Raw genomic sequence first — 43733 nt, forward strand, 5'->3', positions numbered from 1 at the left:
CGTGATCGGCCTGATCTTCGCGCGCCTTTACGTGCGCGCGTCCGCCGAGCGGGCTTTTGTCCGTACCGGCCTCGGCGGACAGAAGGTGATCATGAGCGGCGGCGCGGTGGTGCTGCCGGTCTTTCACGAGGTGATCCCGATCAACATGAATACGCTGAAGCTCGAAGTGAGCAGGGCGACACGTGACAGCCTCATCACGAAGGATCGGATGCGTGTCGACGTGGTCGTTGCGTTCTTCGTGCGGGTCAAGCCGACCGAGGAAGGCGTGTCGACCGCGGCGCAGACGCTCGGCCAGCGCACGCTCGCACCGGAAAATCTGCGCGCGCTCGTCGACGACAAGTTCGTCGATGCGCTGCGTTCGACCGCAGCGCAGATGACGATGCAGGACCTGCAGGACGCTCGCGAGAAGTTCGTGCAGGGCGTGCAGAACACCGTCGCGGAAGATCTGACGAAGAACGGTCTCGAACTGGAAAGCGTGTCGTTGACCAACTTCAACCAGACGTCCAAGGAGTACTTCGATCCGAACAACGCGTTCGATGCCGAGGGCCTCACGAAGCTTACGCAGGAAACCGAGCGCCGCCGCAAGGAGCGCAACGAAGTCGAGCAGGACACCGAAGTGGCCGTGCGCGAAAAAAATCGAGACGCGCTGTCCCGTAAGCTCGAAATCGACCAGCAAGAGGCGTTCATGAAGCTGGAGCAGGAGCAGCAGGTCAAGACGCGTACGGCCGAGCAGAACGCGCGCATCGCCGCATTCGAGGCCGAGCGTCACCAAGAGGCCGAGCAAAGCCGGATCGTCGCCGAGCGGCAGATACAGGAATCGGAAATCCAGCGGGAGCAGGCACTGCGCACGCGTAAGGTCGAGGCGGAGCGCGATGTGCGCGTGAAGGAAATCGAGCAGGCGCGGGTCACGCAGATGGCCGCTATCGAGCAGGCGAAAGTGACGGAGATCGCGCAGCAGGAGAAGGCCATCGTGATCGCCGAGAAATCCGAGGCGCAATCGCAGGCGCAGGCGCGAGCGAGCGCATCGCTCGCGGACGCCGTACGGGCGGAACAACTGGTCGAAACCACGCGACGCACCGCCGAGGCCGATCGAGCGAAGCAAGTCGCGCTGATCGAGGCCGCGCAGGAGGCCGAGACGCAGGCCGTTCACATCACGACGCAAGCGCGGGCCGAGCGCGACGCCGCGGAGATGCAGGCCGCCGCAATGGTCGAACTGGCTGAGGCAGCCCGCAAGAAAGGACTCGCGGAGGCGGAGGCGCAGCGCGCGCTCAACGACGCGATCAACGCGCTGTCCTCGGACCAGACCAGCCTCAAGTTCAAGCTGGCGTTGCTGCAGGCGCTGCCGGCCGTGATCCAGCAGACCGTCGAGCCGATGAAGTCGATCGACGGCATCAAGATCATTCAGGTCGACGGGCTGAATCGTGCCGGGAGCGCCGATGGCACGGCCACCGCTGTGACGAGCGGCAATCTGGCTGAACAGGCCATGTCGGCCGCGCTCTCCTATCGCGCGCACGCGCCCCTGATCGATTCGCTGCTCGGCGAGATCGGCCTGTCTGGCGGATCGCTGCAAGGATTGGTGCCGGATATCCGGCCAGATGCGCCGCCGGTAGCGAGCGTCGTCCAGATGGCAGTGCCGCCCGAATCCGGCAACGGCGTGGCGTAACCCACGATGCGGATGCTGCCGGGGTAGCCGGGTTGAGTGGCCTGGCCGTGCGGTTAGCGCACGGCGGCGGGCGGCCCCGTCACCCCCGCCCGAAACTCGGCCGCTTCGGATCGTACGTCCACCCCGGCACCAGATATCGCATCGCCACCGCATCGTCGCGCGCCGTACCGCCCACCGCGTTGTACAACGCATGCGCGGCCTCGACCTGCGCCCTATCCAGTTCGATCCCAAGCCCCGGCCGTTCCGGCACGGCCACCTTGCCGCCGACGATCGCGAGCGGTTCGCGCGTGAGTCGCGCATCGCCTTCCTGCCAGATCCAGTGCGTGTCGATCGCGGTGATCGTGCCGGGCGCGGCCGCCGCCGCATGCGTGAACATCGCGAGCGACACGTCGAAGTGGTTGTTCGAGTGAGAGCCCCACGTGAGTCCCCAGTCGCGGCACAGCTGCGCGAGCCGCACCGAGCCCTGCATCGTCCAGAAATGAGGATCGGCGAGCGGGATGTCGACCGCCTGCAGCCGCACCGCATGATCCATCTGCCGCCAGTCGGTCGCGATCATGTTGGTCGCGGTCGGGATCCCGGTCGCGCGGCGGAATTCGGCCATCACCTCGCGGCCCGAATAGCCGCCTTCCGGCCCGCACGGATCTTCCGCATACGCGAGCAGGTGGCCTTGCCCGCGGCACAGCGCGACGGCCTCGTCGAGCGACCACGCGCCGTTCGGGTCGAGCGTCGTGCGCGCGTCGGGAAAGCGCCCCTTGATCGCCGCGATCGCTTCCATCTCGTCCGCGCCGGCCATCACGCCGCCCTTGAGCTTGAAATCGGCGAAGCCGTAGCGCTCGACCGCGGCTTCGGCCTGCCGCGCGATCGCGGCCGGCGTCAGCGCCGCTTCGTTGCGCAGCCGGAACCACGCGTCGGACGCCTGCGCTTCGTCGCGGTATGGCAGATCGGTGCGGCGCCGGTCGCCGATATAGAACAGATACGCGAGCATCGGCACCGCGTCGCGCTGCTGGCCTTCGCCGAGCAGGGCCGCGACCGGCACGTCGAGGTGCTGGCCGAGCAGGTCGAGCAGCGCGGCTTCGATCGCGGTGATCACGTTGTCGAGCCGCAGGTTGATCTCGTGCGGCTGGCGCAGCACCGCCGCCTCGCCGGCCGACGTCACTTCGTGGCGGATCGTGCGGCCGGCACCGGCGCCCGCGCCGGACAACGCCGCGCGCACCGCGTTGAGCGTCGCCTGGTAGCGCCCGATCGGCTGGCCGACCACGCGATCCGTCATCCGTTCGAGCGCGTGGCGGATGCCTTCGCCGCCCGGCACTTCGCCGACGCCCGTATGCCCGCTGCTGTCGTCGAGGATCACGAGATTGCGCGTGAAGTACGGCGCGTGCGCGCCGCACAGGTTGAGCAGCATGCTGTCGCGGCCCGCGACGGGAATCACCTGCATGCGCGTGACGCGCGGCGTGCCGGCACGGCTGGGTTCGGACATCGGTTCGCTCCTGGTTCCGGTGGCGTGCGGGCCGCCCGTGGCGTCGGCGCGGCCCGCGCCGTTCATTGAAGCTCGACGCGGCGGATCTCGCCGACGACGAACAGGTAGCAGATCACGGCGACGAGCGCGTGCGCGACGACATAGACGAGCGCGCCGTTGAACGAGCCGCTGCGATCGACGATATAGCCGATCGCGATCGGCGTCGTGATGCTGGAAAGGTTGCCGCACGTGTTGAGCAGCGCGCCGCTCAGGCCGGAGATCTGGCGCGGCGCGGTGTCGGCGTTGACGGCCCAGCCGAGCGCGCCGAGCCCCTTGCCGAAGAACGACAGCGCCATGAACAGCACGACGAGCACGTGTGAATCGGTGTAGTTGCAGACGATCATCGACATCGACAGCAGCATGCCGATCACGATCGGCACCTTGCGCGCGACCGACAGCGACCGGCCCTGTCTGAGCAGCGCATCGGACACGACGCCGCCGAGAATCCCGCCGAGAAAGCCGCACACCGCCGGGATCGACGCGACGAGCCCCGCGTTGAGGATCGACATCCCGCGCGCCTGTACGAGATAGACGGGAAACCACGTGATGAAGAAGTAGGTGAGCGCGTTGATGCAGTACTGCGCGACGTACACGCCGACCAGCATCCGGTTTCGCAGCAGCGCCTTCACGTGGCGCATCGACGGGCCGCCCTGGCGCCCGCCCGCCGCCTGGTCGATGTTGACGAGCGCGCCGCCTTCGGCGAGGTAGTCGAGTTCGGCGCGGTTGATGGTCGGGTGGTCCTTCGGGTCGTACATCGTGCGGTTCCACACCAGCACGAACGCGAAGCCGAGCACACCCATCACCGCGAACACCGACTGCCAGCCGAACGCGTGCACGAGCCAGCCCATCAGCGGCGCGAACACGACGGTCGCCGCGTACTGCGCGGCGTTGAAGATCGCCGACGCGGTGCCGCGTTCGGGCGCCGGGAACCACGCGGACACGATCCGGCTGTTGGCCGGGAACGACGGCGCCTCGGCCGCGCCGACCAGGAAGCGCAGCCCGAACAGCAGCGCGAACGCGGCCGCGCCGCCGAAGAAGCCGATCCCGCCTTGCAGCAGCGTGAACAGCGACCAGAAGAAGATGCTGCATGCATAGACGATGCGCGATCCGTAGCGGTCGAGCAGCCAGCCGCCCGGCAGTTGCGCGATCACGTACGACCAGCCGAACGCGGAAAAGATGAAGCCCATCTGCACGTGGCTCAGGTGCAGCGCGCGGGCGAGGCTGGGCCCCGCGATCGCGATCGCCGCGCGATCTGCGTAGTTGATCGTCGTGACCGCGAACAGCACGGCCAGCACCAGCCAGCGCACGCGGGTGCGCCGGGCCGTTGCCGACGCGGACGCCGGCAGCGCGTGAAGCGGATTCATGACGTGTCTCCTCCGAAGGGCGGAAGGTGCCGTCGGGCGGCAGGCGCGTCGGTGCGCGCGTGATGTATTGGGATGCCGCCGGCGCGAGGCCGGGCACCGGACGCCGTGCAGACGGTGCGTCCGGGCCATTCTGTCACGTCGACATTTGCGCTTTCATGCCAATTGCTGACTTGATCGATTCAGCATTTGAATCGATCGGGACGAGGTGCGCGGTCACACGCGCGCGTCGTCCGCGCCGCTGCCGTGGTGTCGTGCCACATGCTGCGCGAGAAACTCGACGGCGGCGCGCACGCCGGGCAACTGGCCGCGCCGATGCGGCATCAGCAGCGTCGTCGTGACGGTGCCGGCGTGCCAGCCGGGCAGCACGCGCACGAGCGCACCGGACGCGAGCGCGGCGCCGGCGATCCAGTCGGGCAGGCACGCGAGGCCGAGGCCGGCCGTCGCCGCGTGGAGCAGCAGCGTCGATTCGTCGGCCTGCAGGCGCAGGCGCGGCGTCACGTCGACGGCGTCGCTGCCGCGCTGCAGCCGCCACGGCTGCGGGCCCGGGTGGAGCCCGTCGTGCTGCGCGAGTTCCGTCGGCGTGTCGGGCGTGCCGGCCCGCGCGAGATAGGCCGGCGCGGCCACGACGACCATCGGCGACGCCGCGAGCGGCCGTTGTACGAGCGCGGAATCGGGCAGCGGCGCGAAGTGGCTGCGCACCGCGATGTCGAAGCCTTCCTGCGCGATGTCGACGAGCCGGTCGCTCGCATGAACCTGCAGCAGCAGCTTCGGGTGCGCGATCGCGAGCGCCGGCAGGCACGGCGCGAGGATGTGCTGCGCGACCGGTACCGAGCTCGTGATCCGCACGACGCCGGCCGGCTCGGCGGCCTGCCGCAGCACCGCGTCGCGCGCGCTGTCGGCCTCGATCACGGCGGCGCGCGCATGCTCGAAGAATTCGGCGCCGACCGGCGTGAGCCGGAAGCTGCGCGACGTGCGGTGCACGAGCCGCGCGCCGAGCGTGCGCTCGAGCTCGGCCACGCGCTTGCTGACGGTCGATTTCGGCAGGTCGAGGCGGCGCGCGGCCGCCGACATGCTGCCGGCATCCACCGCCTGCACGAACAGGTAGAGATCGTTCAGATTCACTGTCAGCGTCCACATGGAGAAACGACGGGTTTCGATTTTAGCGGCTACTGCGCCATCGTTCGCCATGGGAGCATGACCGCTCGTTCAACTTCCGCGGAATTCACCGATGTCCCCGATCCTTCTCTACGGTATTCCCGCCGGCTGCTCGTTCGGCTCGATCGTCGCGCTCGAATGGACCGGCCGCCCGTACCGGTTGTCGCGCATCACGATGCCGGGCGCCGTGACGAGCGATGCGTTCCTCGCGCTGAACCCCGTCGCCGAGACGCCGGCGTTCGTCACCGCGACCGGCGACGTGCTGACCGAAAGCATCGCGATCCTCGGCCATATCGGCGCGCAGGCGCTCGACAGCGGCCTCGCGTTCCGCCAGGGCAGCACGGATTTCGACCGGCTGAACCGGATGCTGGCGTGGCTGAACACGACGTTCTTCAACGCGTTCGGCGCGCTCTGGTACGTGTACGAACACGACACCGAAGGCGCCGAGAAAGCGGTGCTGCAGGCGTACGGTCGCGGCAAGGTGCTGAAGGCGCATCGGCAGCTCGAAACGCTGCTCGAGCGCGGCGAAGGCCCGTGGCTCTTGGGCGCGCGGCGCACGCTGGCCGACGCGTACTTCACGGGAATCGCACGCTGGGCCGACTATCACGCGGTGTTCGAGCGCGACGCGTTCCCGCGCGTCGCCGCGCTGCGCGCGCGGCTCGCCGACGATGCCGGCGTGCAGTTCGCGCACGCGATCGAGGAGAACCTGCCGCTGCCGGCGTCGTCGGCATTCGAAGGGCATGTGTCGCTCGACGACGCGCTGGCGAGCGCGCGCGGCATCGCGGCGCCGGCGCGCGCGGTCTGATCGGCCATGCCGGTCGCCTGTCAGGAAGATCCACGCTCGATATTTATACCCGGATAATATTGACATTCAATTAATACCCGGATAAAAATAGCGTCGTTCCGATTCCAGCCTGCGGGCGACCACGATGACTTCTTCCACGCTTCTCCCTTCGTACACGGCCTTCGACGGCCACCGGCGGCTCGCGTCGGGCCCGCTCGCGACGGTTGCGCTCGCGGTCCGGCAGGCGGCCGGCGATGCGATGCCCGGTTCGATCCTGATCTTCGACGACGCGACGGGCCGCTCGATCGACCTCGACCTGCGCGGCACGGCGGACGACATTCGCGCGCGCTATGCGCGGCCGTCGGCCGACGCGTCCGGTAGCGCCGGCGAGCCGGCAGGCGAGGGCGCGGGCGCGGGAGAACCGCGCGGCCGCGGCCGGCCGAAGCTCGGCGTGGTGTCGCGCGAGGTCACGCTGCTGCCGCGTCACTGGGAATGGCTCGGCGCGCAGCCGGGCGGCGCGTCGGTGGCGCTGCGCAAGCTCGTCGAGGACGCGCGGCGCACGCATGCGGCGGCCGACCGGCACCGCGACGCGCAGGCCCGCGCGTACCACTTCATGTCGGCGATGGCGGGCGATCTGCCCGGTTTCGAGGAAGCCGCGCGGGCGCTGTATGCGAACGATCCGGCGCGGCTGGCCGAGCTGATCGCCGGTTGGCCCGACGACGTGCGCGACCATGCGCTCGCCCTGGCGCGCGGCGAGCTGCCGCCGGCCGCCGCGGACTGCTGACGGAGCGCCGACGCGATGACCGTATTCGACCTGAACCGCGGCGCGCTCGCGCCGGTCGCCGACGAAGTCGACCTCGTCGAGCTGCGCGTGACGGGCGCCATTCCGCGCGAACTCGACGGCACGTTGCTGCGCAACGGCCCGAACCCGCCGGGCGGCCGCTTCGCTGGCAACGACATGCTGTCGTGGTGGCCGGAGGCCGCGATGCTGCATGCGATCGCGTTCGCCGACGGCCGCGCGGCCGGCTACCGGAACCGCTGGGCGCGCACGCAGCGCTGGGCCGCCGTGCACGCGCCGGGGCAGGCGCCCCATCTGCCCGACACCAATCCGAACGTGAACGTGTTGCAGCATGCGGGCGAATTGCTCGCGCTGGCCGAGGGCGGCACGCCGCTCGCGATCACCGCCGCGCTCGACACGCTCGGCTTGCCGGCGCGCCACGCGGGCTTCGACGGCGGGATGACCGCGCATCCGAAGGTCGATCCGGTGACCGGCGAGCTGATCCTGTTCCGTGCGGACTGGCGCGCGCCGTGGCTGCGCTACGGCGTGATCGACGCGACGGGTGTGAAGCGTGTCGACGTCGAGATCGAGCTGAGCGCGCCGTCGATGATGCACGACTTGGCGATCACCGAAACCCGCAGCCTGCTGCTCGACCTGAACGTCGGCTACGACTTCTCGCTGCTGAAGCAGGGCCACCGGATGCCGCTGCGCTGGCACGACGAGCGGCCGGCGCGCCTCGGCGTGATCCCGCGCCACGGCGGAGACGTACGCTGGTTCGGCATCGAGCCGTGTTTCATCCAGCACGTCGTGAACGCGTACGACTGCGACGCGTCGTGCATCGTGCTCGACGCCGTGCGCTATCCGTCGTTCCTGCGGCTCGATGCGCGCACGGGCCGCTTCGCCGACAACCCGGTCGGCGAGCTGTGGCGCTACGTGATCGATACCGCGAACGGATTGATCGACGAAGGGCCGCTCGCCGACGGCGGCCTCGAGTTGCCGCGCATCAACGAAAGCCGCACCGGGCGCCGGTACCGCTATCTGTATGCGGTCGAGCAGCCGAACAACGCGGAAATGCGCGGCGTGATGCGCTTCGATCACGCGCGCGGCACGACGATGCATTACGCGGTGCCGGCCGGCGACCAGAACGGCGAGCCGGTGTTCGTGCCACGCCCGGGCGGCACCGACGAGGACGACGGCTGGCTGCTGGTGATGGTCTACCGCGCGGCGACGGATACGAGCGACGTCGTGATCCTCGATGCGCGCGCGATCGACGCCGAGCCGGTGGCGACCGTCCACCTGCCGCGCCGCGTGCCGGCCGGGTTCCACGGCGCGTGGGTGCCGCGCGAGCGTTGAACGTGAGCGGCGGCGCGCGTCACTGCGCGCGCAGCGCGTCGACGATCTTCAGCCGCGCGGCGCGCATCGCGGGCAGGAAGCCGCCGACGAGCCCCATCACGAGCGAGAACAGCAGCGTCTTCACGACGATCGCGGGCGTCAGCACGAAGCGGAACGACAGGTCCGAGAAGGTCTGGAAGTTGGTCGTCGAAAACGACGCGAACTGCATCAGCGACGCGCACGCGAGCCCCGCGACGCCGCCGACGAAGCCGAGCAGCAGCGCCTCGAGCAGGAACGCGGCGAGCACGCTGGTGCGCTTGAAGCCGAGCGCGCGCAGCGTACCGATCTCGGCCACGCGGTTCGCGACCGACGCATACATCGTGATCATCGCGCCGATCATCGCGGCGATCGAGAAGATCGTCGACAGCGTGATGCCGAGGATGTTGATGAACGTCGACAGCGCCTTCGACTGGTCGCCGTAGAAGGTCTGCTCGCGCTTCGCCTCGTCGGTCAGGCGCGGGTCGACGTCGATGTCGGCCTTGAAGCGCGCGAAGCCGTCGGCGCTCGGGATGCGCAGCACCATCGACGAATAGCTGGTGCGCCGGAACGACTGCATCAGCTGATCGACGTCGCCCCAGATCTCCGAGTCGAAGCCGCTGCCGCCCGCGTCGAAGATGCCGACGACGGTCCAGTCGCGCTGCGCGAAATGGAGGCGGTCGCCGAGCTGCGTGCCGCTGAAGCCTTTCGCGATCGCGCTGCCGACGACGATCTCCGACGAGCCCGGTGCGAACGGTCGGCCGGCCGCGAGCGTCACGTGCGGGCGCAGCGCGAGGCCGGCCGGCGACACGCCGCGGATCACGACGTTCGACGGCTTGCCGCTCGACGTCTTCACGAGCGAGATCAGCACGACGGCTTCCTTCGACACGAGCGGCCGGCCGTCGGGGCCGAGCGCGACGGCCGGGTGCATTTCGAGCGCGTTGGCCTGCTGATGATCGATCGAACTCTGGATCTCGGTCTCGGCGCCCTTGCGGATCACCACCGCGTTGTCGGGTTCGCCGGTCGACACGAGCGTTTTCGTGAGCCCCGCATCGAGCATCTGCACCGTCGCGAACACGAAGATCACGAGCGCCATGCCGCCCGCGGTCAACGCGGTGGTGAGGCGCCGGGTCCACAGGTTGCGCGCGATGTAGGTGAGGGGAATGGCCATGCGCGTCGCTATCCGATCGCCCGCAGGCCTTCGACGACGCGCACGCGCGCCGCCTGCCACGCCGGCACGAGCGCGGCCGCGAGGCCGACCGCGATCGAGCACGCGGCCTGCAGCGCGACCGTCTCGGTCGATACCCTGAACACCGGGAAGATGCCGCCGGCCGCCTGCTTGAACAGGCTCGCGGCGGGCGGCGTCGCGAGCATCCCGAGCCCGCCGCCGGCCACCGAGATCAGCACCGATTCGCCGAACACGATCAGCGCGAGGAACCCCGGGCCGAAACCGAGCGCCTTCAGCGTCGCGTATTCGGCCGTGCGCTCGCGCGCGCTCATCGCCATCGCGTTGGCCATCACGGCCATGATGATCAGGATCACCACGTACGACACCAGCCGGATCGCGGCGATGATCTGGTTCGACATCGCGACGAAGCCGAGCTGGAACGCCTGCTCGGTCTCGGTCAGCGTTTCGGCGAGCGAGTTCCTGAACACGGCATCGACGTGGCGCGCGATCGACGCGCCGTCGTCGGGGTTCGCGACACCGAGCACGAACACGCCGACCTGGTCGGCCTGCTTCGGCGTGCGCTTGCGCACCGTCTCGTTCAGGTAATCCCAGTGGAACACCAGCTGGCGCGTGATCGTCGAATCGTCGCGGCCGTCGAGAATGCCGCGCACGACGAAATCCCACGTGCCCGGATAGATCGTGCCCTTCAGCGGGATCACGTCGCCGACCTTGAAACCGAACTGCGTCGCGAGCTGGCGGCCGACGAGGCAGCCGCGGCGGTCGCGGTCGTAGTCGGCGCGCTGCTGCGCCGGCAGGATGAATTCCGGGTACAGGTCGAGGTAGTTCTCCGACACCGCGAAGCTCGCGAAGAAGTTCTTCGGGTCGCGATAGATGCCGCCGAACCAGTTCGAGCGGACCACGGCCGTCACGCCGTCGACGCCGCGGATCCGGTTCTCGTAGCTCACCGGCAGCGGAAACACGAGCGAGATCGCGTTGCGCGTGACGAGCCGGCCGCTGGAGGCCGCCGCCGCGCCCGCGTACCACGCGTCGACCACCGTATGCAGCAGCCCGAACGCGAGCACCGCGATGGTCAGCCCGAGCACGGTCAGCAGCGTGCGCAGCCGGTGCCGCAGCGCGTTGCGCGCGATCAGCTTCAGCACGTACATGGCGCGCGCTCCCGTTGCCGGTCAGCCGGCGTGCCCATCGATCAGCTCCCCTTTTTCCAGATGGACGACCGAGCGCGCGGCGCCGGCCGCGTGCGCGTCGTGCGTCACCATGATGATCGTCTTGCCGAGCTCGGCGTTCATCCGCTGCAGCATCGCGAGCACGTCGGTGGCGGATGCGCGGTCGAGGTCGCCGGTCGGCTCGTCGGCGACGATCAGCACCGGATCGGTGATCAGCGCGCGCGCGATCGCGACGCGCTGCTGCTGGCCGCCCGACAGCTCGGACGGGTAATGGCTCGTGCGATCGCCGAGATTCACCATGTCGAGCACGAGCTCGACGCGCTCGTGCCGCTCGCGGCGCGACAGCTGCGTGAGCATCAGCGGCAGCTCGACGTTCTCGAACGCGGTGAGCACCGGCATCAGGTTGTAGAACTGGAAGATGAAGCCGACGTTCGCCGCGCGCCATTCGGCCAGCTGCGCCTCGGCGAGCTGCGAGATGTCGAGGCCGCCGACGCGCAGCTCGCCGCTGTCGGGCCGGTCGATGCCGGCCACGAGGTTCAGCAGCGTGCTCTTGCCGGAGCCCGACGGCCCCATCAGCGCGACGAAGTCGCCTTCGCCGATGTCGAGCGTGATGTCGGTCAGCACGGGCACGACCTGGTTGCCGCGCCGGTACGACTTCGCGACGTGGCTGAGCTCGACGAGGGGCGGCGGGGCGTCGTTCACGCGCGCTACTTCTTCGCGACGGTCACTTTCGCGCCGTCCTTCAGCTTCGCGCCCGGCGCGAGCACGACCGTGTCGCCGGGCTTCACGCCGCGCACCGCGACGAGCTCGCCGATCCGCGTGCCCTTCGTCACGGCCACCGCATGCACGGCGTCGTCCTTCACGACGAACACGACCGGCCGGCCGTCGCGTTCGACCACCGCGCTCGCCTGCACGGCCGTCACCGGCTGCCGGTCCTGCGGCGATGCGGGTTTCGACAGGAACGCGATCTTCGCGCTCATGTCGGGCAGCACGCGCTCGTCGCGATCGACGAAGCGCACCTTCACGAGCACGGTGGCCTTCGAGCGATCGACGGTCGGCACGATGCGCGATACGCGGCCCGCGAAGCGCATGTCGGGCAGCGCGTCGAGCTGGATCTCGCACGGCTGCTCGGCACGGATCTTCGCGATGTTCGATTCGGCGACGTCGGCCTCGACCTCGAGCGTGTCCATGTCGGCGATCGTCACGACCGCACCCTTGCTGTCCGATGCGGACGAGAACGGCGTGATGTTGTCGCCGACGTTCGCGTGCTTCGCGAGCACGATGCCGTCGAACGGCGCGCGGATCACCGTCTGGTCGACCGCCACCTGCGCGGCCTGCGCGTTCGCTTCGGCCGACGCGATCGCGGCCTGGTCGCTGGCGAGCGTGGCGCGCGCCTTGTTCACGCGGGCCGTGTCGGTGTCGAGCTGTGCGGCCGGCACGGCGCCGCGCGGCGCGAGCGCGGCCGTGCGGCGCAGCGCGATTTCCGCGTCCTTCAGCTCGGCCTGGGCGACGCCGAGGTTCGCGCGGGAGACCTGCACCTGCGCGCGCGCCTGACCGAGCGACGCCCGCACGTCGCTGCTTTCGAGCCGCGCGATGATCTCGTCCTGCTTCACGCGCGTGCCTTCGAGCACGCCGAGCCATTCGACGCGCCCCTGGCCCTTCGACGCGACCGCGGCCTTGCGCTGCGGCACGACGTAGCCGGTCGCATTGAGCTGCGTGTCGTTCTGGTACGGGTAGGCGGAGGTGACGGACGTGGTGTCGACGCTCGGCCGGCCGGTGAGCGCGAGGCCGGCGACGATCGCGACGACGACGAGCGCGGCGGCGACCGCATAGCGTGCCCACCGGCGCCGGCGCGGCACCGGTGCGATCGGACGCCGGTCGATTTTCAGTTTGTCCAGATTGTGATCGGGCAATTTGAGCGCCTCGAGACGGCGGCGGTCGTGTGACGGCCGCGATCCGGTTTCCGGGGAAAGGGACGGATGGACGCCAGTATAAGCGTCGTCCCGACGGCGCGCGAGCCGGTTTGCGGCGCCGCGCGGCGACGGCCTGCGTCGCCTGCCGGCGCGGTCTGACGCGCCCGCCCCCGGGGAAACCCGAGGCCGTAGGCAACGTGTCAACTGGCCGCGAACGCGGTGCGTTATGGAACCAGTGCGTCAGGTTTTGTCGCGGCGGAACGGCGAAAGCCGGCCTCGCGGCCTGGGGCTCCGGTGCGAATGCCTCGCATCTTTGATTACCGGTACGTTTGATTTTTTCTCCGCTAAAGGAAGAACAATGAAGAAGACGCTCGCTTCGATCATCGCCGCGGCATTCGCGCTCGCATCGGTTTCGGCATTCGCACAGGCGTCCGCGCCGGCAGCCGACACGTCGGCCGCCGCGCCGGCACCGGCCAAGAAGGATCACAGCAAGCCGAAGCACCAGCTGAAGCACCACGGTTCGAAGAAGGGCCAGGCGAAGGCTGCTGCCGCATCGGCCGCCGGCACGAACGACGCAGGCACGCAGAACTAAGCGGTTCGCCGCCACGGCCGGCATTGCCGGTCATCGGTCGGCCCACCCCGCATGCTCCGGCATGCGGGGTTTTGTTTTTTTCAGGCGCCGGGTTCGCCCGGTTCGTCGCGCCGCGCGCGCGGCGGCGCGCGCATCGCGTCGACCACAGCGCGCATGCGCCGCCAGTGAGAGCCCTCCCAGAACACGCGCCGGCACACGTCGCACGCCGCGAAGCGCCGGTGCCGCTGCCGGACGCCGGCCGGTACGCGCGGCGCGGCGGCTGCCGCATCGAGCGGATGCAGCGGCGCGTTGCAGCGCAGGCACAGCCGGAACGGCCGCATGTGCGGCGCGAGATCGAGCCGCTCGAACAGTTCGCGCAACTGGTCGGCCGGCTGCAGCGCATGGAGGTAGCAGCCGCGCGCGACCGCACGCCGCTTGAGCAGCTCGCGGTCGCGGGTCAGCACGATCCGGTTCTCCCGCTCGGCCAGCGCCGCGAGTTCGTCGTCGCGGTAGTGGTTGTCGTAGCAGGTGTCGAAGCCGGCGAGGCGCAGCAGTTGCGCGAGGCCGCCCAGGTGCGCGTCGGCGACGAAGCGCCACGGTGCCGGCGGCCGGCCGGTGGCGCCGTTGACCGCCGGCCGTGCGCGCTCGGGAAAGACTTCGACGCGGTCGCCGTCGTCGAGCGGCCGGTCGGGCGCGGCCGGCGCGCCGTTCACGTACAGCCGGCCGATTTCGGTGTGCGGGACGCCGAGCGCCTCGATCGCATGCTTGAGCGTCGCGTCGCGGGCGCACGCGTGCGCGAACGCCCGGTCGCGCTGCGTGCGCGCGAGAAAGGCGTTCAGTTCGCCGTGAAAGCGGAAGGTCGCGGTCGCCATCCGTGCAGTATCGCACCGCGCCCGGGCGGCGGCAGGCGCTGCAGAGCGCCGGCATCTGTGTTTAACTCGCGGCTTCACGGAGCGAAGGAGCGGGAAATGGATCTCGGGTTTATCGGGCTGGGCGAAATGGGGCAGGCGATCGCGACGAACCTGCTGAAGGCGGGCCACACGGTGCGGGTCTGGAACCGGTCGCGCGAGCGGGCCGAACCGCTCGCGGCCTTCGGCGCGCAGGTCGTCGACACGCCGGCCGACGCGTTTCGCGGCGACGTCGTGTTCTCGATGCTCGGCGACGATGCCGCCGCGCGCGCGGTGTTCGACGATGCGCTGCTGGCCCAGGCGCCGCGCGGGCTGATCCACGTGAACATGGCGACGGTGTCGGTCGCGCTCGCCGAATCGCTCGCGCACGCGCATGCGTCGCGCGGCATCGACTACGTCGCCGCGCCGGTGATGGGGCGGCCGGACGTCGCGGCCGCCGCGCGCCTGACGATCATGGCGGGCGGCCCGGCCGAGGCGATCGACCGCGTGCAGCCGCTGTTCGACGCGATCGGCCAGAAGACCTGGCGGTTCGGCTCGCTGCCGCAGCACGCGAACGTCGCGAAGATCGCCGCGAACTTCACGCTCGCGTCGGCGATCGAGACGCTCGGCGAAGCGTCCGCGCTGCTCGGCGCGCACGGCGTCGCGATGCGCGATTTCCTCGACGTGATCACGAGCAGCGTGTTTCCGGGGCCCGTCTACGAAGGCTACGGCGCGATGATCGCCGAGCGCCGCTACGAGCCCGCGCGCTTCAAGGCGCGGCTCGGGCTGAAGGACGTCCGGCTCGCGCTGGAGGCCGGCGACGCGACGTCGGTGCCGCTGCCGGTGGCGAGCGTCGTGCGCGACAGCCTGCTCGACGCGCTCGCGCACGGCGGCGGCGACCAGGATTTCGCGGTGCTCGGCGAGGCCGCGCTGCGCCGCGCCGGCCGCTGACACGCGACAGAAGCGCCGTGCGCACGGCATAATCGGCAGTTCGTTTTCCCTTCATTCCTTACATATCGGGCAGAGGCAGTCATGAACTTGCATACGTGGTGGCTTTTCGTGGCGACGGTGTTCGTCGTGTCGGCGATTCCGGGCCCGAACATGCTGCTCGTGATGACGCACGGCGCACGGCATGGGCTGCGGCGCTCGTCCGCGACGATGGCCGGCTGCCTGAGCGCGCTGGTGCTGATGCTCGCGGTCTCCGCGGCAGGGCTCGGCGCGGTGCTCGAGGCATGGCCGGCGATGTTCAACGCGTTGCGTTTCGCGGGTGCGGCCTACCTGATCTATCTCGGCGTGAAGGCGTGGCGCGCACGCGTGGACGACGCGCCGGCCGCCGACGTGGATGCCGTGACGCACGGGGCAGCGGCGTCGCGCATGGTGCTGTTCCGCAATGGCTTCCTGGTCGCCGGCAGCAACCCGAAGGCGATCCTGTTCGCGGCCGCGCTGCTGCCGCAGTTCATCAACGCGGCCGAGCCGACGCTGCCGCAGTTCGGCATTCTCGTCGTCACGTTCGCGGCAATCGAGGTGAGCTGGTATCTCGTCTACGCGTCGTTCGGCACGCGCATCGGCGCCACGCTGAAGAGCCAGAGCGTCGCGAAGGTGTTCAACCGGCTGACGGGCGGGCTGTTCGTCGGCTTCGGCGCGATGATGGCGCTGGTTCGTCACTGATTCCCGGCCGGCGCCGGCGTACCGAACGCCCCGTCCCTCGCGAGAGGGCGGGGCGTTCGGTTTTCTGACGGCGCTTCACCGCTGCCCGTTCACCGCTGCCCGTTCACGCATGCGGCCGGTCCAGCGCCGCCGCGCCGGCTTCGCGTCCGGCCGCCAGCCCGAACGCGGCCGCCGCGCCGGCGAACGCGAACCCGACACCGCACACCGCGCTCCAGCCGCCCCATGCCCATGCGCTGCCTGCGAGCGCCGCACCCAGCGCGCCGCCGACGAAGAACAGCCCGACGAACAGCCCGTTCAGGCGTCCGCGCGCGGCCGGATTCAGCAGGTTGATCGCGCGGCGGCCGATCGTCTGGTCGACGATCACGCCTGCGTCGAGCAGCGCCGCGCCGCCGGCCAGCAGCGCGAGCGCGACGCCGCGATGCGCATGCGTATCGAAGCCGAACCAGCCGGCGCCGGCGACGCCGAGCACGACGAGCGCCGCGAGCATCGTGCCGTGCGCGAGCCGCTGCGCGGTCGGGCCGTGGCCGCGGTCGCCCGCGCGGCCGGCGAGCGGCGTGACGATCGCGCCGCTCGCGCCGGCGAATGCGAACAGCGCGATCCCGTGCAGGTCGAGCGCGAACGGCGGCTGTGCGAGCCGCAGCCCGACGGCGGTCCAGAACGCGCTGAACGCCGCCATCGCGAGCGCGGCCGACAGCGCATGCCGGCGCAGCACCGGCTCGTCGGCGAGCAGGCGTCCCATCGACGCGAGCAACGCGCGATAGCCGGCCGTGATCGACGGCGTGCGCGCCGGCAGGCGCAGCGCGAGCACGACGGCGATCGCCGCGTTCGCGAGCGCGGCAAGCAGATAGAACGCGCGCCAGCCGGCCGAGCCCGCGATCAGGCTCGCGAGCGGCCGCGACAGCAGGATCCCGAGCATCAGCCCGCTCATCACGTTGCCGACCGCGCGGCCGCGCTCGGCTTCGGGCGCCATCGACGCGGCCATCGGCACGAGCATCTGGATCACGCTCGACGCGGCGCCGGCCGTGAGCGTCGCGAGCAGGAACACGACGCCCGATTGCGTGAAGGCGGGCGGCGCGAGCGCCGCCGCGCAGACGGCGAGCGTCGCGACGATCAGGCGGCGGTTCTCGAGCAGGTCGACGAGCGGCACGAGCAACGCGAGTCCGGCCGCGTAGCCGAGCTGGGGCAGCATCGCGACGAGGCCGGCGAGGCCGGGCGGCAGGTGCAGATCCGCGCTGATCGGGCCGGTCAGCGGTTGCGCGGCGAACAGGTCCATCACGATCACGCCGACCGTCGCGGCGAAGAACAGCGTCATGCCGGTGCTCAGCACGGGCGGCGCGGCGACGGACGGGGAAACGGGGGCGGAGCAACGGTTGGCAGGGCAGTTCATTGCAAACCAAGGGGGAAGTCGAAGGAACTCCCATCCTAGGCGCCCGATGTTTATGCGACAATTGAAATATGTCTAACATGATTATGCGAGTTTGTTTTGAATACGCGTGATCTCCAGGCGTTCGTCGCGGTCGTCGACAGCGGATCGATGGTCGCCGCGGCCGCGAAGCTCCACCTGACGCAGCCGGGCCTGACGCGGCGTGTGCAGAACCTCGAAACGCTGCTCGGCGTGCCGCTGCTCGAACGTCAGAGCAAGCCGCTGAAGCCGACCGCGGCGGGGCGCGACGTCTATGCGCTCGCGCGCAACGTGCTCGGCGCGGTCGACGAACTGATGGCGGCCGGCGCGCCGGACAGCGAGCCGTCCGGCGAGTTGCGCATCGGCGTGCCGCCGTTCCTGTCCGAGCTCGCGCTGGAGCGGCCGATCGACCGGCTGCGCGACGCGTTTCCGCGCCTCACGCTGCGCGTGACGGCCGGCTGGTCCCCCGCGCTGGTGCAGGGTATCGAGCGCGGTGCGCTCGACGTCGCGACCGTGATGGTGCCGGCGAGCGCGGCGCTGCCCGACGCGTTGACGGCGACGCTGCTCGCCACGCAGCCGACGGTGCTCGTCGCCGCGCGCGATTTCCCGCTGCCGGACGGCCCGCTGTCGCTCGATACGCTGTCGGGTTTTCCGTGGGTGCTGAGCCAGGACGGCTGCGGGATGCGTTCGGCGCTGAGCCGCGCGCTCGGCGCGGCCGGGCTGCCGTTCGACGTCGCGGTCGAGGCCTTCGGCTCGGAGCTGCAGTTGTCGCTCGTCGCGCGCGGCGCCGGGATCGGGATCGCCGCGCCGAACGCGCTCGCGCGCAGCGCGCATCGCGATGCGCTGAGGGTGGTGGAGACGGCGGGGCTGGAAACGCGGATCAACGTGTGGATCGTGCACGGCACGTTGCCGGGCCGGCTGATGCGGCCGGTCGCGCTGCTGCGCGACGCGCTGGGCGAGGTGCTCGAACGCGAGAATGGAAAGGGGTCAGGCGCCGTGACGCCGAACTAGAGGCGGCGTTCGAGGGAAAATCCTTATTTTCTCTACGGAAATGTTGCATTGCGGAAACCGATTCGCTATAGTGACACCTGTCTCCTCCATGTCTCCTCTGATATGGATTCAGCCCGCCGCTTAGGCGGGCTTTTTTTTGCCTGCGATTGTGTCGCGGCGCGCCATCCGCCGGCTGCCGCCGCGCTCAGAACTTGTACGTCATCCCGACGTAGCTGATGATCGGGTCTGCCTTCAGGTCCGATTTCGACTCGGCGAGCACCGAGCCGTCGGCTGCCTTGATCGTCACCGTCGACGTCGTCTTCAGCGGGATGTAGGTGACCGACGCCACCAGCCCGAAGTGTTCCGTCATGTTGTACTGCAGGCCCGCGTTGAACACCGGCTGCCAGGACGACGACGCCTTCGCCTCCACCGAGGTCGTGCCCGGCTTGCCCGCGCCCGCGGCGAGGATCGCGCCGAGGTTGTCCTGCGTCTGCTTGATGAAGTTCGTGTTGAGCTGCAGGTCGCTGAACCAGTTGTACGACACGCCGAGGCCGAGGAACGGCCGGAACTTCGCGTTTGCCTGCCCGAAGTAGTACTGAAAGATCATCGCCGGGCTCCACTGCCGCACGCTTTTCACGATCGGGTTGACCGACGCCAGCCCGATGTTCTGCGTGCCGAGCGCGCCGGCCGGGCCGGGCGGCTTGATCGTGCCCCGGCCCGACACCTTGAACACCGGCGGCACGCCGGCCACCGACGTCACCGCGATGTGGTCGGTCAGGAAGTGGCTGACCGTCAGGCCGACCGTGTCGGCGCCGCTCGTATGCAGCCCGGTGCCCGGCGACGTGAACGACGGCGGCAGCCGCAGCGGCGTGTTGATCGGCGTCGGCGCGACGTTGGTCGTCATCGGCGTGCTGCTTTGCTGCGGCATGATGTGGAACCAGCCCAGCGTGACGACGTTGCTGCCGGCGCTCTGCGCGTGCGCCGCCAGCGGCGCCACGGCGGCGGCTGCCGCCGCGCAGAGAAGGGTTTTCTTCATCACGGCTTGTCCCTCCGCTTACTGGACGAATGCGCCGATCGTGAAATACGGCGTCGATCCCGCGTTGTCGAGGAAACCGAACACGCCACCCGTGAAGATGAACTTGCCGGTCGGCGACGTGCTGCCCGAACCCGTGTGGATCGTCGTGACCGTGCCCGGCACCTTCTGCGTGTAGTCGAGATCGAGCGCGGTCGCGAGCGACGCCTGCGACGGCTGGAACGGATCGAGCAGCGTGGCCTGCTTGTCGATCAGCGCGGTGGTCCGGTAATCGAACTGGCTGTCGACGCCGATGTACTCGCCGTTTTGCGAGCCGGCCGCGATGGCCGTCTGCGGCGCGAGGATCGAGATGCTCGATTCGTCGTCGGCGGTCAGACCCGGCACGCCGTTGCTGTCGGGCGTCGGGTTCGGGTTCGCGACACCCGTGCGCACGAGGATCGGCACGAGCTGGTTGCGCAGCTTGCCGACGATCATGAAGCCCTTGCCCTGCGGCGTGGCCGACAGCGTCGGCTTCAGCTGGCTCGCGTAGTTGTTCGACTGGAACGCGCCGCTGCCGTCGGCCGACTGCACGAAGTTCGTGCCCTGCTGCACGCACGCGCCGCCCGCGAACTGGCCGGTCGTGTCGCATTTGGTCCACGTGCCGTCCGCGTTGATCGTCACCTTCGCGTCGATCGACGCCGGCGCGAATTTCTGCGACGGCACTTCGCCGAAGCCGATGTGGCTGTACGTGCCCGCAACCTTCGTGATGTCGGTTTCGATCGACGAGAAGCCGATGAACGGGTAGTACGGGAATTTCGTGTCGGGCACCGCGGCCTGGCCGAGCACGCCGTCGAACTGGATCTCCTTGCCGGGAATCGTGCCGCCCGCGACGCCGAAGCCGACGAAGATGCGCGCCGGACGCGACGCGTCGAGGCTCGCGCCGTTCAGGCGGAACGCGCACTGGTTCAGCTTGTTGGTCGGCAGCAGCGTTTCCTGCGTGAGCGTGCCGCTGTCGACGGTGCCCGCGCGGGTCGGCGTGACGGTGCCGGTCTTTTGCGGCACCGCCGATTCGACATAGGTGACCTGCCAGGTCATCTTGGTCGTGTCGAGCTGGACCTTCGCGAGTTCGCCGCTGCCCGCGCCGCCCGTAAACACGGTGTTGTAGTCGAGCGTGGCGGGGCAAAGCCGGTCTTCGACGAGCGGGGGCGGATTGTCGCTGCCGCCGCCGCATGCGGAAAGAAGGGGGGCGGCAAGGGCCGCCGCCAGAATGAGGTTGCGCTTCATGTTGCTCCTCCAGATTTGTCTTGTGCGGCGGCCAGCTCCCTGTCGGCCGCTTCTGTTTGGTCGTGCTCGTCCTGCTTGCGCCGTGCCGAGCGCCTTCGTGCCATCCCTGCGTCACGCGGCGGCGGGCCGGCCGCCGCCGCGTCCCCGTTACTTGCTGATCTGCGCGCCCACGCCGAAGTACGGTGTCGACGACGTCGTCGAATTCGCCGACGTCGACGTGACGCCGCCGTTCACCGTGCCTTGGATCAGCGCCGCGTACAGCCCGCCCGTCGCGATCACCACGCCCGATGCGGACGGGTAGCTCGCGCCGCTCGGCGGGGTGGTCGTCGTGTTCAGCAGGCCCGGCGTCGTCTGCCCGTAGTCGAGCGTGAAGCCGTCTTCCTCGGCCTGCGTGGACGGGTTGATGAACGACGCGTTGCTGCCGCGGATCAGCGCGGCCGTGTACTTGAAGTTCGAGTCCGCGCCCGCGTAGCCGCCGTCGATCGCGCCCGACGTGATCGCCGTCGCCGCGCCGAGCACCGCGATGCCCGATTCGTCGTCGACCTTTGCATCGGTGTGCAACGGCGCCGTGCCGAGGTTCACATAGCCCGTGCGCACGATCACCGGCACCGTCGCGCCGTTGAGCTGGCCGATCACCATGTGCGCGGTGGCCGACTTGCCGGTCGCGCCGATCAGCGGCAGCTTCGTTTGCGGCAGGATCTGCGGGGCCTGCGTGCTGTCGAGGTAGCCGCCGGCCGCTGCATTCACCGTCCACGGATTGCCGGTCGTCTGGCAACTGCCGGAGGACGACGTGCACGCGCCGTTCGCATCGAACGTCTCGCTGGAGTTGATGCCCTTCGTCGCGTAGTTGCCCGACGGCACGAGGTGATAGATCAGCGCGTTGTACGTGCCCGGCAGCTTCGTCAGGTCGGTCGTCGTGTTCGCGAAGCCGAGGAACGGATAGAAGTCGAAGTGGCGATTGGGCACCTGGCCGACGTTCTGGAATACCGGGAGGCCGACCACGCTGATCGTCAGCCCGTCGTACTGAACCGTCGCGCCGGGAATGCCGCCGCCCGCCACGCCCATGCCGACCAGCAGCATCGGCGGGTTCGCCTGGTTGAAGTCGGCGGCCGTCGAATAGGTCGAGCCGTCCGGTGCGGTGCCCGTGCCCGGCGTGAGGACGAACGCGCAGCGCGTCTGCTCGGCGGTCGGCAGCGTGCCGGTCGGCGGGTGGACGACCTTGCCGGTGATCGTCGTGCCGGCGCGGCTCGGCGTGACGGTGCCCGTCTTCAGCGGAATCGGCGATTCGAGCCACTTGAGCGTGTACGTCATCGCGACCGCGTCGATGTTGACGCTGACGATCTCGCCGCTACCCGCGCCGCCGAGGTACGTGCTCTTCACGATGTCCGCGGTGGCCGGGCACAGTGCGCCGTTGATGGGCTGCGAAGGCGGCGGCCCTTGCGTGCCGCAGCTCGAGCCGGAACATTGGGGCGCATTGATCGGCGCGAGCGCGCCGCCGGAGTCCCCCCCACCACATGCAACCAGGAAAGGGGCAATGGCAAAGGCCGTTGCCACCCCCTTCGATAAGGCGTGCGACATGCCGCTGTCTCCAATCGTTTAATTGTGCGAGCTAATGTCGCCGCCTTGATTTTTGCTGTCAATTGATGAACCCGTCTAAAAAAGACGATTGAAACGGGATCGGCGAATTGCTCCCTTGCGGGATAAGGCGGTTGGTAAGAATTTAAACGAACGGCAGGCCGCCGAAAGCTGCCGCAGTGGGGGATGCGCGACGCCTGGCACGCTCTCGCAGTGCCTTGCCGCGTATAACGGCAGCGTTTTAAATCGACGGTATCCGGTTTATCCCTATTCGGGATTGACTGGATAAAGAGCGGGCTGGGTTAATTCACTGGTAATCGCGCAACGGAAAGCTTGTAAATATTTGTAAATGCGCGGCCCGGTGTTTTTATATATTGCCTGATACGGGTAAATAAAAAGCCGGCCAGCGGCCGGCTTTGCATGGCATGCGATGCTGAATCAGCGTTTGAGGCCGGCATCCTCGGCCGCGCCGATGTTGAGGTTCATGCACTGGATCGCGGCGCCCGACGCGCCCTTGCCGAGGTTGTCGAGGCGCGCGACCGTGACGAAGCGCTCCGCGTTGCCGAACACGAACAGGTCGACGCGGTTCGTGTCGTTGTTCGCCTGCACGTCGAAGAAGCCGCCGTCGAGGTTCGCGTCCGCGTCGAACGGTGCGACGCGCACGAACGCTTCGTCCGCGTAGTACTCGGCGAACACGCGCTGCACGTCCTGCGGCGTCGCGCGCTTTGCGAGCTGCTCGGGCGTGAAGTAGGTCGTCACCGCGAGACCCTTCAGGAACGGGCCGACGATCGGCGTGAAGATCGGTGCGTGAGCGAGGCCCGTGTGCGCGGCCATTTCCGGCAGGTGCTTGTGCGCGAGGCCGAGCGCGTACGGGCGCGGGCTCGCGAGCTTGCCGCCCGGCGCGGCGGATTCGTATTCGGCGATCATCGACTTGCCGCCGCCGCTGTAGCCGGTGATCGAGTAGCTATGCGCGGCGAACGTCGGCGCGACGATGCCGGCGTCGACGAGCGGGCGCATCGCGAGCACGAACGCCGATGCGTGACAGCCCGGCACCGCGATGCGCTTCGACGTGCGAATCTTCTCGCGCTGCGCGCGGGTCAGCTCGGGCAGGCCGTAGGCCCAGTCGGCATGCGTGCGGAACGCGGTGCTCGCGTCGATCAGCGTGGTGTTCGGGTTCTCGACGAGCGAGGCGGACTCGCGCGACGCGACGTCCGGCAGGCACAGGAACGTGACGTCCGACGCGTTGATCAGGCGGCGGCGCTCGTCGACGTCCTTGCGCTTCGCTTCCTCGATACGCAGGATCTCGATGTCGCTGCGTGCCGACAGGTATTCGAAGATCTTGAGGCCGGTCGTGCCTTCCTGGCCGTCGACAAAAACTTTGGTGCTCATTTCGCTCTCACTGGATGAAACGGGGGCCCGCGCCCTGAAACCGCCATTTTAAGACGTCATCCGGCGGCCCTGCATCGCGCGGGGCGAAAAAAAGACGGCCGGCGGGCCGTCTTGTGTCCCTCTGACGCAGCCGGCGTGCCGGTGCCGCGCGAATGGCGGCACGCGCGCGGCGCCGGCCGCCGGGTGCGTTCAGCGGCCGCCGGCGACCCAGCGCGCCGTCGCTTCGGCGATGCGTTTGCCGAACGCCTTCGCGGTGTCGAGGTCACCGGGCAGCGGGCCTTCGTCGGGCGTCGCGTCCGCCGGCGACTGTGCGAGCAGGCCCGTGAAGCCGCCGACGTAGTTGATGTCGTTGCGCGTGGCCGCCTTCGAGTTGGCCGGCATCATGCCCGTGCCGACCCACACCATCCCATGTTGCATCGCCAGCGTGACGAAATACTGAATCGTCGAGAACTTGTCGCCGTTCATCGTCGCGGAGTTCGTGAAGCCCGCGGCGATCTTGTCCTTCCATTTCTGCGTAAACCACGGTTTCGACGTGGCATCGGCGAACTGCTTGAACTGCGCGGACGGGCCGCCCATGTAGGTCGGCGCGCCGAAGACGATCGCGTCCGCCGCGTCGAGCGCGGCCCAGCCCGCGTCGTCGAGCTCGCCGACGGCGATGAGGCGTGCGGCGGCGCCGGCATCCTGCGCACCCGCGTGCACGGCCTCGGCCAGTTTCTGCGTGTGACCGTAGCCGCTGTGATAGACGATGACGATGTTCGACATGAGGCGTTCTCCGGAAAGGGACGGGAACGGCGGACCGCAGGCTCGCCGCGTCACGCGCCGCATTCGGGCGGCGCGACGGATGCGCGGCGGGACGCCGCGACCGGTGCAGCCGAGTCTAGCAGGCCGAAATGACGGGAAAAACGCGCGCACGCAGCGCACGGAAATTCGCGGGCGCGCGCAATCGCGGCCCGCAACGGCCGGCGGCGCGCGGGCGCTTACTGCCCGTAAGTGACCGTGAGTCGCGCGGTGCCGATCGCGAGCGTGCCGATCTCGTGCTCGAACATCGGCGCGGGGCGGCCCTGCGAGATGCGCAGGTCGGTGCCTTTCAGCGCGTAGACGGTGATCACGTAGCGATGCGGTTTGCCGGGCGGCGGGCACGGGCCGCCGTAACCGTCGATCCCGTAGTCGTTGCGCGCCTCGCTCGCGCCGATGCGGCGCAGGAAGCCGGATGCGCTCGCGTCGGCCGGCAGGCTCGTGACGGCGGCCGGGATACCCGCGACGGCCCAGTGCCACCAGCCATGCCCGGGCGCGTCGGGATCGAACATCGTGACCGCGTAGCCGCGCGTGCCGGGCGGCGGATTGCGCCACGCGAGTTGCGGCGAGCGGTTCGCGCCCTTGCAGTCGCCGCGGTCGAACACGTTCGCGGGCCGCACGCGGGCGTCGGGCGTCAGGTCGTCGCTCGTCACGGTGAACGGGCCTTCCGCATGCGCGGGCAGCGCCGCGAAAACGGCGGCGTACAGGAGCGTGGAGAAGACGAACGGAGAAGGGCGACCCGATGGCGCAGGCGGAGTGATCCGGCGATCCACACGCATATGGCGCTTCTCCCGTCACGTGGGCCGGGCCGAGGCGCCCGGCATTGTTGGCGTTGTGTGTTGCCCGCGCCGCGGAGGGCGGCGATGGATCAAGTCTAGCATTAGGGTTCGATGAGCGACGCACGCCGGCGCGCGCGATGGCGATCGGTCAGGGGCGCCCGACGACGGACGAAAAAAAACCGCCTGCGATGAAGCAGGCGGCTCGTTCAGCCAGCGTGCCGGCACGTGCGCCGGCGTGGCGTCATTCCTTCGGGGCCGTCGCGCCGCCGTGCGCCGCCGACCATTCGGCCGGTGCGTGCAGGAATTTCTCGACTTCGTCGAGCGTCTTCGTCTCGAAGTAGCCCGAGGCCTTCGCGACGCGCAGCACGTCCCACCACGTGGCGAGCGCGTGCAGGTCGACGTCGATGTCCTTCAGGACCGACACGCTTTCCTTGAAGATGTTGTAGTGGAACAGCACGAAGCAGTGGTTCACCGTCGCGCCCGCGGTGCGCAGCGCGTTGACGAAGTTGATCTTGCTGCGGCTGTCGGTGGTCAGGTCTTCCACCAGCAGCACGCGCGAGCCTTCCTCGAGATGGCCTTCGATCTGCGCGTTGCGGCCGAAACCCTTCGGCTTTTTGCGCACGTACTGCATCGGCACCATCATCCGGTCGGCGATCCAGGCCGCGAACGGGATGCCGGCCGTCTCGCCGCCCGCCACCGCGTCGATCTGCTCGAAGCCGATGTCGCGCGTGATCGTCGTTTCCGCCATCTCCATCAGCGCACGGCGCACGCGCGGATACGAGATCAGCTTGCGGCAGTCGATGTAGACGGGGCTTGCCCAGCCGGACGTGAAGATGAACGGTTTTTCGGCATTGAAGTGCACCGCCTGCACTTCGAGCAGGATTTTGGCGGTCGTATCCGAGATCGACTGACGATCGTAGCCTGTCATGGGCATTCCTTGGGTGATGAGCGAGGGGCGGGCGCGGGCCCGGTGGCGCAGCAAGGGGAACCTGCCCGAAGGGCCGGGGTGCGATCGGCGGGCCGATCGCATCGCTGCGCGCGTAGCCGGCTATTTTACCCGATCCAGGCCGGTTTTCGGCGGAATTCGCGGGTTCGCCGCACGGCTCGCCACCGGCGAAACAAACGGGGACGGACGGTTCCGGCGCTGATGCCGGAGATGCGGCGTCGCAGCAACGGACGTCATTTAGGGGGTGTACACTAGGCGACCCTAAGAAATCGTTCAGTACTTTGTACTTTCCTCTTGCCATCCGCCAAGGTTCGATGGCGTGCCGATCCGGCGCGTCGCGGGCCGTCTCGCAGTCGACCATCCCCTCGATTCAAGCAGACGCGGCCGAAGGTGCTGTGTACTGAGTCGTCAATATTTCGCATGTCTCTCGCAGGTCAATCATGGACGAACAACTGAAGCAGGCCGCTCTCGCTTACCACCTGAACCCGAAACCCGGCAAGATTTCGGTCACCCCGACCAAGCCGCTGTCGAACCAGCTCGATCTGTCGCTCGCGTATTCGCCGGGCGTCGCCGCCGCGTGCGAGGCGATCCACGCCGATCCGCTCGACGCGCAGAAGTACACGTCGCGCGGCAACCTCGTCGGCGTCATCACGAACGGCACGGCCGTGCTCGGCCTCGGCAACATCGGGCCGCTCGCCGCGAAGCCGGTGATGGAAGGCAAGGGCTGCCTCTTCAAGAAATTCGCGGGCATCGACGTGTTCGACATCGAACTGTCGGAGTCCGACCCCGACAAGCTCGTCGAGGCAATCGCGATGCTCGAGCCGACGCTCGGCGGCATCAACCTCGAGGACATCAAGGCGCCGGAGTGCTTCTACATCGAGCAGAAGCTGCGCGAGCGCATGAAGATCCCGGTCTTCCACGACGACCAGCACGGCACCGCGATCATCGCGTCGGCCGCGATCCTGAACGGCCTGAAGGTCGTGGGCAAGAAACTCGCGGACGTGAAGCTCGTCTGTTCGGGCGCCGGCGCGGCGGCCATCGCGTGCCTGGACCTGCTGGTGAACCTCGGCCTCACGAAGTCGAACATCCTCGTCACCGATTCGAAGGGCGTGATCTACGAAGGGCGCGGCAACCTCGATCCGTCGAAGCAGCGCTATGCGGCGAACACCGACGCGCGCACGCTCGCCGACGCGATTGTCGGCGCGGACGTGTTCCTCGGCTGCTCGAGCGCGGGCGTGCTGAAGCAGGACATGGTCAAGACGATGGGCGACAAGCCGCTGATCCTGGCGCTCGCGAACCCGGAACCGGAAATCCGCCCGGAAGACGCGAAGGCCGTGCGCCCGGACGCGATCGTCGCGACCGGCCGCTCGGACTACCCGAACCAGGTCAACAACGTGCTGTGCTTCCCGTTCATCTTCCGCGGCGCGCTCGACGTCGGCGCGACGACGATCACGGAAGAAATGAAGCTCGCGTGCGTGCGCGCGATCGCCGAGCTGGCCCAGGAAACCGACCAGAGCGAGGAAGTCGCGAAGGCGTATGAAGGCCATTCGCTCGAATTCGGGCCGGACTACCTGATTCCGAAGCCGTTCGATCCGCGCCTGATCATCAAGATCGCGCCGGCCGTCGCGCAAGCCGCGATGGATTCGGGCGTCGCCACGCGCCCGATCCAGGACATGGACGCGTACCGCGAGCAGCTCGGCACGACCGTCTACCGCACCGGCATGGTGATGCGTCCGGTGTTCGCGACCGCGAAGCAGAAGGAAGCCCGCATCGTGTTCGCCGAGGGCGAGGACGAGCGCGTGCTGCGCGCCGCGCAGTTCGTGCTGCTGGAGAAGATCGCGAAGCCGATCATCATCGGCCGTCCGTCGGTCGTCGACATGCGCCTCGCGAAGATCGGCTCGAAGCTGAAGGCCGGCACCGATTTCGAGATCGTCGATCCGGAAGACGATGCGCGCTACCACCGCTACTGGCAGGCGTATCAGGAGATCGGTGCGCGCGACGGCGTCACGCCGGAAGTCGCGAAGGCCGCGATGCGCAAGTTCAACACGCTGATCGGCGCGATGCTCGTGCACCTGGGCGACGCGGACGGGATGATCTGCGGGATGATCGACACGTTCCACAGCCACCTGAAGTTCATCGAGCAGGTGCTGGGCCGCGCGAAGGGCGCCGAGCACTTCGCCGCGATGAACCTGCTGATGCTGCCGGGCCGCAACCTGTTCGTGTGCGACACGTACGTGAACGAGCTGCCGAGCGCCGACCAGCTCGCCGACATGACGATCCAGGCCGCGGCCGAGATCGAGCGCTTCGGCATCGTGCCGAAGGCCGCGCTGCTGTCGAATTCGAACTTCGGCAGCGCGCCGTCGGCGTCGTCGCGCCGGATGGCCGAAGCCCGCAAGCTGATCGTCGAACGTGCGCCGAACCTCGAAGTCGACGGCGAAATGCACGGCGACGCCGCGCTGTCGGAATTGATCCGCAAGCAGGCGTTCCCGGGCACGACGCTGTCGGGCGAAGCGAACCTGCTGATCATGCCGAACGTCGAAGCGGCGAACATCGCGTACAACCTGCTGAAGATGGTCGGCGGCGAAGGCGTGACGGTCGGCCCGTTCCTGCTCGGCGCGGCCAAGCCGGTCCACATCCTGACGCCGGCCGCGACCGTGCGCCGGATCATCAACATGACGGCCGTTGCCGCCGCGAACGTGAACACGAAGTAAGTTCACGCCCGCGTGGGCCGCGCGGTGGGCGCGGCGCAATGAAAAACGCCACGGAACCTGCGTTCCGTGGCGTTTTTTTCGTATCGACCGCAATCGACGGCGAGCGCGAACGCCCGCCGCGCGCCGTTACGCGACCTGCTGATGCGACTGGCCGCCTGCCGGCGAGCGCCACTTCGCGAGCAGCGTGTCCCACTTCTGGCGTACCGCGCGCAGGTTGTTTTCCTTCACGTGGCCGTAGCCGCGAATGCCGTCCGGCAGCGCCGCGAGTTCCAGCGCGAGCGGGCGGTTGGCCGCGTTCAGCCTGGTCAGCACCTCGTCGATCAGCGCTTCGTACTCGCCGATCAGCGCGCGCTCGGTGCGCCGCTCCGTCGTGCGGCCGAACGGATCGAGCGCCGTGCCGCGCAGGAACTTCGCCTTGGCGAGCAGCCGGAATGCCGACATCATCCACGGGCCGTACGTCTTTTTCACGAGATGGCCGTGGGCGTCCGTCTTCGCGAACAGCGGCGGCGCGAGGTGGAATGTCAGCTTCCAGTCGCCTTCGAACTGTACGGTGAGGCGCGCGAGGAACGCGGGGTCGGACTGCAGCCGCGCGACCTCGTATTCGTCCTTGTACGCCATCAGCTTGAACAGGTTGCGCGCGACCGCTTCGGTCAGCGGTTCCTGCGCCGCGTCGCCGTCCGCGAGCGCACGTTCGGCGGCGCGCACCTTGTCGACGAAGGCCGCATAGCGCGACGCGTACGCGGCGTTCTGGTACGCGGTGAGAAACTCGACGCGCTTCGCGATCAGCGCGTCGACCGCCTTCTTCGTGTGCAGCGAGATCACCGTCGCGCCTTGCGCGGGGCGCGCGTCGCCGGCCGCGGCCTGCTTCACGCTGGCCAGGTCGTACGCGGCACGGCGGCCCCAGTCGAAGGCCGCGCGGTTCTTCTCGACCGACACCGCATTCAGCTCGATCGCGCGTTCGAGCGACGCGAGCGTCAGCGGCAGCCAGCCCTTTTGCCACGCGTAGCCGAGCACGAACGGGTTCGTGTAGATCGCGTCGCCCAGCAGCGCGACCGCGAAGCGGTTCGCGTCGATGAAGTCGACCGCAACACCCGCCGCCGCGCGGATGTCGTTCTCGGCCGACAGGCCCGGGAACGCCCAGTTCGGGTTCTTGATGAACTCGGCGGTCGGCGTCTGCGCGCTGTTGACGACCACGCGCGTCGCATCGTGCCGCATCCGCGACGTGCACTCGTCGCCGGCCGTGACGATCGCGTCGCAGCCGATCACGAGATCGGCTTCGCCCATCGCGATCCGCGTCGCATGGATGTCGGTCGGCGCGTGCGAGATCTGCACGTGGCTCATCACGGCGCCGCCTTTCTGCGCGAGGCCCGTGACGTCGAGCACGGTCACGCCCTTGTTCTCCAGGTGCGCGGCCATCCCGAGCAGCGCGCCGATCGTGACGACGCCCGTGCCGCCGACGCCCGTGACGAGCACGCCGTACGCGCGGTCGATCGTCGGCAGCGTCGGTTCGGGGATCGGCGGCAACGCGCTGCCGTCGACCGACACCGCCTTCGGCTTCTTCAACTGGCCGCCCTCGACCGTGACGAAGCTCGGGCAGAAGCCCTTCACGCACGAAAAGTCCTTGTTGCAGCTCGACTGGTTGATCTGGCGTTTCGTGCCGAATTCGGTTTCCAGCGGCTCGACCGACAGGCAGTTCGACTGCACCGAGCAGTCGCCGCAGCCTTCGCATACCGCTTCGTTGATCACGACGCGCTTGGCCGGGTCCGGATACGTGCCGCGTTTGCGGCGGCGCCGCTTCTCGGTCGCGCAGGTCTGGTCGTAGATCAGGATCGTCGTGCCTTCGATCTCGCGCAGCTCGCGCTGCACGTCGTCGAGCTGGTCGCGGTGATGGATCGTCACGCCGGGCGCGAGCAGCGCCTTCTGGCTGTCGTACTTCTCCGGCTCGTCGGTGACGATCACGATCTTCTTCGCGCCTTCGGACGCGAGCTGGTGCGTGATCTGCGGCACCGTCAGCACGCCGTCGACCGGCTGGCCGCCCGTCATCGCCACCGCGTCGTTGTAGAGGATCTTGTAGGTGATGTTCGCCTTCGACGAGATCGCCGCGCGCACCGCCAGCAGGCCCGAATGGAAATAGGTGCCGTCGCCGAGGTTCGCGAACACGTGCTTCTCGTCCGTGAACGGCGCCTGGCCGATCCACGGCACGCCTTCTCCGCCCATCTGGCTGAAGGTGCTCGTGTTGCGGTCCATCCACACGGTCATGTAGTGGCAGCCGATCCCGGCGATCGCGCGCGAGCCTTCCGGCACGTTGGTCGACGTGTTGTGCGGGCAGCCCGAGCAGAACCACGGCTTGCGCTCGGTCTGCACGTGCGGCTTCGCGAGCGCCATTTCCTTCGCGTTGATCACCGCGAGCCGCGCGGCGATGCGCGCGCGCACGTCGGACGGCAATTCGAACTTCTCGAGCCGCGTCGCGATCGCCTTCGCGATGATCGCCGGCGACAGCTCGTAGTGCGCGGGCAGCAGCCAGTTGCCCATCGGCACCGACCATTCGCCGCCGGCGCCGTCCTTCTCGTCGAACTTGCCGAACACGCGCGGGCGTTGCGCATCGGGCCAGTTGTACAGCTCTTCCTTGATCGCGTATTCGAGGATCTGGCGCTTTTCCTCGACCACCAGGATTTCGTCGAGGCCGCGCGCGAATGCCTGCGCGCCCTGCGCTTCGAGCGGCCACACGCAGCCGACCTTGTAGAGCCGGATACCGATCCGCGCGCAGGTTTCGTCGTCGAGGCCGAGGTCGATCAGCGCCTGGCGCACGTCGAGGTACGCCTTGCCGCCCGTCATGATCCCGAAGCGCGCATGCGGCGAATCGATCTCGATCCGGTCGAGCTTGTTCGCGCGCACGTACGCGAGCGCCGCGTACCACTTGTAGTCGAGCAGCCGCGCTTCCTGCACGAGCGGCGGATCGGGCCAGCGGATGTTCAGCCCGCCTTCGGGCAGGATGAAGTCGGTCGGCAGCACGATCTCGGTGCGATGCGGGTCGATGTCGACCGACGCCGACGATTCGACGACGTCCGTCACGCACTTGAGTGCGACCCACAGGCCCGAGTAGCGGCTCATCGCCCAGCCGTGCAGGCCGAAATCGAGATATTCCTGCACGTTGGACGGGAACAGCACCGGCAGCCCGCAGGCCTTGAAGATGTGTTCGGACTGGTGCGCGAGCGTCGACGATTTGGCCGCGTGGTCGTCGCCGGCGAGCACCAGCACGCCGCCGTGCTGCGACGAGCCGGCCGAGTTCGCGTGCTTGAAGACGTCGCCGGTGCGATCGACGCCCGGGCCTTTGCCGTACCACATGCCGAACACGCCGTCGTATTTCGCGCCCGGGTACAGGTTCACCTGCTGCGAGCCCCACACGGCGGTGGCGGCGAGGTCTTCGTTGAGGCCGGGCTGGAAGACGATCTGGTGGGCGGCCAGGTGCTGCTTGGCTTTCCAGAGCGACAGATCGAGGCCGCCGAGCGGCGAGCCGCGGTAGCCGGAGATGAAGCCGGCCGTATTGAGACCGGCGGCGCGGTCGCGTTCCTGCTGGAGCATCGGCAGGCGCACGAGGGCCTGGATGCCGCTCATGTACGCGCGGCCGCGTTCCAGCGTGTATTTGTCGTCAAGCGTGACGGACTTCAGCGCGGCTTCTAGCGACGCGCGTTGGTCTGCGTCTAGCGGGGCATTCATTGACTGTCTCCTCCACCCGGTCTGGGATCACCAAAACTTCGGTTGCATCGGCATCTTTTGGACGCGTCTGCAGTGGCCGGCATGTTCGCCGGTTTTAAGGGATGGTAGCACTGGGGCAAACCCGCCGCCCATCGGTTGCAACGCGGTGGATGCGCGGCGGCGCGCCGAGAAATCGGGCCCGATCGTGCGTTACATCATGTAAAAGCATGTAAAGCCGCGTTGATCTGCCGGCAAATGCCGTTAATCTTGTCGGCCTGCCGGAGGTGCCCGGCCGCGTCGGGTCGTTTCGACGCAATCGGGGAGGCGCCGGCAGTTTTACAGGAGGTGCAATGAACACACGTCATATCCAGAGTTTCCTGATCGTGTCCGCCGCGTTTTTCGCGATGACCGGCCCGGTGCATGCGCGCGGCGCGAGCGCGCTGGCGGCAGCCGGCGCGCAGATGCGTCAGATCGTGCCGGCCCAAGGCGCCGCGGCAGAGCCGTCGGCTGATCGTGCCGCCGAGTCGAAGGCGAACGTGCGTTGATGCGATCGCGCGGCCCGCGGGCCGCGCCGGCATGCGAAAAGGGCGGGAATCCTCGGATTCCCGCCCTTTTTCTTGGTGCGGCCGGATCGCGCGGGCGGCCCCGTTGCGACGGTCCGCCGCCGCGCGATCGAAGCGTCAGGCCTTGTCCTGCACGACGCCGCGGCGGATCTGGTCGAGCTCGATCGATTCGAACAGCGCCTTGAAGTTGCCTTCGCCGAAGCCCTGATTGCCCTTGCGCTGGATGATCTCGAAGAAGATCGGCCCGATCTGGTTCTCGGTGAAGATCTGCAGCAGCAGGTCGTCGCGCGCGCCGTCGATCAGGATCTTGCGCTTCTTCAGCTCGTCCAGCGGCTCGCCGTGGTTCGGCACGCGGCGGTCGACCAGCTCGTAATACGTGTCGATCGTGTCGAGCAGCTTCACTTCCTTGCTGCGCAGCCCGTCGACCGCCCGGTAGATGTCGCTCGCGCCGAGCGCGATGTGCTGGATGCCTTCGCCGTGATACGCGTCGAGGTATTCCTGGATCTGACCGGCCGTATCCGAGCCTTCCTCGTTGATCGGGATGCGGATCTTGCCGCACGGCGACGTCATCGCCTTCGACTTCACGCCCGTCACCTTGCCTTCGATGTCGAAGTAGCGCACTTCGCGGAAGTTGAACAGGCGCTCGTAGAACTCTGCCCATTCCTGCATGCGGCCGCGATGCACGTTGTGCGTCAGGTGGTCGATGTAGGTGAGGCCGTGGCCGACCGGGTTCGGGTTCGCGCCGGGAATCGGCTCGAAGTCGACGTCGTAGATGCTGATGTCGCCGATCGCGCCCGGCTGCGCGCCGTTCTTGCCGCGCCAGCGGTCGACGAAGTAGATCAGCGAATCGCCGATTCCCTTGATCGCCGGGATGTTCAGCTCCATCGGGCCCGTCTTGTTGTCGAAGCCCCATGCGCCGAGTTCGAGCGCGTGCTTGTACGCCTTGGCGGCGTCCTGCACGCGGAACGCGATCGCGCAGATCGACGGGCCGTGCAGGCGCGCGAAGCGTTGCGCGAACGAATCGGGTTCCGCGTTGATGATGAAGTTGATGTCGCCCTGGCGATACACCGTCACGTCCTTGTGGCGATGCCGCGCGATCGCGGTGAAACCCATCCGCTCGAACAGTTGTCCGAGCGCTTTCGGGTCCGGTGCCGTGTATTCGATGAATTCGAAGCCGTCGGTGCCGACGGGGTTGTCCCAGGTGGGAATCTGCATGTCGTGTCTCCTGTGCGGGGCAATCGGCCGGGCGGCGTGCGCGTGCCGGCGTGGTTCGGTGTCGACGGCCGCGCCCGCAATGAGCGTGCGCGGCGAGTCGGGACATGCCACAGAGTGTAGCGGGCGGCCGCGAGCGGAAACTTGCGAACTTAATCGCCCGCGCCTACGATGGCGCAATTTCCAGTCTTGAAATAACCAGCGGAGGGCAGAAGATGGCGCAAGTCGAACTGGATGCCATCGACCGGCGGATTCTCGCGATTCTTCAGGAGAACGGGCGCCTGTCGAACCAGGAGATCGCCGAGCGCGTGAACCTGTCGCCGAGCCCGTGCCTGCGAAGGATCCGGCGTCTCGAGGAAATCGGCGTGATCACCGGCTACGTCGCGCTGCTGAATCCGCAGAAGCTCGGGCTCGACCTGCTCGCCTACGTGAGCGTGCGGCTCGAAAAGCGTGGCGGCCTGGCGCCGGTCCGGGTCGACGAGACGTCGGCGCGCGCGGGCGCGACCCACGCGGAGCTGTTTCGCGCGGCCGTGCAGACCTGGCCGGAAGTGGTCGCGTGCCATGCGATGACGGGCGACATGGATTACCTGCTGCGCGTGCAGGTCGAGGACATGGCGCATTTCTCCCGCTTCGTGCAGGAGCATCTGTTGCATCACCCTTCGGTGATCGACGTGAAAACGAGCTTTTCGCTCGACTGCTTCAAGGAAACGACGGCGTTGCCGATTCGTTCGGTGCGCTAGCCAGCGCGGCGGGGAAGGGAGGGGGCCGGGCCCGCCGCAGGCGCGGCCCGGCTGCCTGACGCCGTCGACGTCAGGCCGTCAGTGCGGCGGGCAGCAGCGATTCGATGAACTTCGACGTGCGGCGCGCCTGGCGTTTCATCGCATAGTCGAACACCGCGGCCTGTTCCTGCAGCATCTCGGCGATGATCGTCGAGTGGTCGGCCGGCGGCAGCGACAGGTACGCATCGGCTTCGCCGTACGCGTACTCGATCCGCATCCCGGATTTCTTCGCGATGTGCATCATCGTCGCGTTACGCGACAGGCAGTGCATGTACAGCGTCGTCACGTGCGTGTTGCGGCTGCGGATCGCCGCGCGCTCGAACAGCTTCGAGCCGACGCCGCGGCCGCGCGCGCTTTCGAGCACCGACACGCCGAATTCGGCCGTGCGCTTGTCGCCCTCGGCCGGCAGGTAGGCCAGGTGGCCGACGCCGATCAGTTCGAGATCGTGGTCGAACACGCCGAATACGGTATCGCGACCGAAATCGATCGTGCGGACGTAATTCTCGATCACGTGGTCGGGCACCATCTGGCCGAAGCGCAGCAGGCGGTCCTCTTCGTCGAGCGAGAGAAAGTGGGTGAGCATTTGCTCACGGTCTTTGGAAGCCAGTTCCCTGACGAGAACCGGCGCAGTACCGACCTTGCCGACCGCATCGGCACGACCGTCGAATTGCGTGTTCATCGTGGGTTCCTCAGTGTGGGTGCACAATCGGGTTGTGCAATGCAACAGCATTTTACCCGAGCGGGGTTGGGGAAAACCCGTATTTAACCTTGTTTGTGCCGAGGAGGAATTCTAAATCCGCTTAGTTCATTCGCTATCTATTTGATTTTAAACAGATTTAAAATTCATCATATGAAATGAGCGACCGGCGGTCGCACTGTGCCCGTCGCGCAACGCATGCTGCTGCGCGGCAATCAGGCTGCCGTCGACAACCCGCGCTCGATCAGGTCGATCACCTGTTCGGCGAAGTCGCGGTAGCCGAGGCGCCCGCCCGGCTTCAGCCACGTGAAGGTCCAGTTGATCATCCCGAACACCATCATCGTCACGGAAGTCTGGTTTTCCTTCGAGATCCGGTCCGGGTAGGCGCGCGCGAGCTGCCGCGTGAATGCCGCGACGATGTCGCGCTGGCGGTCGAGCACGATTTCGCGCTGCGCATCCTCGAGATATTTCACGTCGTTGAGCAGCGCGACGTGGCGGCTGTGCGACGTCTCGTATTCGGCGAGGAACGCGCGCACGAGTTCGGCGAACGCGTCGCGCTCGCTGAGACCGCGCCGCTGGCTCGCCCCCTCGACCTCGGCGATGATCAGCATCAGCCGTTTCGTGTAGCGGTCGAGCAGGTCGAACAGGATCGCTTCCTTGCTCTCGTAGTAGTGATAGAGCCGCGCCTTCGACGTGCCGCTCGCGGTTGCGAGATCGGACATCGACGTGCTCGGGTAGCTCGTCTGCGCGAATTTCTCGGCGGCCAGGTCGAGGATCTGCTCGCGCTGGGATTCGTGGTCGGGCGCTCGGGTTCGGGCCATGGTCGAATGCGGAAGATTAGCGGTGCGCGGCGGCGCGGGCCGCGCGCACGTGCGTGGAAGAGAGGGCTGCGGGCGTGTTGTCCTGCAGCTCGAGCCGGCCGGCTGCCGCGAGTTCGCGGCAGCGCCACCAGGCGATCGAATCGCTGACGAACAGCCCGCCGCGGTCGGCGGCAGCCATGATGCTGCCGACGAGGCGCAGCGCGGGTTGCCAGTCGGTTTCCGCGTGCGCGACGATCAGCGCGTCGAGGTCCGCGTAGTGGCCGCTCTTGATCGTGTTGCTGACCCAGTAACGCAGTTCGGCGTTCAGGTGCTTCGCCTCCTGCCACTCGAGCGCGAGGCGGCCGATGCGCAGGACCGAGATCGGCGCGGCCATCGGCCGTTTGCGCGCCAGTTCCGCGGGCGAGAACATGCCGGTCGTGCAGGCCTGGTCGCGGCGCGACAGCGCTGCCCGCTGCGCGGCGTCGAGGTCGGCGGCCGACAGCCGCACCTCGTTCAGGCGCTGCGGCACGTTGCGCAGGTGATAGGCGACGCGGCGCAGCAGCAGCTTGTCGCCGACACTCGGTGCGTGCCACACGACGACCTGGCCGGCATCCATCGCGAGCTGGTCGAGGCGCGCGAATTCGCCTTCGATTTCTGCGTTCCAGTCGGGAATCCGGTCGCCGAGCACGTGCTGCCAGAAGGCGGCGCGTGTGTCGGGCGTCTCGTCGGCGCCCTTCAGCGGCCCGACGCCGAGATCGTCGAGCAAACCGACGACGCGCTCGTCGCGTCCGGCTTGCGCAAGCGCCTCGCGCAGCGACGCGGCGGCGGTGCCGCCCTGAATCACATGAATGGTACTCATCGGCCTGTCGTCAACAAAAGAAAGCCGCCGGCCGGGCGGACGTTGCGATGTCCAGCCGGCCGGCGGCCGCTAGGGTCTGTTTACATATGGAACGCACCTGCGAATGCCCGAAATCGTTCGTAGGGCAAGGAGTGAGGAGCGCCGTTTGGCCGCGCCAAACAAGCGACGAGCGACGCCGCCCTACGGGCGATTTCGGGCATTCCCGTGACATGATTTTTTAATTTGGGGTTGCCACGAGAACGGCCGCTCGCCGCGTTGGGCTCCTTGCGAATACGTCCTGTATTCGCGGCGTCGCGCGCCTCGCGAGCGGCCGTTCTCGTGGCAACGCATGCGCGTTCAATATGTAAACGGACCCTAGTGTAAGCGAGATGTGTGACGGCGAGAAACCGTCCGGCGCCGCGACGCGATGCCGCTCAACGTTCGTCGAAGCTCACGACGACCTTGTCGCTGATCGGGTGGCACTGGCACGTGAGCACGAAACCGTCCTTCACTTCGTGCTCCTCGAGCGTGTAGTTCTTCTCCATCCGCACTTCGCCTTCGACCACCTTCGCGCGGCACGTGCAGCACACGCCGCCCTTGCACGCGTACGGCAGCGCGAGGCCCGCGCGCAGGCCCACGTCGAGCAGGCTGACGCCTTCGTACGGCAAACGCAGCTTGCGCTTCTTGCCGTCGAGCACGATCTCGAGGTCGGCGGCCGGCGTCTCGTCGGTGATTTCGACGACCGGGGCGCCGGCCTGCGGCAGCGGCGTGCCGAAGCGCTCGACGTGCACCTTCGCCTGCGGCACGCCGGCCGCCTTCAGCGCGGCTTCGGCCGCGTCCATCATCGGCGCCGGGCCGCAGATGAACGCCTCGTCGATCGCGTCGGCCGGCGTCAGCGTCGCGAGGAATTCCGCGCATTTCGCCTGGTCGAGCACGCCGTTGAACAGCTCGACGTCCTGCAGGTCGTCCGACAGCACGTGATAGAGGACGAAGCGGTTCATGTAACGGTTCTTCAGGTCCTCGAGCTCCTCCGCGAACATGATCGCGTCGACGCTGCGGTTGCCGTAGATCAGCGTGAACGTGCTGCGCGGCTCGAGTTCGAGCGTCGTCTTCACGATCGCGAGCACCGGCGTGATCCCCGAGCCGCCGGAAAACGCGACGTACTGCTTGCCGTGGTCGGCGTTCAGGTGCGTGAAGAAGCGGCCGTCCGGCGTCATCACGTCGATCGTGTGGCCGGGCTTCAGCGTGTCGAACGCGAAGTTCGAGAAGCGGCCGCCGCGCACGCGCTTGATGCCGATGCGCAGTTCGCCGTCGCGGTCGTAGTCCGTCGTGCCGACGCAGATCGAATACGAGCGGCGCGTCTCCTCGCCGTCGATGTGGGTCTTCAGCGTGACGAACTGGCCCTGCGTGAAGCGGTATGCATCGCGCAGCTCGGGCGGCACGTCGAACGAGACGGTCACGGCGTCGGCGGTCTCGGGCCGCACGTCGCGGATACGCAGCGGGTGAAATTGCGGGGTCGCCATATTTAGTACGGTTTGAAGTAGTCGAAGGGTTCGCGGCAGTCGACGCAGCGATACAGCGCCTTGCAGGCCGTGGACGCGAATTGCGCGAGGCGTTCGGTCCGCGCGGAGCCGCAGCGCGGGCAGGCGGGCGCCGCGGCCGGCCGCGGCACGAAGCGCACGACGTTCTCCCGCGGCGCGGCGGTGCCGCACTGGCCGACGGGCGGCGCGATGCCGTACGCGCGCAGCTTCTCGCGCGCTTCCTGCGTGATCCAGTCGGTCGTCCACGCGGGGGCGAGCACCGTCTCGATCCGGTGCGGCGGCAGCTCGGCGGCCTGCAGTGCGGCGGCGATGTCCTCGGCGATCTGCGACATCGCCGGGCAGCCCGAGTAGGTCGGCGTGATCACGACTTCGAGCTGCCCGTCGTCCGTGCGGCGGACGTCGCGCAGGATGCCGAGCTCGCGGATCGACACGACCGGGATCTCGGGATCGGGCACGGCTTCCAGCACGTCCCACGCGCGGGCGAGCAGCGGATCGTCGCGGTGCGCGGCGTGAGCGGGGGCAGGGGCAGGGGCAGGGGCAGGGGCAGGGGCAGGGGCGGCGGTCTGGGCGGACATCGTCGGGCTCCGTGGCGTGGGCGGTTACCAGCTCGCGCCGGGGTGCTGGCGCGCGAGGCTCTGCATTTCGGCGAGCAGGTAGCCCATGTGCTCCGAGTGCTCGCCCTGCTTGCCGGTCGTCACGTGCTTCACCGGCGCCGGCAGCGTGAGCGTGGCCTCGGCGAGCGCATCGTCCACGTCCGCGCGCCACGCGGCCTCGATCGCGGCCGGTGCGGGGCCGATGCCCGATGCGACGATCGCGTCGTCGATCGCATCGGCGGCGAAGAATTCGCGCGTGTACGGCATCAGGTAGTCGAGTGCGGCCTGCGCGCGGCGGTGCGATTCGTCGGTGCCGTCGCCGAGGCGCACGAGCCATTCGCGTGCATGCTGGACGTGATAGCGGGTTTCCTTCACCGATTTCGCGGCGATCGCGGCCAGCTGCGTGTCGGTCGACGTTTCCAGCGCGCTCCACACGTGCAGCATCAGCGCCGCGTACAGGAAGTTGCGCACGATCGTCACCGCGTAGTCCTTGTCGGCGTGTGCGGTGCCGGCGAGCGGGCCGTAATGCGGCAGCTCGGCGAGCGTGAAGTTCGCGAACTCGCGCTCGGTGCGGAAGTAGGCGTAATCGTCCTCGGTCTTCGCCGCGCCGGTGAGCTGGCGCTCGAGGTCGGCGGCATGCGTGTACAGCATGCGCGCCTGGCCGATGAGGTCGAGGCTCATGTTGGTGAGCGCGATGTCTTCCTCGAGGATCGGGCCATGGCCGCACCATTCGGCGTTGCGCTGACCGAGGATCAGCGCGTTGTCCGCGAGGCGCAGCACGTAGGAGAGGTGTTCGGGCGTGATCGTCATGGCGCGGGCGTTACATGTGGTTGACTTCGTCGGGCAGCGTGTAGAACGTCGGGTGACGGTAGATCTTGTCGCCCGCCGGCTCGAACAGTTCGGCCTTTTCGCTCGGATCCGACGCCGTGATCGCCGACGACGGCACCACCCAGATGCTCACGCCTTCCTGGCGACGCGTGTAGACGTCGCGCGCCATGCGCAGCGCCATCGTCGCGTCGGCGGCATGCAGGCTGCCGCAATGCTTGTGGTCGAGGCCCTGCTTGCTGCGCACGAACACTTCCCAGATCGGCCATTCCTTGTTCATCACTTTCTCCAGATTCCTGAATTCGAGGGGTGCCGCTCAGGCGGCGTGCTGTTCGGCGCGGGCGCGGCGCTTCGCTTCGTGCGCGAGCGCGGCTTCGCGCACCCATGCGCCATCCTCGTGCGCTTTCACGCGCGTCGCGAGGCGTTCCTTGTTGCACGGGCCGTCGCCGTTGACCACGCGCCAGAATTCGTCCCAGTCGATCGTGCCGTAGTCGTAGTGGCCGCGCGCCTCGTTCCATTTCAGGTCGGGGTCGGGCAGCGTCACGCCGAGCACCTTTGCCTGGTCGACCGTCGCGTCGACGAATTTCTGGCGCAGGTCGTCGTTCGAGATTCGCTTGATGCCCCATTTCGCGGACTGATTGCTGTGGACCGAATCGGCATCGCTCGGGCCGAACATCATCAGCACGGGCCACCACCAGCGGTCGACGGCCTGCTGGACCATTGCCCGCTGGGCGTCGCTGCCCTTCATCATCGACAGCAGCGCGTCGAACCCCTGGCGCTGGTGGAACGACTCTTCCTTGCACACGCGGATCATCGCGCGCGCATACGGGCCGTACGTGCAGCGGCACAGCGGGATCTGGTTCATGATCGCGGCGCCGTCGACGAGCCAGCCGATCACGCCGACGTCGGCCCAGGTCGGCGTCGGGTAGTTGAAGATGCTCGAGTATTTCGCCTTGCCGGCGTGCAGCGCGTCGATCAGCGAATCGCGCGAGACGCCGAGCGTTTCGGCCGCGCTATAAAGATAGAGGCCGTGGCCGGCTTCGTCCTGCACCTTCGCGAGCAGGATCGCCTTGCGCTTCAGGCTCGGCGCGCGCGAGATCCAGTTGCCTTCCGGCAGCATGCCGACGACTTCCGAGTGCGCGTGCTGGGAGATCTGGCGGATCAGCGTCTTGCGATACGCGTCGGGCATCCAGTCCTGCGGTTCGATCTTGCCGTCCGCGGCCATTACCGCATCGAACCGCGCCTGCTCGGGCGACTCGGCTGCGGCGTCGAGCGGCGCGACGTTGCCGGGGATGTCGAGGGATTGCGTGTACATGGCGAAGGCTCTCGTCCGGTTGAGTGTGTGATGTGTGCGAAGTATAAACCAACCGACCGGTCGGTTAATAAATTTCTTGCGGATTCGCCGGGAGATTCGGGTAAACGAGGGACGTCGGGGCGCGATCGGGTGGCACACGTGCGCTCCTGCATTTGGGTCTCGCGTCTTCTGCGGCACAATGCCCGCTTTCCGATGAGGATTTTGCCGATGTCATTTCGAAGCAGTTTCGCCGCGGCAGTGCTGGGTGCGGTCGTCTTCGTGTCCCCGCTCGCGGCGTCGGCGGCGCCGGCCGGATGGGTCGCCGCGTGGGCGACCGCGCTGCAGCCGATTCCCGATCTCGCCGAACCGCCGCCGCTCTACCGCGCACCGGACGTGGCCGGGCGGACCGTACGCCAGATCGTCTACCCGACCGTGTCGGGGCGGGCCGCGCGGATTCGCGTGAGCAACGCATACGGTCGCGCGCCGCTGGTCATCGAGGCAGCGAGTCTCGCGCGTGCCGGTGAAGGGGCTGCGCTCGCCGGCGGCGCGGTGGTGCCGGTACGGTTCGGCGGCAAGGCGTCGGTGACGCTCGCACCGGGCCACGAGCTCGAAAGCGATCCGGTGGCGATCGACGTGACGGCCGCGCAGCCCTATGCGATCAGTCTCCAGATGGGGGCGAACCAGCGGATGACGGTCTGGCATCGTGTATCGAACCAGTTCAACTACGTGTCCGCGCCGGGCGATCACGTGAGCGATCCGGGCGCCGCCGCGTTCCGCACCCGGTTTACTCAATATGCATGGGTGACCGAGCTGGCCGTCGAGGCCGGTTCCGCACACGCCAGCGTTGCGGCGATCGGCGATTCGATCACCGACGGGCTGCGCTCCAGCGTGAATCGGAACCGCCGCTGGCCGGACGCGCTCGCGCGACGATTGGCGGCGTCGGGCGCGGATTCGATCGGCGTCGTGAATCTCGGCATCAGCGGGAACCGGCTGCTCAGCGATTCCGCGTGTTACGGCACATCGCTGGCGTCCCGGTTCGAACGTGACGCGCTGTCGCGCTCGGGCGTGAAGGCGGCGATCGTGCTGATCGGGATCAACGACATCAATTTCGCGGCGATGCCGCCGCGCGCAGGGCTCGATTGCGATCACCCGCATACGCAGGTGACGGCCGTGTCGCTGATCGACGGCTATCGCCGGCTGATCGAGGCGGCCCACCGCCAGGGCGTGAAGGTGTTCGGCGCGACGCTCACGCCGGCGGCGTTGCCGGCCGGACGCGAGGCGATCCGGCTCGAGGTGAACCGGTGGATCCGGAGCGGCGGCGGGTTCGACGGCGTGGTCGACTTCGACGCGGTGCTGCGCGATCCGGCGCGCCCGAGCGTGCTGCAGCGCCGATACGATAGCGGCGACGGTATCCATCCGAGCGATTCCGGCTACACGGCGATGGCCGACGCGGTGCCGGCCGAGCAGCTGCGCGCGGCCGTGGGCGGCCAGTGACGCGTTTCTATATATAGAAGGAAAGGTGGCCGACGGCCTGCGGGCCGGCAGTGCTCCAACGTTCGTCCAGCCCAAAGCCTCCGTGCGCGCGAGCGCACGGAGGCTTTTTCAAACTTTCTTCACAAAGCGCTTGCGCGGACGGGGGCAGGTGCTTAGAATCACGCCTCTTTCGCGCCAACGGAAACGCAGCGCGGGAGGAAGGGAAGCGGTGCTGTCGGGTTCAGATGTAGCGAGCCTTGGCGGCGCGGAAGTTGAGCCCCGCAGTCGCAACGAAGTCGTTCAGAAAGTTGTTGACGAGCTGCGAAACACGGTTCATAATCTCGTTTCTCTGCTGCTGAAAACGCAGCACTGCTGAGAAACACGGAGTTTCTCGCAGAATTGCTCTTTAAAAATTAACAGCCGATAAGTGTGGGCGCTTGATGACAGCGAGCTGATCCTCGGATCAGATAGCAAAAGTATCAAGAGTCTCACACTAAAGTAAGTCAGGTTTATGAAGTGA

The 43733-nt window shown here is 68.1% G+C and carries 38 protein-coding genes; 12 read left to right on the forward strand and 26 right to left on the reverse strand.

Going from position 1 to position 43733, the window contains the following annotated elements; genetic code table 11:
• Window positions 1-31 precede the first annotated feature (31 nt).
• The gene (locus tag HWX62_RS26060) at window positions 32-1663 is read left to right on the forward strand and encodes a flotillin family protein (RefSeq protein WP_244136098.1); all 1632 of its coding nucleotides are present in this window, start codon (window positions 32-34) and stop codon (window positions 1661-1663) included.
• A 79-nt stretch (window positions 1664-1742) separates the two neighbouring features.
• Here HWX62_RS26060 and HWX62_RS26065 read toward each other — a convergent pair whose 3' ends face one another.
• The 3 genes from HWX62_RS26065 to HWX62_RS26075 all read right to left on the reverse strand — a co-directional run bounded on the left by HWX62_RS26065 (window position 1743) and on the right by HWX62_RS26075 (window position 5731).
• Window positions 1743-3140, reverse strand: a complete 1398-nt coding sequence (locus tag HWX62_RS26065; protein ID WP_175933043.1) for an enolase C-terminal domain-like protein — start codon at window positions 3138-3140, stop codon at window positions 1743-1745.
• 62 nt (window positions 3141-3202) lie between these two features.
• Window positions 3203-4543, reverse strand: a complete 1341-nt coding sequence (locus tag HWX62_RS26070) for an MFS transporter (protein WP_175933045.1) — start codon at window positions 4541-4543, stop codon at window positions 3203-3205.
• Window positions 4544-4756: 213 nt separating this feature from the next.
• On the reverse strand, window positions 4757-5731 hold the full coding sequence (locus tag HWX62_RS26075) for a LysR substrate-binding domain-containing protein (RefSeq protein ID WP_175933047.1): 975 nt from the start codon (window positions 5729-5731) through the stop codon (window positions 4757-4759).
• Window positions 5732-5771: 40 nt separating this feature from the next.
• On the opposite strand from HWX62_RS26075, the gene HWX62_RS26080 reads away from it, so the two are divergent.
• The 3 genes from HWX62_RS26080 (at window position 5772) to HWX62_RS26090 (ending at window position 8613) form a co-directional block, all read left to right on the forward strand.
• Window positions 5772-6503 carry a glutathione S-transferase gene (locus tag HWX62_RS26080; RefSeq protein WP_175933049.1) on the forward strand — a complete coding sequence of 244 codons (732 nt, stop codon included), beginning with the start codon at window positions 5772-5774 and terminating at the stop codon, window positions 6501-6503.
• A gap of 124 nt (window positions 6504-6627) precedes the next feature.
• Entirely contained in the window at window positions 6628-7266 is a 639-nt protein-coding gene (locus HWX62_RS26085; protein WP_175933051.1) for a DUF2239 family protein, read from the forward strand.
• A gap of 15 nt (window positions 7267-7281) precedes the next feature.
• Entirely contained in the window at window positions 7282-8613 is a 1332-nt protein-coding gene (locus HWX62_RS26090) for a carotenoid oxygenase family protein (protein WP_175933053.1), read from the forward strand.
• 19 nt (window positions 8614-8632) lie between these two features.
• Here HWX62_RS26090 and HWX62_RS26095 read toward each other — a convergent pair whose 3' ends face one another.
• Genes HWX62_RS26095 through HWX62_RS26110 form a run of 4 tightly spaced genes read right to left on the reverse strand, consistent with a single transcriptional unit; the run spans window position 8633 to window position 12893 of the window.
• Window positions 8633-9799 carry an ABC transporter permease gene (locus HWX62_RS26095; protein ID WP_175933055.1) on the reverse strand — a complete coding sequence of 389 codons (1167 nt, stop codon included), beginning with the start codon at window positions 9797-9799 and terminating at the stop codon, window positions 8633-8635.
• An 8-nt stretch (window positions 9800-9807) separates the two neighbouring features.
• Entirely contained in the window at window positions 9808-10962 is a 1155-nt protein-coding gene (locus tag HWX62_RS26100; RefSeq protein WP_175933057.1) for an ABC transporter permease, read from the reverse strand.
• A 21-nt stretch (window positions 10963-10983) separates the two neighbouring features.
• Window positions 10984-11682 (reverse strand): ABC transporter ATP-binding protein, encoded by a 699-nt coding sequence (locus HWX62_RS26105; protein WP_175933058.1) that lies wholly within the window; start codon window positions 11680-11682, stop codon window positions 10984-10986.
• Window positions 11683-11687: 5 nt separating this feature from the next.
• Window positions 11688-12893, reverse strand: coding sequence for an efflux RND transporter periplasmic adaptor subunit (locus HWX62_RS26110; RefSeq protein ID WP_175933060.1), 1206 nt, complete (start codon window positions 12891-12893; stop codon window positions 11688-11690).
• 358 nt (window positions 12894-13251) lie between these two features.
• On the opposite strand from HWX62_RS26110, the gene HWX62_RS26115 reads away from it, so the two are divergent.
• Entirely contained in the window at window positions 13252-13485 is a 234-nt protein-coding gene (locus tag HWX62_RS26115; RefSeq protein WP_006494172.1) for a hypothetical protein, read from the forward strand.
• Between the two features lie 80 nt (window positions 13486-13565).
• Here the strand turns inward: HWX62_RS26115 and HWX62_RS26120 are convergent, their stop codons facing one another.
• Entirely contained in the window at window positions 13566-14336 is a 771-nt protein-coding gene (locus HWX62_RS26120; RefSeq protein ID WP_175933062.1) for a Mut7-C RNAse domain-containing protein, read from the reverse strand.
• On the opposite strand from HWX62_RS26120, the gene HWX62_RS26125 reads away from it, so the two are divergent.
• The gene (locus HWX62_RS26125) at window positions 14226-15302 is read left to right on the forward strand and encodes an NAD(P)-dependent oxidoreductase (protein WP_279610478.1); all 1077 of its coding nucleotides are present in this window, start codon (window positions 14226-14228) and stop codon (window positions 15300-15302) included. The two genes, HWX62_RS26120 and HWX62_RS26125, sit on opposite strands and share 111 nt — an antisense overlap.
• Window positions 15303-15383: 81 nt before the next feature.
• Window positions 15384-16019 carry a LysE family translocator gene (locus tag HWX62_RS26130; RefSeq protein ID WP_175933066.1) on the forward strand — a complete coding sequence of 212 codons (636 nt, stop codon included), beginning with the start codon at window positions 15384-15386 and terminating at the stop codon, window positions 16017-16019.
• 103 nt (window positions 16020-16122) lie between these two features.
• On the opposite strand, the gene HWX62_RS26135 is transcribed toward HWX62_RS26130, so the two are convergent.
• The gene (locus HWX62_RS26135) at window positions 16123-17406 is read right to left on the reverse strand and encodes an MFS transporter (protein ID WP_175933068.1); all 1284 of its coding nucleotides are present in this window, start codon (window positions 17404-17406) and stop codon (window positions 16123-16125) included.
• Window positions 17407-17502: 96 nt separating this feature from the next.
• Here HWX62_RS26135 and HWX62_RS26140 point away from each other — a divergent pair, with 96 nt between their 5' ends.
• The gene (locus HWX62_RS26140) at window positions 17503-18432 is read left to right on the forward strand and encodes a LysR family transcriptional regulator (RefSeq protein ID WP_175933070.1); all 930 of its coding nucleotides are present in this window, start codon (window positions 17503-17505) and stop codon (window positions 18430-18432) included.
• A gap of 184 nt (window positions 18433-18616) precedes the next feature.
• On the opposite strand, the gene HWX62_RS26145 is transcribed toward HWX62_RS26140, so the two are convergent.
• The 7 genes from HWX62_RS26145 to HWX62_RS26175 form a co-directional block, all read right to left on the reverse strand.
• A complete protein-coding gene (locus tag HWX62_RS26145) occupies window positions 18617-19447 on the reverse strand; it encodes an OmpW family protein (RefSeq protein WP_175933072.1) in 831 nt (276 codons plus the stop codon).
• An 18-nt stretch (window positions 19448-19465) separates the two neighbouring features.
• Entirely contained in the window at window positions 19466-20707 is a 1242-nt protein-coding gene (locus HWX62_RS26150) for a DUF2957 domain-containing protein (protein ID WP_175933074.1), read from the reverse strand.
• Between the two features lie 147 nt (window positions 20708-20854).
• Window positions 20855-22285, reverse strand: a complete 1431-nt coding sequence (locus HWX62_RS26155; protein ID WP_175933077.1) for a DUF2957 domain-containing protein — start codon at window positions 22283-22285, stop codon at window positions 20855-20857.
• Between the two features lie 435 nt (window positions 22286-22720).
• Window positions 22721-23671, reverse strand: coding sequence for an N-acetyl-gamma-glutamyl-phosphate reductase (gene argC, locus HWX62_RS26160; protein WP_175933079.1), 951 nt, complete (start codon window positions 23669-23671; stop codon window positions 22721-22723).
• A gap of 189 nt (window positions 23672-23860) precedes the next feature.
• Entirely contained in the window at window positions 23861-24433 is a 573-nt protein-coding gene (locus HWX62_RS26165) for a flavodoxin family protein (RefSeq protein ID WP_175933081.1), read from the reverse strand.
• A gap of 215 nt (window positions 24434-24648) precedes the next feature.
• The gene (locus HWX62_RS26170; RefSeq protein WP_175933083.1) at window positions 24649-25245 is read right to left on the reverse strand and encodes a YbhB/YbcL family Raf kinase inhibitor-like protein; all 597 of its coding nucleotides are present in this window, start codon (window positions 25243-25245) and stop codon (window positions 24649-24651) included.
• Window positions 25246-25486: 241 nt separating this feature from the next.
• Complete coding sequence (locus HWX62_RS26175; RefSeq protein WP_006482887.1) at window positions 25487-26173, reverse strand: orotate phosphoribosyltransferase; 687 nt, start codon at window positions 26171-26173, stop codon at window positions 25487-25489.
• 458 nt (window positions 26174-26631) lie between these two features.
• Here HWX62_RS26175 and HWX62_RS26180 point away from each other — a divergent pair, with 458 nt between their 5' ends.
• On the forward strand, window positions 26632-28902 hold the full coding sequence (locus HWX62_RS26180) for an NADP-dependent malic enzyme (protein WP_175933085.1): 2271 nt from the start codon (window positions 26632-26634) through the stop codon (window positions 28900-28902).
• 126 nt (window positions 28903-29028) lie between these two features.
• On the opposite strand, the gene HWX62_RS26185 is transcribed toward HWX62_RS26180, so the two are convergent.
• Window positions 29029-32619: an indolepyruvate ferredoxin oxidoreductase family protein gene (locus HWX62_RS26185; protein ID WP_175933087.1), complete on the reverse strand. Its 3591-nt coding sequence runs from the start codon at window positions 32617-32619 to the stop codon at window positions 29029-29031.
• Window positions 32620-32948: 329 nt separating this feature from the next.
• On the opposite strand from HWX62_RS26185, the gene HWX62_RS26190 reads away from it, so the two are divergent.
• Entirely contained in the window at window positions 32949-33143 is a 195-nt protein-coding gene (locus HWX62_RS26190) for a hypothetical protein (RefSeq protein ID WP_175933089.1), read from the forward strand.
• Between the two features lie 135 nt (window positions 33144-33278).
• On the opposite strand, the gene hppD is transcribed toward HWX62_RS26190, so the two are convergent.
• On the reverse strand, window positions 33279-34376 hold the full coding sequence (gene hppD, locus HWX62_RS26195) for a 4-hydroxyphenylpyruvate dioxygenase (RefSeq protein WP_175933091.1): 1098 nt from the start codon (window positions 34374-34376) through the stop codon (window positions 33279-33281).
• 212 nt (window positions 34377-34588) lie between these two features.
• On the opposite strand from hppD, the gene HWX62_RS26200 reads away from it, so the two are divergent.
• Window positions 34589-35113, forward strand: a complete 525-nt coding sequence (locus HWX62_RS26200) for an Lrp/AsnC family transcriptional regulator (protein WP_175933092.1) — start codon at window positions 34589-34591, stop codon at window positions 35111-35113.
• 70 nt (window positions 35114-35183) lie between these two features.
• On the opposite strand, the gene HWX62_RS26205 is transcribed toward HWX62_RS26200, so the two are convergent.
• From HWX62_RS26205 to paaA, 8 genes are all read right to left on the reverse strand, one after another.
• Window positions 35184-35831, reverse strand: coding sequence for a GNAT family N-acetyltransferase (locus HWX62_RS26205; RefSeq protein WP_175933094.1), 648 nt, complete (start codon window positions 35829-35831; stop codon window positions 35184-35186).
• 233 nt (window positions 35832-36064) lie between these two features.
• The gene (locus HWX62_RS26210) at window positions 36065-36670 is read right to left on the reverse strand and encodes a TetR/AcrR family transcriptional regulator (protein WP_006482923.1); all 606 of its coding nucleotides are present in this window, start codon (window positions 36668-36670) and stop codon (window positions 36065-36067) included.
• A 16-nt stretch (window positions 36671-36686) separates the two neighbouring features.
• Window positions 36687-37508 carry a DUF1835 domain-containing protein gene (locus tag HWX62_RS26215; protein WP_175933096.1) on the reverse strand — a complete coding sequence of 274 codons (822 nt, stop codon included), beginning with the start codon at window positions 37506-37508 and terminating at the stop codon, window positions 36687-36689.
• A 413-nt stretch (window positions 37509-37921) separates the two neighbouring features.
• On the reverse strand, window positions 37922-39010 hold the full coding sequence (gene paaE / locus HWX62_RS26220; protein ID WP_175933099.1) for a 1,2-phenylacetyl-CoA epoxidase subunit PaaE: 1089 nt from the start codon (window positions 39008-39010) through the stop codon (window positions 37922-37924).
• A 2-nt stretch (window positions 39011-39012) separates the two neighbouring features.
• Window positions 39013-39603, reverse strand: coding sequence for a 1,2-phenylacetyl-CoA epoxidase subunit PaaD (gene paaD / locus HWX62_RS26225; protein ID WP_175933101.1), 591 nt, complete (start codon window positions 39601-39603; stop codon window positions 39013-39015).
• Window positions 39604-39627: 24 nt separating this feature from the next.
• Window positions 39628-40431, reverse strand: a complete 804-nt coding sequence (gene paaC, locus HWX62_RS26230) for a 1,2-phenylacetyl-CoA epoxidase subunit PaaC (protein WP_175933103.1) — start codon at window positions 40429-40431, stop codon at window positions 39628-39630.
• 10 nt (window positions 40432-40441) lie between these two features.
• Window positions 40442-40726, reverse strand: a complete 285-nt coding sequence (paaB, locus tag HWX62_RS26235) for a 1,2-phenylacetyl-CoA epoxidase subunit PaaB (RefSeq protein WP_006482881.1) — start codon at window positions 40724-40726, stop codon at window positions 40442-40444.
• A 36-nt stretch (window positions 40727-40762) separates the two neighbouring features.
• A complete protein-coding gene (gene paaA / locus HWX62_RS26240) occupies window positions 40763-41761 on the reverse strand; it encodes a 1,2-phenylacetyl-CoA epoxidase subunit PaaA (protein WP_175933105.1) in 999 nt (332 codons plus the stop codon).
• A gap of 207 nt (window positions 41762-41968) precedes the next feature.
• On the opposite strand from paaA, the gene HWX62_RS26245 reads away from it, so the two are divergent.
• The gene (locus HWX62_RS26245) at window positions 41969-43234 is read left to right on the forward strand and encodes an SGNH/GDSL hydrolase family protein (protein ID WP_175933111.1); all 1266 of its coding nucleotides are present in this window, start codon (window positions 41969-41971) and stop codon (window positions 43232-43234) included.
• Window positions 43235-43733 lie beyond the last annotated feature (499 nt).

The sequence above is a fragment of the Burkholderia sp. BCC0506 genome (assembly GCF_902833145.1).
In the GTDB taxonomy this organism is placed as follows: Bacteria; Pseudomonadota; Gammaproteobacteria; order Burkholderiales; family Burkholderiaceae; genus Burkholderia.

Excerpts from the sequence above, each read along its gene's own strand:
- paaD (WP_175933101.1), bottom strand. The coding sequence starts at position 39,603 with ATGTCCGCCCAGACCGCCGCCCCTGCCCCTGCCCCTGCCCCTGCCCCT.
- HWX62_RS26210 (WP_006482923.1), bottom strand. The coding sequence starts at position 36,670 with ATGGCCCGAACCCGAGCGCCCGACCACGAATCCCAGCGCGAGCAGATC.
- HWX62_RS26245 (WP_175933111.1), top strand. The coding sequence starts at position 41,969 with ATGTCATTTCGAAGCAGTTTCGCCGCGGCAGTGCTGGGTGCGGTCGTC.
- paaA (WP_175933105.1), bottom strand. The coding sequence starts at position 41,761 with ATGTACACGCAATCCCTCGACATCCCCGGCAACGTCGCGCCGCTCGAC.
- HWX62_RS26130 (WP_175933066.1), top strand. The coding sequence starts at position 15,384 with ATGAACTTGCATACGTGGTGGCTTTTCGTGGCGACGGTGTTCGTCGTG.
- HWX62_RS26125 (WP_279610478.1), top strand. The coding sequence starts at position 14,226 with ATGCTTGAGCGTCGCGTCGCGGGCGCACGCGTGCGCGAACGCCCGGTC.
- HWX62_RS26165 (WP_175933081.1), bottom strand. The coding sequence starts at position 24,433 with ATGTCGAACATCGTCATCGTCTATCACAGCGGCTACGGTCACACGCAG.
- HWX62_RS26095 (WP_175933055.1), bottom strand. The coding sequence starts at position 9,799 with ATGGCCATTCCCCTCACCTACATCGCGCGCAACCTGTGGACCCGGCGC.
- HWX62_RS26075 (WP_175933047.1), bottom strand. The coding sequence starts at position 5,731 with ATGGCGAACGATGGCGCAGTAGCCGCTAAAATCGAAACCCGTCGTTTC.
- HWX62_RS26070 (WP_175933045.1), bottom strand. The coding sequence starts at position 4,543 with ATGAATCCGCTTCACGCGCTGCCGGCGTCCGCGTCGGCAACGGCCCGG.
- HWX62_RS26145 (WP_175933072.1), bottom strand. The coding sequence starts at position 19,447 with ATGAAGAAAACCCTTCTCTGCGCGGCGGCAGCCGCCGCCGTGGCGCCG.
- HWX62_RS26215 (WP_175933096.1), bottom strand. The coding sequence starts at position 37,508 with ATGAGTACCATTCATGTGATTCAGGGCGGCACCGCCGCCGCGTCGCTG.
- HWX62_RS26185 (WP_175933087.1), bottom strand. The coding sequence starts at position 32,619 with ATGAATGCCCCGCTAGACGCAGACCAACGCGCGTCGCTAGAAGCCGCG.
- HWX62_RS26080 (WP_175933049.1), top strand. The coding sequence starts at position 5,772 with ATGTCCCCGATCCTTCTCTACGGTATTCCCGCCGGCTGCTCGTTCGGC.
- HWX62_RS26200 (WP_175933092.1), top strand. The coding sequence starts at position 34,589 with ATGGCGCAAGTCGAACTGGATGCCATCGACCGGCGGATTCTCGCGATT.
- HWX62_RS26085 (WP_175933051.1), top strand. The coding sequence starts at position 6,628 with ATGACTTCTTCCACGCTTCTCCCTTCGTACACGGCCTTCGACGGCCAC.
- paaE (WP_175933099.1), bottom strand. The coding sequence starts at position 39,010 with ATGGCGACCCCGCAATTTCACCCGCTGCGTATCCGCGACGTGCGGCCC.
- HWX62_RS26135 (WP_175933068.1), bottom strand. The coding sequence starts at position 17,406 with ATGAACTGCCCTGCCAACCGTTGCTCCGCCCCCGTTTCCCCGTCCGTC.
- HWX62_RS26180 (WP_175933085.1), top strand. The coding sequence starts at position 26,632 with ATGGACGAACAACTGAAGCAGGCCGCTCTCGCTTACCACCTGAACCCG.
- HWX62_RS26155 (WP_175933077.1), bottom strand. The coding sequence starts at position 22,285 with ATGTCGCACGCCTTATCGAAGGGGGTGGCAACGGCCTTTGCCATTGCC.
- HWX62_RS26175 (WP_006482887.1), bottom strand. The coding sequence starts at position 26,173 with ATGACAGGCTACGATCGTCAGTCGATCTCGGATACGACCGCCAAAATC.
- HWX62_RS26205 (WP_175933094.1), bottom strand. The coding sequence starts at position 35,831 with ATGAACACGCAATTCGACGGTCGTGCCGATGCGGTCGGCAAGGTCGGT.
- paaB (WP_006482881.1), bottom strand. The coding sequence starts at position 40,726 with ATGAACAAGGAATGGCCGATCTGGGAAGTGTTCGTGCGCAGCAAGCAG.
- HWX62_RS26100 (WP_175933057.1), bottom strand. The coding sequence starts at position 10,962 with ATGTACGTGCTGAAGCTGATCGCGCGCAACGCGCTGCGGCACCGGCTG.
- HWX62_RS26150 (WP_175933074.1), bottom strand. The coding sequence starts at position 20,707 with ATGAAGCGCAACCTCATTCTGGCGGCGGCCCTTGCCGCCCCCCTTCTT.
- paaC (WP_175933103.1), bottom strand. The coding sequence starts at position 40,431 with ATGACGATCACGCCCGAACACCTCTCCTACGTGCTGCGCCTCGCGGAC.
- HWX62_RS26190 (WP_175933089.1), top strand. The coding sequence starts at position 32,949 with ATGAACACACGTCATATCCAGAGTTTCCTGATCGTGTCCGCCGCGTTT.
- HWX62_RS26065 (WP_175933043.1), bottom strand. The coding sequence starts at position 3,140 with ATGTCCGAACCCAGCCGTGCCGGCACGCCGCGCGTCACGCGCATGCAG.
- HWX62_RS26115 (WP_006494172.1), top strand. The coding sequence starts at position 13,252 with ATGAAGAAGACGCTCGCTTCGATCATCGCCGCGGCATTCGCGCTCGCA.
- argC (WP_175933079.1), bottom strand. The coding sequence starts at position 23,671 with ATGAGCACCAAAGTTTTTGTCGACGGCCAGGAAGGCACGACCGGCCTC.
- HWX62_RS26090 (WP_175933053.1), top strand. The coding sequence starts at position 7,282 with ATGACCGTATTCGACCTGAACCGCGGCGCGCTCGCGCCGGTCGCCGAC.
- HWX62_RS26120 (WP_175933062.1), bottom strand. The coding sequence starts at position 14,336 with ATGGCGACCGCGACCTTCCGCTTTCACGGCGAACTGAACGCCTTTCTC.
- HWX62_RS26170 (WP_175933083.1), bottom strand. The coding sequence starts at position 25,245 with ATGCGTGTGGATCGCCGGATCACTCCGCCTGCGCCATCGGGTCGCCCT.
- hppD (WP_175933091.1), bottom strand. The coding sequence starts at position 34,376 with ATGCAGATTCCCACCTGGGACAACCCCGTCGGCACCGACGGCTTCGAA.